The organism is Chitinophaga rhizophila (genome assembly GCF_019492185.1).
In the GTDB taxonomy this organism is placed as follows: domain Bacteria; phylum Bacteroidota; class Bacteroidia; order Chitinophagales; family Chitinophagaceae; genus Chitinophaga; species Chitinophaga rhizophila.
This window is the reverse complement of record NZ_JAICCF010000002.1, coordinates 403,701-461,371: the sequence shown is the minus strand read 5'-3', so window position 1 is coordinate 461,371 and position 57,671 is coordinate 403,701. Positions and strand designations below refer to the sequence as shown.

Below are 57,671 nucleotides of genomic sequence, written 5' to 3'. Positions count from 1 at the left end.
GCTGGTAAAGGAAGGTGTACCGGTTGGTAACGTGTACACGGATTTTATTTCATCTTTCTTGCAGGATGCAAAAAGAAGAACTAGTATAATATAACTGAAGATTCTTTTCATACGATCATTTTACAGTGGATGTATTAATAGCCATCATTCTGAATCAGGTTTGGATTGGCGATCCTGTCTGTGGTAGGAATAGGGAAAACGTTGTACTTCTCCTGTACTCCTGTGCCTGCGGGTACGCCTCCCTTAAAAGGCCATACATAACTGCCGCTGGTCAGTCTGCCGAAACGTACCAGGTCCGTCCTTCGCTTTGCTTCCCAATACAGTTCCCTGCCTCTTTCTGCCAGTAGAAAATCCAGGGTCAGCTGACTCGCACTGATGTCTCCGTTGTTGTTACCATATGCTCTTCTGCGCAGCAGGTTCACATAGTTTACGGCCTCGCCGACAGAGCCGCCGGTACCGCCACGCACAACTGCCTCTGCATACATCAGGTAAGCATCCCCTAAGCGGAACATGGGAAAGTCTGTATCTGTGAATCTCCTGGTAGGGTCTGATCCCGGCTGACCGGTAGAACTTACATTCCTGAACTTCGGTACGGCATAGCCATCATTGAAACTGGCAATGTCTGTAATATCCAGGTTTTGTCCGTTAGTATAGAACATCGCACGTTTATCCACGGTGCCGAATGGATCAGGAAACAGGTCTACGATTGCTCTGGTAGTACGCATACCGCCCCAGGCGCTGGACATGCCATAATCTGCTGCGTTCATCGTACCGCCGATAGCGCCTAACACTATAAAGGTGGTATTACCATAAGACTGGGAGGTTACGCCATCTGCCAGTATCGGGAAAATGATCTCGTTCGTCTGATTATTATCTGTCTTGAATAATTTGGAATAATCTGCTTCCAGTGAGTATCCGCTGTTATTCAGTAGTTTATTACAATACGTGATCGTTTCTGTATTTTTCTCTGTGCCGGTATATACACGGGCATTGAGATAAAGCTTAGCCAGTAACATCCAGGCGGCTCCTCGATCTGCTCTGCCATATTCATTACTGCGTGGTTCGGGCAGTAATGTTTCCAGGGCCTTCAGCTCTTCTTCCAGGTAGGTGAACAGGTCAGCTCTTGATATCTGCCTGGGCTGAAATGCGCCAACAGGGTCTGCCTCTGTCACAAATGGTACCTTTCCATACATGTCTATTGCTACCCAGTAATAAAATGCACGCATGAAACGCGCTTCATGGCGGTACCCCTGTATTTCTGCTGCTACATCTGCCGGAAAGCTGTTCATCTTGTCTTCCGTGGTCTGACGCAGGAACTCATTACACGCCGCTACGCCGAAGAAGATCCGGTCATACAATACCTTCACATACTTACCGTCAGGTGTGAAGTTCAGATTGTGAAATGTAAGCAGGTCACCGTCATTCCAGCCTATCACGGCCTCGTCTGTGGTCAGCTCCTGCAGCTGCCAGTAGTTACGCAGAAACACGTTGGTACCGGTATTGTCAGTAATGATGTCTGACATGGCATTGTCTTCATAGTGCTGGCCACTGAGGCTAAGACTGCCGTATAACTTGGCCAGTACACCCTTAATCTTTACAGGATCTTTATATACTGTCTCTGATGTCTCCTGTACAAAAGGCATACGGTTCAGATCTTTGGTGCAGGATGCTGTGGTAGCCATAATAGCTGCACAGGCGGTTATAATTGATAATGATTTGATAGTCATGTTCCTTTGTTTCTAGGTTAATAAGCGATGTTGATACCCAGTGAGAAGATGCGTGGTTTCGGATAAGGATTGTTATCAATACCACTGAATATCTCCGGATCCAGGCCGCTATAATTCGTGATGACAAACACGTTCTGTACAATGGCATTTACCCGCAGGGTCGCGGTGTTACGCAGTATCTTACCGAAGTTATATCCCAGCGACAGGTTGTCCATCCGGAGAAAAGAAGCATTCTCTACATAGTAATCGGAAGAGTACTGGCTGTTGCTGAAGCCTGTATTCAGAAAATCGGCATTCACATTACCCATGTACCCCATGGATGTCCTGATACTATTGTAAGCGCCGCCACCAGAGCGGATGTTGTTATACACATAGTTGCCGATATTGCTGCGCAATACAAAAGACAGGTCCCACTGGTCATAGTTAAACTGTGAGGTGAAGCCCATCGTCAGTTTAGGGTTGGCCGACTTATACCTGTAAAACATGTTGCTGCCTTCTCCTGGTTTCTCATATACTCCTTCCACGGGTCTGCCATCTGGTCCATATACCTGCTTGTATACATAGAAGGTCTGCGGTGCATATCCTACTGTATTGATCTGGATACTGTTACCGGTACCACCTGCGATCCCGCCGGTCAGGATACCTTCAGAGCTGGAATCGGATACATTAGACAACTTCAGGATCTTGTTCTGGTTGTAGCTGATGTTAAAGCCTGCTCTCCAGCCTAGTTTTTCTTTGTCTATGATGGTGGCGTTAATGGCCAGTTCCACCCCTTTGCTCTCAATATTGCCTACATTCGTCAGCACATGATTGCTCAGGTTAGCGCCTGCTGCGGTCGGAATATCTGCCAGCAGATCTTTAGTCTTTTTATAATAAAAGTCCAAAGTACCGGTGATCCTGTTGTTCAGGAAGCCATAGTCCAGACCTGCGTTCCAGGCGGCTGTCTGTTCCCATCTGATATTCGGATCATACGCTTCTGCACGATAGGTAGTGTAGCTGCCGTTGCCGAATGGATACTGCACATTATTGGCTCCCTGGGTGTAGATCGGGAGGAAAGGATAGGCCTGCCCGATGTCCTGGTTACCAGTTACACCATAACCGACGCGTACTTTCAGGTCAGAGAGGAGGTCTATATGCTGAAGGAAACTTTCCTGTTTGATCTTCCACGCAAGCGCGATAGAAGAGAAGTTACCCCAGTGATTAGCCGGACCAAAACGGGAAGAACCGTCACGGCGGAAGGAAGCCGTTAACAGGTAGCGGTCCATCAGCGTGTAGTTGGCACGGGCAAAAAATGATAACAGGGTATTCTGGCTGGAGTCTGCTATCGGTACGTTCACGATAGTGCCAAAAGCATTCCTTGCCGGATATGCCGGGCTGCCTCTGAAGAAATCCTGGTAGGAATAACCGGCAGTCACGTCAAACTTGCTGGCCAGTTGCTTCAGCTCTTTGTTGTAAGTCAGATAGAAGTCAAACAGTTTGTCTTTTCTTCTCTGGGAATATTCCGTCATGGACCCTCCTCGCTGATAAGACATTGCTGCATAAGCGGGAATAAACCCGTTTCCTGATGTTTTAGAGATATCGTAACCTGCGTTTACGGTGGCAGTCAGGGCACGCAGGAAAGGCAGTGTATAGTCAACTTTGATACTTCCGATGCTTCTGTATACGTCGCTCAGGCTGGAGTTCAGCAGCAGCTGTCCCAGCGGATTCTTGGTAGCCAGGTCTATCGGGATGCCGGTAGACGCGTTCAGCCACTCATAGAAGTTTCCGTACTTATTGCTGGCATATACCGGCTGTGTAGGGTCAAAGCCAACGGCTGCACCGATCGCTCCCTCATTCGCAAACCTGGATTTCTGGAATACCCCTTTCACATTAATGGTCACTTTCAATGTGTTATCAAAGAAAGTAGGGTTCAGGTTCAGGGATGCAGACGTTCTTTTGATATTACTTGTCTTCAGAATACCATCCTGGTAGGTGTGACCAATAGATAAGCGGTAAGGCAGTTTCCTGATACCACCTGATAATCCCAGGTTGTAATCTCCGCCAAAGGCTTTCTGGAAGATCTGGTCCTGCCAGTTGGTATTGGCGGTACCTACCAATGCCTTTTCTTCGTCATTACCCCTTGCTGCAATCAGTTGTCTGAACTGGTCCCCATCCAGCACATCTATGGCATTCCTTCTTACGGATTCTGACAATACAGTATTAAAAGTGACTTTCAGTCTGCCGGCAGATCCGCTTTTGGTGGTGATGATAATGACCCCGTTGGACGCCCTGTTACCATAAATGGCTGTTGCAGAGGCATCTTTCAGGATGTTGAAAGACTCAATATCGTTCGGGTTGATCAGGCTGAGCGGGTTGGCTACGCCGGATACGCCCTCGCTGGTCAGTGGCACCCCATCCACTACAATCAGCGGGTTGTTACTGGCATTCAGGGAAGTACCTCCTCTGATCCTGATGGTACCTCCTGCACCGGGTGCACCGCTGTTAGGGGTGATGACCACACCGGCCACCTTACCTGTTACCAGCTGGTCGGGGGTGGTGATGGCCCCCGTCTGAAAATCTTTTGAACTCACGGTCGCAATAGACCCTGTCAGGTCTTTCTGCGACCGGGTACCATATCCGATTACGACTACGTCGTTTAAGGTGGATACAGACTCCTGGAGTATAATGTTCACTGAAAGGGAGGAAGGTACCCTTACTTCCTGCCTTTTAAAACCCACAAAGCTTACGACAAGGGTATCGCCTGTCAACGCTTTAATGGAAAAGTTACCTGCAGAATCGGCAATGGCTACAGTGCCCGCCTTTTTTACTGCAATCGTTGCTCCCGGGATGGCTTCGCCGGCAGCTGTCCGTAATGTCCCTCTAACGGATTGCTGGGCTGATGCTGACAGCCCGCATAACATGGCAACAATAAGATAGATGATACCGTGGAATCCCCTTTTTGTAATTTTCATCGTGGCATATTTTATTTTGGCCGTATTTTAGTTTCGCAAAGTAAAATAGCCGGCCTCAGGAAGGTTATTCTATCAGACATTTTTTTGGTTCTTTTGATCTAATTTTGACATTGTGTGTATGTTCCACGCTGTCTATCAGCTGTTTATCCGATTTTACGTTCAAAGCCTTGTCTTGTCAGGAACTTGGCTGCGCTATACCTTTATTACATTTTTCATACTGACCGGTCTCCCCGTTTTTTCCCAGCCGCCAGTATTACACTTCCGTCACCTGACCAAAGAACAAGGATTATCCAACAGTACTGTCGAAACAATTTTCCAGGATAGCAAGGGCTTCATGTGGTTCGGTACCCGCGACGGATTGAACAAATACGACGGGTATCAGATCATCACCTACCGTTATAACCCGCAGGATACCAACAGCATCAGCGACAACTACATTAAATATATATATGAAGACCGCCAGCAGGTGCTGTGGATAGCTACACAGAATGGCCTTAACCGGTTTAACGCTGCGAGAAACAGCTTCTCTCGCATCATGCGCCGGAGCGCTGATCGTAAAACGCTGACTAACAACCAGATCACCTGTGTTTATGAAGACGCCCAACAGAATTTCTGGGTAGGCATCTATGGTGGGGGCCTAAGCCTGTATAACCGCGCTACCGGCGTTTTCACCGATTTCCGGCACTCCGCCGCTACCTCCCAGGACTTGTCCAATGACCGGATCAATGACATCTATGAGGATAACAATGGACGTTTGTGGCTGGCTACCAGCGCCGGACTTGTTCAATTCGACCGGGTGAAGCAAAAACTGGTGGCCCCTGCACCGTATCAGGGTAAGCCGATGTCCATCCGGACCATTGCCGGTGACCAGCAGGGATTACTTTGGCTGGGCACAGAAGATGCCGGGTTGCTCCGGTTTGATCCTCAAACAGGTGTCTATACCGCCTACACTCACCAGAACCAGCAGCCTGCCAGCCTGTCCACCAACCAGATCCGCACTATTCTTTTTGACCGGAAAGGGAATCTGTGGGCGGGAGGGGTGAACGGCGGACTTAACCTCTTTAACCCTGCTAGTCAATCATTTTACCATTATCAGAAAGATCCTGAGGTACCCCGAAGTTTGTCGCAACGGACCGTGTCGGCTTTATTTGAAGATAAACAAGGCATCCTCTGGATAGGTACACACAGGGGTGGGGTAAATATATATGTACCGGGAGCCGAAAAATTCCCCTTATACCAGCAGCAGATTAAACAGAACAGCCTGAGCTACAATGACGTAAAAGCTTTCTGTGAAGACAACCAGGGCCGCATCTGGATAGGCACTGACGGGGGAGGACTCAACCTGTTTGATCGTCAAACCGGAACTTTCCGGCATTTTCAGAACAATGCGTTCAATAAAAATACCATTGGTTCCAATGAAGTGCTAAGTATCACGCAGGATAAATCCGGCCGGTTATGGGTCGGTACCTGGGGCGGCGGACTCAATCTTTTCCAGCCCGGCAGCGAAAGTTTTACCCGTTTCCTCAATGATCCTTCCGATTCTAATAGCATCAGTTCTAATTATGTACAGCAAGTACTGGAAGATAGCAAAGGCAGGTTATGGGTAGCCACCTACTATGGCGGTGTCAATATCTATGACCGGGAGAAAAATCAGTTCATACGTTTTACCGGTAGTAACGGCACAAAGCTGTCAGGCCGTAACGCAGTGTCTATGATCGAAGATACCCGGGGCCGCATCTGGATAGGGACAGACGACGGCGGACTGAATTGCTATGACCCTGCTACCGGCAACATCTCCGGCTATTTTACTGCAGGCGAGAAAAAGCCGGACCTCCGCGTACTCTTCACCGATAATAAAGGCCGTTTATGGGCAGGGCAATATGGTCTGTACCTGTACAATGCCGCTGCCGATAGCTTCGCGCTTTATACCCATGACGCCGGACTGAGTACTGCCTTTATCAAAGGTATTGCGGAAGACAAAAACGGGCAATTCTGGATTTCTACTTCGGATGGTATCATCTGTTACCATCCCGATCAACATACCTTCAAAACCTACAATACCGGTGACGGGTTACAAGGACTGGAATTTGAAGCTAATGCCTATCTGAAGACGCGCGACGGATTGATGCTGTTTGGTGGCATCAACGGGTTTAATGCCTTTTATCCTGAAGAAATCCGTACGAATACTTTCACGCCGCCTGTCTATATCACCGATCTACAGGTAGATAACCAGCGTATGCTGCCCGGGCGGAAAGGATCTCCGTTGTGGCAGGATATCAGTATGACAGACACAATCAGCTTCAATCATAAACAGTCTTCTTTCGCTTTCAGCTTTGCCGCCCTGGATTACACCGCCCCGGATAATAATCAGTATGCCTACAAACTGGATGGCTGGGATAAAGACTGGAACTATGTCGGCAACGAAAGAAAGGCCGTTTATACCAACCTGAATCCGGGTACGTACATTTTTCATGTCAAAGCCTCTAATAGTGATGGCGTATGGAATGAACAAGGTGCCGCTATCAGGGTAGTGATACATCCGCCGTTCTGGAGAACCTGGTGGTTTCTGCTGCTGCTCTCTGCCGCTATCATTTACATTGTTTACCGTATACTGGCTTTCAGGCGTGCCTCAGAGCTGAAGAAGATCAGTGAGAAGAAGAAAGAAGAAGTACATCAGCTGAAGCTGCAGTTCTTTACTAATATCTCGCATGAGTTCCGTACACCGCTGACACTGATACTAGGCCCGCTGGAGAAAATGATCCGGGATGCCAAAGACAACGGGCAGTTACACTATTTTAAACTGATGCAGAAAAACGCCTACCGCTTACTGGATCTTGTAAATGAAGTGATGGATTTCCGTAAAGTAGAATCGGGCGTACTACAGCTGAAAGTTATGCCTGCAAATCCGGCGTTATTCCTGGAAGAGATAGCAGAGGAGTTCAGGGAATGGGCGACAGAAAAACAAATCAACTTTACCATTCATACGGTACATCCTCCTGAAGAAGCCTGGTTTGACAATCAGGTATTGGAAAAGATCATCTACAACCTGCTGAGTAATGCTTTCAAATATACCCCGTCAGGCGGTACTATCAGTCTGGAAATGCTTGGGTCGCTGGATCAAGTACGGCCATCGTATCCGCACGAGCTGGTGATTCAGAATGATTACAAGGCAGACAGCTACCTGCACATACGGGTGGTAGACAATGGCATTGGCATCTCCAGAGAATCTATCGCACATCTGTTTGAACGATACTTCCGGGTGAATGAGAATCACCTGGGCTCAGGCATTGGGTTGGCATTTGTGAAGAGCCTTACCTTCCTGCACAAAGGAAGTATCCGGGTATATAGTGAGCGTAAGCAGGGCACCGAGTTTATTATATCCGTGCCATATCATAAAGAAGATTATTCAGAGACGGAGCGATGGATGGGCGATCCGGCAAAAACTGCCAGGCAGCTGGAAAGCCTGATCTCTAATCAGCGGTATACCATTGCAGCACCCACTACGCCGGCAGTCAGTCCTGACGGCAATGGGCAGTCGCTGGCTACTATCCTGATTGTAGATGACAACAGCGAATTACGGGAGTTCCTGAAAGGCGCATTGTTGCCGATGTACCGGATTATTGAAGCGTCAGACGGACAAATAGGTTTTGAAAAAGCGAAAGCCGAGATGCCGGATATTATCATCAGTGATGTAATGATGCCGGTAATGGATGGTATAGCGTTCTGTAAGCTGGCAAAAGAGAACCTGGAAACGAGTCATATACCTTTCATTATGCTGACGGCAAAGACTGCCTTGTCCTCCAATATTGAAGGCGCAGCTTCCGGAGCAGATTTCTATTTCGGTAAGCCACTCAGCCTGGAATTACTGCTGATTACTATCAAAAATACCCTGGAACAGCGTAGAAAAGCGCGGGAGCGGTTCCTGAAAGATTATTACTACGAGGCGAAAGAGCTGGTCACTTCCGCCAAGGATAAAGATTTTATGGAAACGCTGCTGGAAAAGATAGAAGAACATCTGATGGATCCGGACTTCGACATCAGTATGTTGTGTAGTAGCATGGGAATGAGTAAAACGAACCTCTACCAGAAAATAAAACAACTCACCGGACAATCAACCGGCGATTTCGTTCGCACCATCCGGTTGAAAAAGGCAGCCCATATTATGTCTCACGAAGACGTGCCTTTATCAGAAGTTATATTGCGGATAGGTATACAAACACAATCGTATTTCACGAAGGCGTTTAAGAAGGAATTTGGTAAGACGCCGACCCAGTTTTTGCAGGAACTAAAGCAGTAGGGGAGATGTTAAAAAAGTATCATTCCTAAGTAGGGGTAATCTATCTAACTTACTGATAGTGAGCTCGTAACGGCCACTTGTATACTTCGCCCCCTATCCCGGACGAACAAGCGGCGAAGAAGCGACGAACAAGCGACGAACAAGCAACTTTGCCAATACGGTCAAACCTGATAGTATTTTGTCTTAATTCTGCTTATCTGCTCAACACCTGTTGGCAATAAATTTGATGCCTCAACAGCATCAAAACTATAGGTATGCAAGCTATTCTTACACCTTTCCTCGACATCCTGCGGGAAGTCTATATTGGTACCCAGGGAGAACATTCCTGGGTAATAGACCCCAAACCCGGGCAGGGGTTTACCGCTGCTACTGCTGCAATTGATGCACGTCAGGCCTCCACACCGATCATAGAAGGGGGTAGTACGATTGCTGCACACACAGAGCATTTACGCTGGAGTATCTATTTTGCACTGGAGTTCTTTGCAGGTAGAAAACCGACCGGTAATTGGGAGGAAAGCTGGCGTATACGCCAAGTAGATGATCAGCAGTGGCAGCAATTACAGCAGGACCTGCGAGCGGCGTATGACAAGCTAAGGACCACCATTGAAGGTGTGAATGACTGGTCTGAGCCAATGCTGGTGCAGGGTACCCTGGCTTTGTTACCACATGCTGCTTATCACCTGGGTGCAGTGAAGCAATTACTCACTTATGTGCAGCGATAATTGAGTAGAAGACCGGGTACATATTCAGCACTGTTTACTTGAAATATCGGAAAAAACAGTTAAGTTTGGTAGCATACCCTGTAGCTATGCCCAAACCCTGCATTCTCATTCTTTTACTGATCTGCTTATACCCGGCACTATCATATGGCAATACTGATTCCTTGCCTGCCAAATACCTGAGCCTCGGAAGTAGAAAGGCCGGTATCTGTTTTGGCAACTCACCGGAGTATACAGGTTTCAGATTTAATGCAGTGAATAAACACGTGCGCCGTGTTAACATCTTTGACTTCACATTGTGGAATGCCGGAGATGACACCGTACAGACCAGCAATGGTATTGCCATATCGGCTACTATCATCTCGCAATATAAAAGTAACGGTATCACGATTGCCCCGTTGGTGAATGCCGCAGCAAGAGTGAACGGACTTACATTATCCGGCATAGCCAGTGCTTCTGGTAGAATGAACGGCGTAGCACTCGGTGGTATGATCAATTACATCGATACTATTAATGGCGTTCTTGTAGGCGTAGGTGCTATCTCTTTCACCAATAACACGCGGCCAACTTCCGTTGCTAACGGACTGGTAGTAGGTCCGAGCTTCATTCGCATGGGCCGGGTCAACGGTATAACGCTTGCCGCTATCAATGAAAGCGATGCACATACAGGCCTTGCGCTTGGCGTATATAACAAGTCCCGGAAGCTGCGCGGTGTGCAGATCGGGTTGTTCAACATTGTTGAGAATAACCCCAGAGGGCTGCAGCGACTGCCATTTATCAACATGCATTTAGGCAAATAATCTACTTTACGCCATACAGAGAGCGCGTGTCTGACTGTTCAGGCAGGCGCTCTCACTATTTCCCATTGTATAGTTTATAATGTAATGATGCAACGCCTTGCGAATGTATGCAGTCTGGTGATGCAGCAGCTGCATCATATAGGTGGTTAGTTATCCAGTATACACACGATACTTCATATTATATATAGAAAGATTAAAATCAACCGGGCATGATTACCTGGCTATCAGTTTCACGTTATGAAGATCATGTCTGTGTGTACCGGATGACATGACCTGAAACGCAATATAGTACTGTGTGATAGATTAAAGTCTTAATTGAATGTTAATGGTGGAGGAGAAAATGTTTAATCTGGAAGATTAGTTTGAAAATATGCGTCGGTATTGATCAGTTTTACCTTTTTGTAAGGTCATATATATATTATCAGTATAAAAAGAAGACTGCTTATTTTGTGTGTTGAATGAGGCATTAAACTAAGAGAGAGTGGCTTTGGTTTTTTGTACAATTGCCTGCAGCCAGGAATAATTATCCAGTAACTGTAACTTTACGAAAAGCGCTTGCGGAATGCCTTGTAAGCCCAATAGGGTACCCGCAATTTGTCCGGCAATAGAAGCATTTGTATCAGTATCTCCGGCGGCTTGTATTATTTCTTCAAACATGCGCTCTAAGCCTAGATCCATAACGCGGGATGCTGCGAATATGGCGAATGGTACACTATTTACCACATATCCATTGTTGCCGAGTTTGGCGACTGCTTGTATCTCTGTTGCCTGGCTATATTCGTTGATCTGCACTAACCTGTCTCTGACGTTTGTATCTGGGAGTTGTGGAATAATAAGATCCAGCAGATTATTACTTCCGTTCCATTTGTTTTCCAATACTGATCTGATAGCCAATACGACCGCCAATGCGCCGGTATAGGCTTCATCATTTTTATGTGTGATTCTGCATATATTTCTGATATCTTCTCTTGATATATTTTTCCAAAAAGCGAACGGTGCAATTCGCATTGCGGCTCCATTGCCCGCAGCATAATCGCCTGTTCTTCCTGTCTGACTCCAATGTCCGCCAATAGCCAACTCCTGTATAGCCTTTAGTGTACTTGCTCCAATGCCCGTAATGCGCCTGTTATGATAATATTGAACGAAGTAATTGGATAGTATCTCAGGACTGAAACCCTGACTGTCCGCCAATGCTTCGCATGATGCGAGTGTTAGTTGTGTGTCATCAGTAAGCATCCAGGTATGTACAGTCTTTGGTACTGGATGCAAGTAATAGGTGTTAGGTTTGATGGGAGACGTGTAATTCTCATAACTACTTCCCCAGGCATCGCCAATAGCTCCGGCTATTATAGCAGCTTCAAATCGTTCACCAGCAGATAGGTTGACTTGCTCATTTTTGTCAGGCACGAAATATATTTAAAGCTTTCAAGTTAGGTCAAAATGTAAGATTTCATTATTAAATCTCCGAAAGTTCTATTATTTTCATACAGCATCGCCCCTGATGCAATCACACAATTCCACGTACGCTACATTGAAAGACCGTTTCAATTATCATAAACCCTCAAACTAACAAAGATGAAAACACTTCACTTGTTACTCCTTTCCACGTTATCGGTATTATTCTTTTGTCAGAGTTGCAGGAAACCGCAACAGGACCAGGTCGCTTTAGACGGTTCTTCTGTACGAAAAGGAAGTGCAGCGCTGGCTGCTTCTCCGATCTTTACAAATGCCCTGCCTTCCATAGACAACGGCAGCTATTACGATCCATGGGTGATCCGGGTTGGTAGTAATTATTATTACTGCGGTTCAGACGGTGGACGGTTGTACATTACCCGATCATCGACGTTGCATACTTTATTGCAGCAGCCGAAAACCTACATCTTTACTCCACCGGGTGGTACGATGTATTCTTCTAATTTATGGGCACCGGAATTACATTATCGCAGTGGCAGATGGTATGTGTATTTCGCTGCTGATAATGGTGATAATGCCAATCACCGCATGTACGTGCTCGAAGGCGGCAGCGATGGCAACGATCCGCTGAATGGCAGTTATGCGTTTAAGGCGAAGCTGACACCTACAACAGACCGTTGGGCGATTGACGGTTCCCCGTTTGATTACAACGGGCAGCAATACTTTGTATGGTCAGGATGGGAAGGAACTTCCAATGTATCGCAGTACATCTACATCGCCAGGATGAGCAACCCTTATACTATTTCAGGCGAAAGAGTAGAAATTTCAAGACCTGATTTTGGATGGGAACAGGTAGGTAATCCTACTGTAAATGAAGGTCCGACACCGCTGATCAGTGGAAACACGGTCAATATCATCTACTCTGCAAGTGGCAGCTGGACGAATGACTATTGCCTTGGCCGGCTGACCTGCACAAACGGTAACCTGATGTCCAAAGCTTCCTGGACTAAGCCGAATGGAGCTGTTTTCTCCAGATTTGGAAATGTCTTTGGCCCGGGTCATGCATCTTTTGTGAAGTCTCCGGATGGTATTCAATGGTGGATTGTATATCACGCTGCGAACTATGACGGTGCTGGTTGGGATAGAAGGGTCATGGCGCAGCAGTTCACCTGGGACGGCGATATTCCGTTTTTTGGTCACCCTGTCGAAAAGGGCATCCCGATTACAGCTCCTTCTACGGGTCCGGAGTATGCAATGCCGCTGGCTAATGGCGTGTACAAAATCAAGTCAAAAGTCACTTCTCAATGCGTAGACGTACCGAGTGGCAGTAATACTGTTCGTTTGCAGATACAGCAATGGACAGATAATAATAACAATGCGCAGAAGTGGACGTTCACCAGCCTGGGAAATGGTTATTATAAGATCACCAATATTGCTTCAGGTCTGTGCCTGGATAATGCAGATGCCTCCACCAGTGCAGGGAATATTATGATACAGTATACAGATAATGGCACGCTGGCGCAGCAATGGCGGGTACAGGATATGGGCAATGGTTATTTTAAACTGATCAACCGTAAGAGTTTACTGGCGCTTGATGTACCTAATAGTAATCAGACCCCGGGTACCAAGTTACAGCAATGGTATGAGAACCCGTGGGACGCTGAACTGTGGCAGATCATTCCGCAATAGTAAAGGAACCGGGAATTAATACCGTAGCGCTGCCGGCAGCTGAAAGCAGTACGCATCTGCTTACGCAGCATTGGCTACAACTCGTTACTGGTTATTAATTCCCGGTTTTTTATACTTAGTTTTTTTGTGCAGGATCATAGATAGCCACCGCTACTCTGGAGTCGGCGCAACCATAATAAAGCAGGTATCTGTTCTTAAAGTATACCAGCCCTTCTATGAATACAGTACCGGCAGGGTATTGTCCGCTTTTCTCAAATGCTTCCGTAGGTACCATAAATGGACGATCCAACCTGCTCAGCAGTCTGGCAGGATCTGTTGCGCTGAATAGCATTTGTCCGGCGCAATACGAGTTAGCCGTATAATTAGTATCTCTGTCAGCTCCTGCGCCGTTTTTACCGTTGTATAGCAGGAGTATCCCTTTATCTGTAAGTAGCGCCGGCGGCCCGCATTCGGTCAGGTTGCTGTCGAAGTAGCCTTTGCGTGGAGATGCCAGCTTCTTCAATGCACCTTTCTCATCTACAACCGGTGTCCAGTCAACAAGATTATCAGAGGTAGCAGCATACACATGATATTCTCCCCAGTATAACCAGTATTTCCCTTCATGTTTAACGATTTGCAGTTGCCCGTTCTTAAGGGTGGTGAGTATAGATGCTGATTTGGATGCGATGTCATGGAATTTGCCATTATAGGCATCCTGGAATATCGGCCCGTGCTTTTTCCAGTGTACCAGGTCAGTGGAAGTAGCTGCACCCAGCCGGGGCGTTTTTTTGTTCCATTGTGTATACAGCATCAGGTATACGCCGTCTTCAGTTCTGGCTACTCTTGGGTCTTCACAGCCGCCGGTCCATTCAAATTCCTGCTGGTCGTCGTTGGCGGGAAACAGTACCGGTTTGCCGGAGCGTCCCATCTTCAGGCCGTTGCTGCTCTCGGCCAGTCCGATACGGGAAGTGCGGTGCCCGATCCCGATGCCTGATTTATCTTCCGCCCGGTACAGCACATAGACCTTGTTGTCCTTTACGGCAGCAGCAGGGTTGAAGGTATCATTGCTTTCCCAATCGACCATTGTTTTCCTAAGAGGATCATAGAAGCGGGTGGTTTCGTCCGGCGATATCACCGGGTTAGCACCGGCAGGCCGTATAAAGGGGCCTAATGCCCATCCTGGTAATGAACCCGCAGGTTCGTTTGCGGCCCTGTCTGTGGATGTATTAGTGTTGGTATGGATGGGTTTTTGTCCCATACCGGCAAAGGTTGCGAGTAAAAGCAAAGAAAGAAAAGCGCCTGATTTTTTCATATAACGTGAATTTTATAAAGGATAGCAATGAAAAATAGCAAATAAATACCAGGAATTATTCCTAATTCTTTTTCTACTTTTACTCCGTCATGGCTGCTCCTATAGATAATGAAATATTATTATTCAGGCAGATTGGGGAAGGAAATGAGATTGCATTCCGTAAAGTATACGACCACTATTACCGGCAATTGCATGGTTTCGTGCTCAAAGCCGTAAAGTCTGATCCCGTCGCAGAAGAAATTGTGCAGGAGACGTTTGCCCGTTTGTGGGAAAACCGGAAAGCCCTTGGTGACAAAGGATATTCGGGGCCATGGTTGTTTCGGGTGGCTGCCAACCTCTCTTACGATTATATCAGGAAAGCCGCTAATGAAGCAAAATATTTTAATCTGTTAGCCACTACGCCGGGAGAGCCTTCCAATAACAATGTAACAGAATACATAGAGAGCGTACAGAGTAATAATCTGTTATATGAGGCGATTGAGCAGTTACCGCCGCAACGTCGTACCATTTTCCAGTTATCCAGGCTTAAAGGGTTGAGTCATCAGGAGATTTCCCAATATCTTAATATCTCTGAAAATACGGTCAAGAACCAGCTGGTGACGGCTTTGAAGGCAGTCAGGCAGTTCATGAATGACGCCACCCGCATCTTTTTTTAAAAATTTCTTTCACCCGGATAGTCCCTTCGTTTTCTTCAAACGTTATTACTTTAAAGAGGGGCAGGTACATACCGCCAACCACAACCAAAATATGAAAGCAGCTACACGCGAAGAGCGGATCAGATACCTTATTAATCAATACTATACCGGAACGGCTAGTCCTGCAGAAGCGGACGAGCTCAGGTCAATCCTGCAGGAGGGAGCTGATAAGGACGTGATTGTAGCAGAACTGGAGGCATTGGCAATGACAGCGCCGGAAGCAGTGCATATTACTGAGGAGCGGCTGGATACTGTCTTTCAATCAATCGTGTCATCCCGTACCAGGCAATTGCCGGTACGCAGGTATTGGTATGGTGCAGCCGCCGCAGCTGTGCTGGCATGCATCGTTGCCGGCAGCCTATACTTTTTTACGACAAAAGAGCCGGCTGCTCCAGCACAGGTAGCGGCAGTTACCGAAATTGCACCCGGCCATGAAGGGGCGGTGCTGACACTTGCCAACGGACAGCAGGTAGTGCTGGACAATCAGGCCGACGGCGCAATAGCGGCGGGCACTGAGCAGGGCATCAGCAAAAGGGGAGGAGAACTGATCGTAGATGGTCAGCATACCGTGAATACCGCATTAAATACACTTAGCACACCCCGGGGCAGGCAGTTTACGTTGAACCTGCCGGATGGTAGTAAGGTATGGCTTAATGCAGCTTCCGCGATAAAATTTCCGGCAGCTTTTACAGGTGAAGAAAGGGTAGTATACCTGTCAGGTGAAGGCTACTTTGAAGTAGCAGCCAAGAAAGACGCCGCCGGCGAGAAGATTCCGTTTAAGGTAGTGGTCAACCAGAAAAGCACAATCGAAGTGCTAGGTACACATTTTAATATAAATGCTTATGAAGATGAAGAAAGTATCCGCACAACTTTACTGGAGGGAGCTGTAAAGGTCAGCACATCCGCCAGCACCGTAGTACTGCAACCTGGCCAGCAGGCAACTATTAATACAGATCATATCGCGGTAGAGCAGCACGCAGATACCGAACAGGCAGTGTCATGGAAGAATGGGTTGTTTATATTCAATGGCAGGTCTGATCTGCCGGAGGTCATGCGTCAGCTGTCAAGATGGTATGATGTGGAAGTGGTGTTTGCCGGTAAAGTGCCTGAAATCGCATTTACTGGCGAGATGCAAAGAAATTTAAGTCTGCAGCAGGTAACGAAAGGCCTGGCTGCAATGGGGGTCAATTTTAAAATAGAAGGACGCAAGTTTATTATCTATCCTTAAAACATGAAGACCCGGCAAAAGTACCGGAAGTGTTCCAGCACTTCCGGTCAAAGCCTCCGGTCTTTATAATTTAAAACAAGTAGGTCCGATACCGCTTATTTGTCATTATCAACCAGAAACCGTTACAAAAGTATGTTTTTTTATGCTTTATGTAACCGGAAAGGGCATGCCATGCCTGCCGCTGAACGGCGCTATTTCCGGTTATCACCACAAACAGTGAAGACAGTGAAACTGAATGTTCTATTCATGTTTGCATTTCTGATGCAAGTAAGTGCCAGCAGCTGGTCACAAGTCATCAACTACTCCGGGAATAATGTTCCGCTGGCCACCATTTTTGGGGTGGTTAAACAGCAAACCGGATATGTTGTGCTCTACAATCCTGACATGGTTAAAAAGGCCGCGCCGGTAAGTATCAACGTGCGGAATATGCCGTTGAGCCAGTTCCTGGATAAGGTGCTCACCCAACGAGCATTGGGCTACTCCCTGGAAGATAAGACCATCTTTATTACAAAACGTGCCATACCGGCCCCTCCTGAAAAGGAAGTTGCTGCCGCAGAAGCGCCGGAAGTAATATTGCCTACTATAAGCGGCTTTGTGAGAGATGATAAAGGAGAACTATTGCCAGGCATATCAGTGAAGGTAAAAGGGGCCGTTTTTGGTACCACAACCAATGGTTCGGGCTACTTTAAACTGAATAGTGTACACAGCGATGCTATCCTCTTGTTCTCATCTGTAGGATACGAAACAGTCAACGTGCCCATTGAAATGTGTTGTAACAAAGTGGCCGTTAAGAATACCGCTGTTACCATCGCTGCTGACGGTAGCCTGATACTGAATGTGTCCATGAAACTGGCCGTGAAGTCACTTGAAGAAATTGCCATTACCAACACCGGTTACCAGGAGATATCAAAAGAGCGTTCGACGGCCGCTGTGTCTACCATATCTTCCAAGGATATACAGGCACAGATCAACCCGGACCTCATTGCGGCACTGGAAGGTAAAGCGCCCGGCCTGAGCCTTTACAGGAACGAGCCTACTGTGCGTGGTATCAGTACCTTCTCAGGTAATGTGGGTACCTACCCACTGGTAGTACTGGACGGCCTTCTGACTGAAAATACACTCGACATGATCAACCCCTATGATGTAGAATCTGTAACAGTACTGAAAGATGCTGCTGCTGCTTCCATCTACGGTGCGCGCGCTGCCAACGGGGTGATCGTTATCAATACTAAAAAGGCTAAGAGAGGCCAGTTCAATGTATCTGTGAATGCAGACTACTTTATCACTGAACGTCCTGATCTCAGCAAAATGCATTACGCTACCACTGCGCAGATGGTAGACTACGAAAAAGACATCTATGCGGCTGAATTACGCCGTTTCGCCAATGCGGAAGAGCTGTTCAACTCATATGGCAGCATCGGCGGAAACAGTATCAAATACTTCACGCCGCTCTATAACCTGTACAGAAGGGAAAGCCTCGGCGAAATCAGTATGCATGAAAGAGACGCCTCCATCGAGCAACTAAAGAACTATGATTACTTCCAGCAGTTCCATGACAACGTATGGCGTAATGAAGCACGTAAGCGTTTTAACATAGCAGTAAGCTCCGGCTCAGAAAAGAGTAACACTTATCTGTCCATCAACTACGATGGGAATAACCAGCTGGTACGTAGCAATACCAGCGAAAACCTGAATATCTACCTGAAGTCTACCTTCACACCACGTACCTGGCTCTCTGCCACCTTCGGTGCTAATGGCGCTTATTCAAAAGCAGTAGAAGCAGAGAATACATATACTGATTACACTTCCCAACCCCGTTATTCCCGTATAGTTGATGAAAACGGGAATAAGGTGTATTCAGACTACGTATATTTCAGAGATGGCTTCAGTACCTCTGACTACGTAAATGGTACCGTTATTGACCAGATCAAAGGAAACACGCAGTTCAAATCACTGAGCTTTAACCTCCTTGATGAGCTGGATAACAGCCGGGCTAAATTACAGGCTTTGCGCATACGTACCTTTGCAGATGTCAATGCTACATTGCTGGCTGGCCTGAAGTACAGCATCAAGTTTCAGTACGAGACTTCCAGAACGGAAGAAGAGAATCTGACGAATAAGGATGATTACAGGATGAGATATCTCTATAATGCGATGACTACCTATAATCCTACCAGTAACTTATACACCCATGAGATGCCTTACAATGGACGTCTCTACCAGATGAACAGGCAGTCAAACAACTTTACCTTCCGTCAGCAGCTGGATTTTGACAGATCCTTTGAGATTGATGGCAGAACACATGACCTCATCGCCCTCGGCGGTTTTGAGATGAGACAATCGCTGCAGCCCGTTAATGTAAGCGATCTGCGTTATGGCTATGACCCAGTAACACTGACTTCTCAACCGGTAGACTGGAATCGTCTGGGTCAGGTAGGTGTCAACAGCTATATGTTTGGTAATACCACTATCGGTTATCAGCCAGGCAACCGTAAAGAAGAGGTCCGACACCGTTTTGCATCTTATTATGGTAATATTGGTTATACCTTTGATCGCCGCTATAACCTGACAGCCAGTGCCAGACTTGATCAGACAGACCTTTTCGGTACTGATCCGAAATACAGGAACCGTCCTTTATGGTCAGTCGGTGCCGGCTGGAACGCTACCAACGAAGCATTCCTGAATGATGTAAAATGGCTGGACTATCTGAAAGTGCGCGCTACCTATGGTATTAATGGTAACATAGATCAGAACTCATCACCATACATTACCGCCAGACTGAGAAGCGACAACCTGTTTACCGAACTGCAATACACCGATATCCTGGCAATGCCTAACCCGAAGCTGCGTTGGGAAAAGACAGCAACTGTCAACTTTGGAACAGACTTTACCTTGTTCAATAGCCTTCTCAGAGGTAGCATTGATTACTACAGAAAGTATAGCTCTGACCTGATCGTAGCAACAGATCTGGATCCTACAGTAGGTACCAATACGCTGACCATCAACAATGGCGCTATGTCAAACAGGGGTGTTGAACTGAGCCTGTCTTCCGAATGGCTGCGAAAAGGAGACTTCGGTGTGTTGTCTAACATAGTCCTGGCATTTAACAGGAACCGTATTGAGAAAGTGACCAGTGCTGCCACCTCGGCGTATTCTTACATCGGCTCACCTACTAATTACTATTATGCGAATACACCATTCAACTCTATCTATGCTTATAGATATGGAGGCATGATTAATGGTTATCCTTTTATCCTGAATGAAAACGGGGAGCCGAATTTGACCTTCGATGCGAACGGTAATCCAACTGACTTCAGACAGGTTAATAGCCCGTCAGCGATCGTGCGTGTAGGTACTATGATACCCAAGTTCAACGGTTCTTTCCGTCAGAGCTTCCGCTATAAAACAGTAGAACTGGGCGCTATGTTTGCCTTCTATGGCGGTCACCAGATGAGAAGAGACCGTATGGATTTTTCAGGTACCGACCAGCTGAATGCAGCATTGGGTAACCGTTATACTGATGCTAATCCTAATGGTAATCCAAGAATGGAGATTGACTACCCGGATCTTTTACGTAACCAGGCCGCAAACCTGTCATCCGGATGGCGTTATGCAGACATCCAGGTAGTAAGCGCTACGTCTGTTAAACTACGTAACCTCTACCTTTCTTACACCTTGCCACAACATCTGTGCAAAAGCATTGCCGCTAAAAATGTGAAGTTCACCGCTCAGGCTAACAACCTTTGGATGTGGAGTGCAGCGGGGGATGATATGGATCCGGAGACAATGAGCCTGAACAGTGGTACCAGGAATCTGCCTACACAACGTTCCTTCCTTTTCGGAGCAGCCGTTAGTTTCTAATTATTAAAAACATCAGTGCATGAAATCAGGATTTCACTTTATATACATATTCGTTATTGCAGCACTTACATCGTGCAATAAATACCTTGACATAGTTCCGAAAGGACAGCTGGTAATTGAATCAACAGAAGACTTCTATAAAATGGTCAGTCTGCCAAACAGAGGTTATCCTGTCGGAAACTTCCAGTACCTGGTGGATGATCAGTGGATGAAAGAGTCGAATGTAATTGGCGCATTGAAGAACATTGATATTATCAACTTCACCGCTGATACGACAGAAAACCGCGTCAACAGGATGACAGCATCCTCCCTGTATAATCAGGCTTATAAATACATCAACAGGTGGAATATGGTGATCACGCTGGTAGATGATAGCAAGGGAGATGAGGATATGAAGAAGCTGGCGAAGGCAGAAGCAAGAGTACTGCGTGCGTTTGACCACTTTGTGATTCTGAATACGTTTGGTCGTCCTTATGTGCCCGAAACAGCAGCAACTGACGGCGGTATCTGTATCATGGATAAATATGACCTGGAAGCCGTTCCCGTAAAGTCCACAGTAGCTGAGACATATGCCTTTATAGAAAAAGATCTGGATGAATCTATTCCTTTTCTGCAGGCAACACCGGTAGATGTATATCACCCGTCGCTGGCATTCGCCTGGGCGCTGAAAGCAAAGGTACACCTGTTCAAACGCGAGTGGGACAAATGTGTGGCTGCTGCACAGCAATCTATGTCCTACAACAATAAGGTGTTTGACCTGGTAGCTTACAAGGCCGTTGGTGGGTTTGCATCCGGCGCTATCACTGCCGGTAAGAATCCGGAGGTGCTCAGTTATATGTATATGAATGGCCGTAATGAACTGAACTTCGGATATAGCTATATCATCAGCCCTGAGCTGAAAGAACTGTTCGGCCCTACCGATGCCCGTTTTACCATGTTCTTTAATACTACCAACAGGTCGTTTCTTGATATTGGCTCCAATACAGCATACTGGAACGTGAAATTTACCGACTTCTTTAACATCACAGTTGGTATGAAGACGACCGAGGTACTGTTAATGATGGCCGAATGTTATGCACGTCAGAACAACCTGGCTGCCGCTATGGACCTGATCAATGACCTGCGGGCGAAGCGTATCGTTGATCCTTTGGAGGCACACCTGGAAACACCAGCTACCATCAAGGAAACCGTTGATATCGTTATCAAGGAAAGAAGGAAAGAGTTGTTGTTCGGTTTCCACCGTTTCTGGGACCTTCGCAGGCTGAACACAGAGCCCGACTATGCTAAAACAGTTGTACATAAGTTCCCATTGGTAAATACTTCTGTGCCGCAGGTAGAATATAAACTGCCGCCTAACTCTTATATGTACATCATTCCATTTGCACAGGATGTACTGAAGAAAAACCCGTCACTTACACTTAATACTAATGAAGTCATTCCCTGGTAAGGAGAAAGACATCTAACATACAAGTTTCAACATGAAGAGAATTATGATGGGGCTGTCATTACTCACCATGGTAATGGCGGCTCATGCCCAGGACAAAGTTAAACCAGCCGCCGACTCTGCTAAACCCAGCAAAGTCATGGCTTATGAGAAAGTTATTACAAAGGATGCTGTTACCCGTCAGGGGATGTTCACTGTTCATCTGGTTGACAACAAGTATTTCTTTGAGATACCGGACTCCCTGTTGAAAAGGGATATATTGGTAGTAAGCCGCTTTATCAGTACACCAGAGATGTCTGGTGTATATGGTGGCGAGAAAGCCAGCGAGCGTACCATCTATTTTGAGAGAGGCCAGGGTAACAAACTCCTGATGCGTGTAGACATTTTCTCTGCGCGTGTAAAGGACAGTACCCAGGCTATTGCGAAAGCCGTACAGTCATCTTCTGTGAAGCCAATTGCTGCCGCTTTTGACATTAAAACCTATGGTCCGGGTGGTAATATGGTAATTGATGTCACTGACTTTTTCAGAAAAGATAACGGTGCACTCTCGTTGGATAGTGACGTGAAAAGTGATCTGAAACTGGGCAGCCCTGCTGATGATCGTTCTTTCATCAATAGCATCAAGCCTTACCCGATCAATGTGGAAGTACGTACAACACGTACTTATTCTACTACCGGCGTAGCTATCCCTGCAGCTGCGCTGTCAGGCTTCATCACCCTGGAGATGAACGTGTCCATGGTATTGCTGCCGAAAGAGCCTATGAGGAAGCGTCTTTTTGACGAAAGGGTGGGTTATATGGCCAGCAAGTACTTCCTGTTTGACGAAGATGCGCAGGCATCACAGGAGAAGTATCTGATTCAGCGCTACCGTCTGGAGCCTAAACCGGAAGATATGGAGAAATATAAGCGGGGAGAGCTGGTGGAGCCCGCCAGACAGATCGTCTATTATATTGATCCTGCTACGCCTAAGAAATGGCGTCCTTACCTGATTGCAGGGGTAAATGACTGGCAGCAGGCTTTTGAGCAGGCCGGCTTTAAGAATGCGATTACTGCAAAGGAATGGCCGGAAGAGGATACCACAATGAGCCTGGAAGATGCCCGTTTCTCAGTGATCCGTTATCTGGCGTCGCCTATCCCGAATGCTTATGGTCCACGCATCAGTGATCCGCGCAGCGGCGAGATTATAGAAAGTCATGTAGGCTGGTACCATAATGTGATGAAGCTTATACACGACTGGTACATGATCCAGGTAGGGCCAAATGATCCCCGCGCCAGGAAGATGGAGTTTGACGATGAGCTGATGGGAGACCTGATCCGCTTTGTCTCTTCCCATGAAGTAGGACATACCATCGGACTACGTCATAACATGGGTGCCAGTAGCCAGACGCCGGTAGAAAAACTAAGGGATAAGACCTGGGTAGAGGCCAACGGACATACCGTATCTATCATGGACTATGCCCGGTTCAACTATGTGGCACAACCGGAAGATAAGATAGGTAAGGCAGGATTATACCCACGTATCGGCGCTTATGATAAATGGGCTGTTCAATGGGGGTATAAACTGATCTTCAATACCAAAGATGAATTTGAAGACAGCAAGGTTCTCAATAAATGGATCGTGGATAGTCTGGCTGCAAACCCACGCCTCTGGTTTGGAGGGGAAGGCAAGGGCGAAGACCCCAGAAGTCAGTCAGAAGATCTCAGCGATAACGTGATGGTGGCCAACGAGTATGGTATTAAAAACCTGAAAAGGGTAGTACCTGAACTCATCAAATGGACCGCAGAAGATGGCGACATGGATGGTAACCTGGACCGTATGTACAAGGGTGTTGTAAAGCAGTACAGCCGTTACCTGTATCATGTGATGAAGTACATCGGCGGACAGTACATCACTAATAAGAGTGCGGATCAGCCGGGTAATGTAGTAGAACGCATCCCTAAGGCGAAAGTGAAGGAAGCGCTGAACTTCATCGGTCGCAACCTGATGGAGCCGCCTTTATGGCTGTATAACAGGGAAATCGCCGCCAGACTGAAGATGAATGAAATGGACGAAATAGCGACAGCGCAGAATAACATGCTGGTCACTATTCTGAATGCTGGTATGATGTACAACCTCATACAGAAGTATTCAGACGGTAAAGAGATATACACTGTTACCGAGTACCTGGCGGATGTGAAGAAAGCTATCTGGAAACCTCTCACCGGTGATGCGCTGAAAGATACCTATTACAGGAACCTCCAGCGTATGTACGTGGAGAAACTGATAATTGCAGTGAATACTGCTAAGCCAAAAGAAGGCAGGATGCTTAACAATGTAGAGCGTAGCGATGCACACCTGTATGCACGTGCACACCTGCAGCAGTTAAAGAATGAAATGATGATCAGCAATGTGCCGGGAGCACTGAATCAAACGCACAAAGCGATGTTGATGAAAACAATAGATAAAGCGCTGAAAGGCGACGATAAGTAAGTATTAGAGTGATGAATGTAATGCCGGCGCTGGTTCCCCAGCCCGGCTTTTTTATATCCTCTATTCAAAGTACCGCCATTGAAGATATGCGCACAATCCCTCCAGTTCGGGGAAAATTGTAAATGCATTGACCCCGAGGGTGTTTAGCTCGTTTCTGATGTCTGCCAGGTTGCCCGTAGGAATACGTACTTTGATCAGCTTCTGATCATAAGAGTCGCTCTCGTTCATATACTTGGTCTCCAGTATCTCTGCAGTAGAGGGTAGGGTAAATACTCCTGACTGGCTATTGATCCGTTGCTTGATCAGACGGGGCTTGAATATCTTGGTAGCAGGAAGATCAAAGGGATGTACATGCTCCTGATCGAAGTCGAAATCCTCGTCACCAGGCATTAGTATCCACACTACAGCATAAGCGCCTGCCGGTAACCATTCCGTACTGTGTCCTGACACAGCAAACCAAAGGGCAGTCAGGGCATTGGTAGACCAGTCCAGTAGGCGTGTAGGAAGTCCGAAATGCTGCCCCAGGGTGAGGTAGTCCCAGTCAGTCAGCGATCCCTGTTGTTCTACCAGTAGCGGATTGCTGCGCTTAAATTCGTTCAGCATGGCCCTTTCTGTGGCTATCAGGTCGCCTTTTGCCCTCAACCGGCCTATTTTGGGAAATAGGGGGTAGTCGGCAATTTGTCCACGGAAAACGAACTCATTAAGATTATTCTCCTGTACTTTCAATCTTTTGTTCGTACTGATCAGTTCCAGATAATCCCGGATATTATCTACTTCGACTTCCTTCATACGATGCGGTTAACTTAGGTAATATGCAGAATTTGTTTAGCCAGTTCAATCATCTCGCTGTTGCCAGTATATTTTCCCTGCTCATCAGAGAGCTTTACAACAGGCGTCCATTCATCTCCCTCCGGACTCGCAGCTGTCATCTTGATAACAATATTCATAGCAGCTGGTCCGACGTCATTAGTCAGACTAGTACCTATACCGAAAGACATGCCGATTTTATTGCGGCATGCCGTTGCAATACGCGCTACCTTCTCATAGTTTAATCCGTCTGAAAAGATGATCGTTTTACCCATGGGATTAATGCCGAGCTTGTGGTAATGTGCAATGACTTTTTCGGCAAACAGTATTGGGTCGCCACTGTCGTGTCGTACACCGTCGAACAGCTTAGAGTACATTTTATCGAATTGCCGGAAGAAGACGTCAGTAGTATAGGTATCAGACAACGCAATACCCAGGTCGCCCCGGTATACGTTCGTCCAGCTTTCGAGGGCGAGTCCGTTGGCCATCTGGAAGCCATAATGAGCAGCATGGAACATAAACCACTCATGTGCATGGGTGCCTATAGGCTTGGTCTGATATTTCATAGCCATATGAACGTTACTGGTGCCTATAAAGCTGCCGTTCCCATATGTTTTCAATGCTTGCATTACCAGGTTGTGTACGTCGTAGGAGTGACGCCTCCTGGTGCCAAATTCGGCCACCGTCACCTGTAGTTTAATATAGTTTTCAATCTTCTGACGTGTCTTTTCACTCACTTCTTCATCGCTGATCCGGTCTTTGCCGGTAAGGGTATAGTATAGTTCACAGATAAGGGCCATCAGCGGTACCTCCCAAAGGATAGTCCTATACCAGGGTCCCTCTATGGTTACGGACACCTGGTCTCCCTCTTGTTCAATATTTACTTCAGATGGCATATAGCGGTATCCCTCCAGAAAGTCGAGGTATACCGGCGACAGATATGGACATGTCACAGCCAGAAAGCGTTTTTCTTCTCTTGTTAACTGCAGCATTGCCATATCATCAACAGCCGCCTGAAGGGCCGTTGCAAAGCCTGGAGGGAAAGCATGTTTTCCACGGTTAATAAAGGCATACCTGGCCTTCGCATACGGGTACAGCATCATTGCTCCCTGTTGCATGGTAAACTTATAGAAGTCGTTGTCAAGTATTGACAGAAGTAGTGGTCTTCGCATATCGCTTTACCGCAATTCTGTTGCCAGATTCATCCTGTATGTCTCCTATGGATAGTGAATGATTAACGCCAATTTAACGGGGAAGGAAGGGGAGAATATAGCAGGTTTCCCACATATTGTACTAAATTCACTGTTGTGTGGCTGAAGTTAATATCCCCGGTATATGTCTAAATATGATTGTATAATGAACAACGTTAAGATTCTCGATACTACCATCCTTTCAGATAATTGGTATATACTCAAGAAGATCACTTATGAGCGAACGCTGCCAGGTGGCAAACAGGAGGTGCAAATCCGCGAAGCCTATGACAGGGGCAATGGGGCCACTATTTTATTATACAATAAGGAGCAGCAGACCGTTATTCTGACCCGGCAGTTCAGATTGCCTACTTACATTAATGGTAACAAAGATGGGATGATGATAGAAGCTTGTGCTGGATTACTTGATAAGGATAATGCAGAAGACTGTATCCGCAGAGAAACGGAGGAAGAAACCGGTTACAGGATCAATAACATTGAAAAAGTCTTTGAAGCGTATATGTCTCCTGGCTCGGTGACCGAAATACTGTATTTCTTTGTTGCAGAGTATACTCCTTTGATGAAAATCGGAGCGGGCGGCGGGCTTGAACACGAGCAAGAGAACATTGAGGTGCTGGAACTACCGTTTGCAACTGTATTAGAGATGGTGAAAAGTGGAGAGATCAGAGATGCCAAGACGATAATGCTGGTACAATATCTCCAGATACATCGGCTATTAGGATACCAGGACTGATAAGCACCTGCTTCCTGACCTCTTCACTTTGGTAATATCTGATATGTATAGTACATTTATAGGTCTAGGACTGCAAATTTAAAACTGTACGGTTTGTCGGGTGAACAATTATTATGGGATGCTGTCAGGAATAGTGATGTAAAAGGCCTGGAAGCATTATATAAGAAGTATAATGAGGCCTTATATAGCTATGGAAAGAAATTTACCGGGGATACCCACCTGGTAGAAGACGCCGTGCAGGAAACATTTATTTCTATCTGGAAATACCGGGAACGGTTGTCAGTCACCGCCACGATTAACCTATATCTTTTTAAGTCCTTCCGTAATCACCTGTTCCGTTTATTAAAGGAGCAGCAAAATACCACCTACCAGGAGGAGGACCATGCTTTCTCTTTTGAGCTGGGGTTTGATGCCCGGTTTATAGAAGGAGAGGATGCTGCAATTTTATCAAGGCAGATACAGCAGGCTTTATCGCAGTTAACGGCCCGTCAGCGGGAGATTATCTGGTTCCGTTTCTTTGAGGGCCGTTCCTTTGAGGAAATAGCGGAGATTATGGATATGCAGGTCAGGGCGACCTATAAATTGTCTGCCCGCGCATTAGCTTCGCTGAAGGAAATTATGGAGGGCCCTGCTATAGTGCTTTTATTCTCATTTTTAAATACCTGATAATTAAATATCTAGCAAGACCATTGTCCTACATTAACCCTTCTCTCCCCTTATTGTTTTTACAATTTTTCATGTACTTCAGAAAAAAATAAAAAATAATTAAAAAACGTGGGGCACTTTTAGAGCAATATCTTCTTTTATATACAAACGCTTACCAAAATCGAATTTCATTAGATGAAACGCTCTGTTCATTACTATGCCAGCTTTACTGCCATTCAATTGGCCGCGGATCCTTACTTCCTGGAATGGGTAAGGTTCCCGGAGGGGAGTGGTCATCAGTTTTGGGAGCAGTTTCTGAAAGCATATCCGGAGAAGGCCGCAGATATAGATCGCGCAACCGCTATTGCCAGGAGTATGTATGTAATTGCAGATATGCCATCTGCACAACAGCAGGAAGATAGCTGGAAACGGATTCTACAGGCGTTGCCGCAAGCCAGGCCGGGTAAAGCACAACCCACTGTCATACGGTCCAATGCGCGGGTCTGGATGGCCGCCGCCGCTGTAGTTGCGCTGGCAGTTGCAGTATGGGTGATATTCCGTCCTATTAATAAAGAAGTCAACATTGTCTCCGGTTATGGAGAGGTGAAAGATCTTTTATTGCCTGACGGTACCAAGGTAAAGCTGAATGGTAATTCGGGGATTCGTTATAGCGAGCATTGGGCTGCTGATATGCCCAGAGAAGTATGGTTAGACGGTGAAGCGTTTTTTGACGTAAAGCCTGTTACAGGCAACGATGCCTCCCAGCCATTTGCAGTACATACCGGGGATATTAACGTGCAGGTATTAGGCACTTCTTTCAATGTACGTAACCGCCGTGGCACCAGTGATGTGATGCTGACTACCGGAAAAGTAATTGTAGCTGCTGCTGGAGAAAAGCAACTATTGTCCAGGCCAGGAGAATTGGCTGTATATAATAGTCAGAAACTGGAAAAGAAAACGGTGCAGGTCAGCAGTTATATAAGCTGGCAGGAACAGAAGCTGCAGCTGGATCAGACCCGTGTGTCTGACCTGTTTGCCAGACTGGAGGATGACTGGGGATATAAGATTCAATTGACCGACACTTCATTGCTTCATAAGAGAATCAGCGGAGAGATCGATATGAAGGAGAAACAGATTTTAATCAACGCGCTTGCTTTGATACTACGCGCAGATGTATCACAACAGGGAGACTCAACCATTATAATAACACCCAACTAAGAAGCTAACAACAAGGGGACAAGTTTTTTAATCAAAATCACAACGGGCATGATCAATCTGAAAAAGGTTGCGGCCTTCTGCTGCCTGCTCTTTTGCAGCTTGCAGATGTTTGCTGCCGTAAGCCGCCAAAATCAACCAGGAATCTCGCTGAAAGAAGCACTCAAGAATGCCTCTTCAAGGTTTCATGTATCCTTTATCTATGAAGATGAACTGGTAGCTAATAAGACTGCTGCCTTATTACCGAATGCCAGTTTCAAGAACGTAGAAGCTTATCTGGAAGTAATCCTTAAGCCATACCGCTTACAATTCAGGAAACTGGGTAACACACAGTATGCGGTTTATTCTAAAGCAGGCGAACCTGCGTCCAAAGACAAATCAAAAACCAGCCAGGTGGAACCGGGTGAAGCTGCAAAGTCACAGGCAGCTCCCGGTCAGCCGCCGGCAAGGGTAATCGAGGTACAGATCAGCCAGGGTGATGGAGAACAGACAAATGACCGTACCATCAGAGGTATTGTAACAGACGAAAATGATGCCCCCATCACTTCCGCTACTGTAAGAGTACCAGGTTCAAATCTCATGGTATTAACAAACGCACAGGGAGAGTATGCTATTACGGTTCCCCTGACTACACGTAGTCTGCAGATATCATGTATCGCTTATGAAACAAAAGATTTGCAGCTAAGCAGAACAACATGGTACGATGTGAAGCTGAAAGACAAGACGGGTTATCTCAAGCCTGTCGAAGTAGTATCCACAGGTTATGTTAATCTGCCAAAAGAGCGTGCTACCGGTTCCTTCGGTGTAGTAACTGCTAAGGAACTGGAGAAGATTCCGACAGCTAACGTTTTACAGCGTCTTGAAGGACAGGTGCCTGGTCTGCAGATGCAGATAACATCCGGTGATAATAGCTTCGTATACGACAACGTAACGCCTGCTATCGGTAGTAATACCAGGACTATTGGTCGTAATGATTATGGTGTGAACATTCGTGGTACAACCACTATCAAAAGCGAACAAATGCCGCTGATCGTTATTGATGGTTTCCCGACAGAAATGGACCTGAAAAATATGAACCCTAATGATATTGAGCAGATCACTTTCCTGCGTGATGCAGCCGCTGCTTCTATCTGGGGTTCCCGCGCTGCCAATGGCGTGATAGTTATCACTACGAAGAAAGGCAGAATGCGTATGCCGGCTGTGAACTTCTCAGTTGGTTTGTCAACACAAGCAAAACCTTCTATTAATTATCTGCCACTCATCAATTCTACTCAGGTTTTAGCGTATGAGAAGGAACTGGTGGATAAAGGCGTGATCAATGCCTCTATGTATAATCCTTATACTGCGGGTATCAAGTATTATGTAAGTGAAGGTGTAGACCTGGCTTATCAATTGCGCGCCGGAAGGATTACACAGGCACAGTATGATGCCAGAGCAGCGCAATTAGGTGCAATGAATAATTATGGCCAGGTAGAAGACTACCTGTTACAGAGCGCTACTAGTCAGAACTACAACTTATCAGTGAGTGGTGGCTCTGATGTGCATACTTACTTTGTTTCCGGGTCTTACTCTAAGGAAAATCCGAGCGCTGTGGGTAGTTCTGGTGAGAGAATTACGCTTACCGCCAACCAGGAACTGAAGGTGATCAAAAAGATTACTTTATCCTTAAGCCTGAAGGGGTCATTCTTCAATTATAAACAGAATGGAAGAGGAGCCAGTGTGCTGTTAGGTGGTATGAATACATTCATGCCGTATAATACGATTGTTGATGCTAATGGCAATCCTTCCAGGTATTACCACAACATAGGTCAGCATTATGCCGATTCATTGACCAATCTGGGGTATAAAGACTGGTCGTACAACTTCTTTGATGAACTGACACAGCAAAATAATACCTCTACCGATAATAACTACTCAGGTAATCTGAGCCTGAATATTCCAATCTATAAAGGCCTGACATTTATAGGATCCTATGCAATTGAGCGTGTAAACTTCAAGAACGAGTTTCTCTATGGCGTAAACTCGTTCTATACACGCAATCTGTATAACCTGGGTACTGTTGTGGAAAATGGACGGCTGGTCAAGAATGTACCTGATGGTGCCATCTTCAATAACAATTACTCCATGCAGAATAACCATAGTATCAGAGCACAGCTTGCTTTCAACAGAGGTTTCGGCGGGATTCATGAGTTGAATGCACTGGCAGGTACCGAAACACGCGAAACGAATGCGAGTGTTTCAGCCTTCAGATTGTATGGCTATAATCCGGAGACAGGAGTTGCGCAGGATGTTAATTATGCCGGTTTCTATAATACTATTAACGGTGGTGGTGGTTTCGGCCAGGGGCCGTCACAGACAGATCGCAGGAATCGCTTCTTATCTTACTTCGCAAATGCAGCATATACGCTGATGGGCAGATATACGCTTTCTGGTAGCGTGCGTTACGACGACTATAACAACTTTGGACTTGACCGCAAATACAGAGCACGCCCGTTCTGGTCAGCAGGTGCAAGCTGGAACATTACCCGTGAGGAGTTTATGAAAAGCCAGCCATGGATCACTAACCTAACTTTACGTGCAACATATGGTGTGAATGGTAATATTAATCGTGAGCTACGTCCGTTTACCAACATTTCACTGGGCGCATCTGACTGGCAGACTACCTTACCTTATGCAAGCATTACAGCCTTCGCAAACCCCGCCTTACGTTGGGAAAGTACCTATGTGACCAATATCGGTATTGACTACTCACTGTTTAACGGCAGACTAAGTGGTATGTTTGAGGTCTATGACAAGCAGGGTAGAGACATTATCTATGAACTGGAAGTAAACCCTACTTACCTGGGTAATTCCAATACGCAGCAACGTAATGGTGTGTCAATGTCCAATCGTGGTATCGACATGGCGATAAACGGTGCGATCATAGATAGCAAAAACTTTGGCTGGAATATGGGCGTGAATTTCTCTTACAATACAAGTAAAGTTACTGACAACCGTTTTCTGCCTACTTCATCCCTATTCTCCAGTTTGTCTAACACCGTGTTGAATGGTTATCCTGCCGATGGCGTATGGGTATTCAGGAATGCTGGTCTGAGCAACACCGGTCTGACACAGATTTATGATGAGAAAGGTCAGAAACTCCTGCCTTATCAGAACTTATCAAATGTAGATGCATTAAAATTTGCAGGTCGCCGTGGTGCTCCATACTATGGTTCATTTAACAATACTGTTCGCTATAAAAGCTGGTCTTTATTTGCACTGATCACTTACAATTTTGGTAGCATATTCCTGAAACCGGCCGTAAGCGACTATCCAAGTACCAGAAGGTTCTACTATAATTTGAGCAAAGACATCGCTGATCGCTGGCAGCAACCAGGTGATGAAGAAAAGACAATTGTACCTGCTGTAGGTAGTCCTTACTCTGGTTTATCAGCTTTCCGCTATGCATTCTCCGATGCGAACCTGGAATCAGGCGATTACATCCGTTTCCGTGAAGTGTCAGTTGCCTACCAGCTGCCGGAAGCGATTGTGGGGAAAGTATTCGCTAAAAGCATCCGTGTAAGTGGTATAGTACGTAACCTGGGTCTACTCTGGACGAAAAATAAGCTGGGAATTGATCCGGATTTTGTGCCGACCATGAATAGCAATATTATGCGTCTGCCGCCCACCAGAAACTATAGTCTGATGATCAATATTGGTTTATAATAACTGAAAAAGCCTGATGATGAAAAAGCTCAATATAGCAACAGTGGTACTGGGTACGATGTTCCTGGCTACCGGTTGTTCAAAATATACAGATATTAAAACCCAGGGAACGCTGATCCCTGGTCAGGTAATCAATTACCGTTACCTGCTGAATAATACCGGTTCTTTCGAATCTGGCGGTTACCTGCCGGATATAGCCGCTGCTGACGTTGAAATAGTGGACAGTTTGCAACAGCAAGGAATCAACAATTCCGTCAACAGTCTTTACTTCCGGAACTGTTACACCTGGCAGTCACCTATATATGAAAATACACTCGACAGGGACAGAGACTGGGATACTTATTATGGCACCATTTACAACTGCAATGTGATCATCGAGGAAGTCCCAGGTGCAGCCGGTGGTACCCCAGAAGATAAAGCAGAGCTGATTGCCGAAGCACTGACACATCGTTCAGATGCTTATCTGAACCTTGTGAATGAGTACGCTAAGCCATACAATGCAGCAACTGCAGGTACTGACCTTGGAGTGCCATTACTGATAAGACCAACGCTAGAGCAGCCGCTTATCAGGGCATCAGTGTCGGAGATATATGCGCGTATTGAGGCCGATCTGAAGACAGCTGTAATATCCCTGCCACGTAATACTCAATACAATACCTTGCCAGGTAAAGCAGCCGCATGGTCCGTACTGGCAAGAATGTACCTTCTGATGGGTAATTATGCGTCAGCTGCTTTATATGCTGATAGTGCATTGTCTTTGAAATCTACTATACTTGATCTAACCGCAGGAAACATACCTTTCCGCAGAGATAATCCGGAAACAATCTTCGGTAAGATCTCAGCTAGTTCATTTTCGTGGTCACCAACCACCTTACGCCTGAGCCAGGAGCTGCTGGATCTGCTGGGTACAGCGGACCTACGGTACCAGCTATTTACTGCCGATGCAGAGCAAACCTCAGGGGCTGGATATACAGGTAGGATTTATTCTTACGAAAGAATCAACTTCGAGAATCGTAGTATCGGTACTTCTGTACCTGAGATGATGTTGATTAAAGCAGAAGGTCTGGCTCGAGCAGGTAGCCCGGGCCCAGCGATGGACTTGGTTAATACTTTGAGACAGAAACGTTTCCAGCCAGCAGACTATACGCCGTTGACCGCTACAGATGCGAACGATGCTATCATAAAGGTAGTACAGGAGCGCCGTCGTGAGTTTTTTTGCCGGATGCTACCTTGGTTTGATCAGCGCCGTCTTAAAGATGACCCGCTATTCAGAAGAACTTATACACGTACCTGGCTGGGTACTACCTATACCTTGGAGCCATCCAGTAACAGGTACGTATTCCCGATAGGACAGTACTATCTAAGACTAAATCCTGAATTACAACAGAATCCATGATTGAAGTTAATGAATCATAAAAAAGGAAATCAATGAAATTATCCGGGAACATTTTTGTGCTGCTGACGTTGACGACTGCATTGAATGCGACTGCACAAACACACAAGGAAAGGCTGGCATATTCACCTGAACGGCCGCTTGTGGGTGACAAAGTGCATCTGACATATCGTCCGGACAGTGTTATGCTAAGTACAGGTCAGCCGATAAAGGCTGTAGCGTATTATTTTGATACTACTTACCAATGGTCTGTTAAAGATCTGCCACTTGTAAAAACAGCCAAAGGTACTTATGATGCCGATGTAGAAATGGCACCGACCCTAGGTATGGTGGCTTTCAAGTTCAGATCAGGAGAAGTAACTGATAACTATAAGGACACCGGTTATGTGATCATGAATGCCGAACCTGGCAAAATGCATAAAGGCGCTTATGCTGGATGGGGCATGTTGCGCGCTGCTCGTTATGAAATGGGAATACCCGGTTACTATGAAAATTTTCAGATCGGAGATACGGCGTTTTATTACTGGCTGAATCAGGAGATTGGATATCATCAGGGAGCTTCCCGTAAGTTGGCGTTTGCCTTCATCAAAGCCTACGCCAACATGGAAATGCCAGAAGGTGGACCAACAGAAACACTGCCTCGTGTGCAGCGTGCCGCTGACTATCTGTTACATGTGCCTAACCACACCGAGAAGGAGCTCTTTCAATTGTCGATCATTGCAGATCAATACCTGAAAAACAAAGAGCGCGCGGATTCATTACGAAATGTAATGCGTGAACGCTACCCGAAAGGCATAGCTAACAAATTGAATGCATATAAGGAAATCTTCCGCCAGACTGATCATAAGAAGACATTGGCGTTGAGCGAGCAATTTGTGAAGGACTATCCGGCAAATTATGAAATGGATAAATTGGCAGATGTAGATTATAACCGCATCTACAAAATGATCTTTGCTAACTACATCGCTGTTAATGACTCTACTTTACTTTCACGTTACGGAGCTACCGCGCCGCTTAGTGCATTAGCATTAGCATACTACAAGCTGGTGGATATTCCATATGAAGATTGGAAGAGTAAGACAGCCAAGGAGGTATATCCGACTGCATCTGCAATCATGGAACGCGTAAATCATTTTAAGAAAAATCGTCCGGAGGAGTTCTGGTATCTTTCTCCTGAACAATGGGTAGAAGAATGTGATAGAATGTTTGCGAGAGATTATATTGGTTACGCTCAAATACTCAAGGAAGTAGGACAGGAACCTGCAGCGTTGGAACTGGCCAATAAGTCTCAGGAGCGTTTTCAATATAGCGTCGCTAAGCTGAATGAACTGCAGGCAGATCTCTTATTAAAGGCTGGCAGAAATAAGGAAATGTCAGAGGTGCTGCATAACAGTGTGCGTTTGAATCAGGCTTCAGGTAGAATATTCGAACTGCTGAAGAAAGAATACCTCGCTACGCATAAAAATACCAACGGCTTTGATGCATGGATTGCATCTATGAAAGATGCAAAGACTATGGAGTTAATGAAAGAGCATATTAAAGAGGGTATGATCAATCAGCCGGGTATACCTTTTAAACTTCAGCAGATGGATGGTAAGGAAGTGTCGCTTGAGTCGCTTAAAGGGAAAGTAGTTATACTAGACTTCTGGGCGACGTGGTGCGGTCCTTGTAAAGCAGCAATGCCGGGAATGCAGATGGCCCAGGAGCGCTTTAAGAACGATCCTTCTGTTGTATTCTATTTTGTTGATACACAGGAGAGGGATCCGAAATACAAGGATAAAGTGAAAGCTTTCATCAAAGAGAAGAAATATCCATTTAAGGTGTTGTTTGATAACGGAGAAGAGGCTTATGCAGGTTATGCAAAAGCGATCCAGACATCTGGTATACCTTTCAAAGTGGTGATTGATGCAAATGGTAACATCCGTTTTGCTCAGGTAGGATATTATGGTAGTCCAAGTGAACTTGCTGATGAAATCAGTACCATGGTATCACTTGCTCGCGAAATAAAATAAATGGTTGATAAAACAGAGTAACGAGAAATAATGGAGGGCAGTTTACTGCCTTCCTGTAATTTTAGCCCTTATGAGTTTCATATATAGTTTACTGATCGCAATCCCAGCATATTTTCAGTCGGTATCTAAACATCCAGTTGTGGCCGACACACCATACCAGTCCGTCAATGTACAATATTATAATGCCGATAGCACTATTCGTTTTGGTGGTACGTTAACTTTGCCGCAGAACAAAAAGAATAGCCCCGCTGTTGTGTTATTATCAGGTACAGGTATGCAGGATAGGGATGGCACTATGGCGGGACATAAGACATTCCTGGTAATCGCAGATTATCTTACCAGGAATGGGATAGCAGTTCTCAGAGTGGATGACAGAGGGGTGGGAGAGACAACTGGGAAATATCAGGAAGCTACTACCGCCGATTTTGCAAAAGATGCACTTACTAGCCTACGCTGGCTGAGTAAATATAAAGGTATTGACAGCCGCAATGTAGGTTTGATTGGTCATAGTGAAGGTGGCGCCGCCGCCTATATGGCAGCCGCCGAAAGTAAAGATGTAGCGTTTATTATTACGCTTGCTGGTTTGGCTACACCTGGACTGCAGGCTTTGAAGCTCCAGAATGAGACAATTGTAAATACTGCTCCTATTTCTGATCAAAAGAAATACAGATTTAACAGCATTAACAAGTTTATGTTCGATACAGTGTATGCCCATGCAGATTCACCAGATCTGGAAGTACATATGCGTGCTGCTTACAGGGAATGGCAGATTAAGGACAGTCTTTATATGGTAGCTAATCCGCAGGATTCTGCAGACAAAGGTCGCTTCTTCTTTCCGATGGAGTCTTACGTAATGAATGCCACAGGTCCTTGGTACCGATATCACATCCGTTTTGATCCGGCACCCTTCCTCAAAAAGGTAGACGTTCCATTTCTGGCAATCAATGGTGATAAAGATATAATGGTCAATGCTGATGCCAATCTGAATTACATAAAGCAACATACTACTGCCAATAAGAATGTCACGACAATCAAAGCGCCGGGATTAAACCATCTCTTCCAGCATTGTAAAGAATGTACGAACAGTGAACCCTTTCAGTTAAAGGAGGACTTTGCTCCAGAGATATTGAAAATGATGACTACTTGGATTAAGGAAAACACCGGTATGCGATAAGCATATCGGTGTTTACTATTATTAGTAGTATAGACTTTCGCTTTTTAGCTTTTAATGATAGCGTTGACTCCTGTATCCCCAATCATATCAAATCGGTCTCCCCAGACCGAGGAATTATTATAGCCGAGTATGCTTTCACTTGCATATAAATAATCAATATCTAAGGCTGATATACCCTGAAAAGTCGCAGTTCACTAAGCGTCTGGCTCTAAAGCTTATAAAATGATATAATGTCTGGATATAAGCTGCCAAGTGATCGGTATGCTATTTGAGCATCTTCTCTAGCAACCATGTCTTTTTGTGCCTTATACGGTACTTGTGCCCCTGAAATCTGTGTCCACCATAGTTGTGTAATGGCCTATTTACCAATTTAGCGATTTAAGTACCCCCTCAAACATATACGATGGAAGATCAACCTAAGTTTCCGGATCTAACGGATGCTGAGAGACGAGCCCTTGAAGAGCTGATGCCTGATGAAATGAGTGAGATCATTACTTCTGGCATGAAGCGACGTCATTTTCTTAAATTGCTAACGTATACCGGATCCAGTTTACTGGCAACGCATCTTCTCGGTATCGAACAATTAATGGCCAGGAGCGCAGCCAGCGCCTCACTGCCTCCGACGGGCATCGAAAACGGTGTCAATGTATCATTTAAAGTCAATGGTAACGCGCAGCAGCTGCTCGTAGACTCGCGTATGACCCTTCTTGACACACTACGTGAGCGCCTCGAACTGACCGGTTCCAAAAAAGGGTGTGATCATGGTCAATGTGGCGCATGTACGGTGATTATAGACGATAGGAGGGTCCTTTCTTGCCTGACGCTTACGGCAACGTGTGAAGACAAAGAAGTTACCACAATTGAAGGTTTGGCCAAGGGCAACGATCTTCATCCTATGCAGGCTGCATTCATTAAACATGATGGATTCCAATGCGGGTACTGTACTCCGGGACAAATTTGCTCTGCAGTTGCACTCGTAAATGAAGCAAAGAATGGAGAGGCCAGTTACGTTACCAGCGACGTGCGCAAAATGGGTAAGTCTTTGAAACTTTCTGACGAAGAGATACGAGAGCGGATGTCAGGAAACATTTGCCGTTGCGGAGCCTATCCTAATATAGTCGATGCCATTCGCGAGGTACACGGTGATAAGGCAGTTGCCCAGGTTTGGCAATTCGCTGACGGCACTATTTGATCAAATCAAGCAATCGTCATCATGAGATCATTCAAATTTTCAACTGCAAACGATACCGGCTCTGCCATCACGACCGTATCCGCTAATCCTACTGCGAGATTTTTAGGAGGAGGAACTAATCTTTTGGACCTGATGAAGGAAGATGTGATGCACCCTTCAGAACTAGTCAATGTTACCCGTTTAAAGTACACAGATATTGATAAATCTTCTAATGGTATATCAATTGGCGCTATGGCTACGAATGCTTTTACCGCCAACCATGAAAGGGTCCGTAAGGGATACCCATTGTTGAGCATGGCCATTCTGGCAGGAGCCAGCGCCCAGATCCGGAATATGGCCACGAATGGGGGTAACCTTATTCAGCGTACACGTTGTCCTTACTTCTACGATGTGAATATGCCCTGCAATAAGCGGGAAAAAGGATCGGGTTGTGGCGCTTTGAAAGGTATAAATCGAAATCATGCAATTTTAGGTTGGTCAGAAAAATGCGTAGCAGTATACCCTTCCGATATGGCGGTAGCATTAGCGGCGCTTGATGCTGTGGTACATGTAGAGACGCCAGGAAAAGAACAGCGTACAATTCCCTTTGTTGATTTTCACCGTCTGCCAGAAAATAATCCCGAAGTTGATAACAACCTCAAACATGGTGAACTGATTACTACTATAGAGCTACCTGAAAATAATTTCGCGGAACATTCATATTATCTCAAAATCAGGGAAAGATCATCTTATGCTTTTGCATTGGTATCGGTTGCTGCGGCCCTCTCCCTGGATGGGAATAAAATTAAGGATGTGCGGATTGCCCTTGGAGGAGTTGCTCATAAACCATGGCGAGCTAACGTGGCTGAAAAATGGCTGAGCGGTAAGGAAGCAACAGAAGCAAACTTCAAAGCCGCCGCAGACGCAGAACTTAAATCTGCCAAACCATTGGAACATAATAAGTACAAGGTGAAGATGGCGGTGGAGGCAATCGTGCGAGCACTCTCAAATGCGACGAGCGGAGCAGGATATGGTATAAACGCCGGCCTCGAAGACAATGTTTAAGTTATTTTCCTGACGCCAGGCATAGATAGATGGCTTAACATGACTTGCAGAAAGTTGTATATGTAGCCTGTAGTGGAGGGTAGATATAAACTTGACGCCAGGATGGCAAAACAAGATTCTCAACAGACTAATCGTTTAGATTATGAGCGAAATTGGCAAACCTATTAGCCGTATAGACGGTCGCCTGAAGGTGACTGGTAAGGCAACATATGCTGCTGAATTTAACCAGCAAGGTATGGCCTACGCATTTCCTGTGCGTGCTACTATTGCAAAAGGACAAATTGCATCCATCGATGATGCGGCTGCTAAAAAGGAACCAGGCGTATTAGCCGTGATCAGTCATAAGAATGCCCTGAAGCTTAAACCCCTTGATCAGGAGGCCCAGATGAAAGCAGGAGCTGCATTCCTGGGTGAAACATTGCCTCCATTGCAGGATAATAAGGTGCATTATCTGGGGCAATTTATTGCTGTAGTAGTAGCTGAAAGTTACGAACAGGCGCGTAATGCTGCTTATAGGCTAAAGGTCCGCTACAATGCAGAAAAGGGAGCTAATGATCTTAAGTCAGAGCTTCCAAAGGCCAAGAAGCCTAAAATGTTTATGGGTGAAGAGGCACAGGTAAATGAAGGAAAGGCGGCGGGTCCACTTGCGGCTTCCGCACACCGTGTTAATCAAACCTACACTACGCCTGTGGAACATCATCATCCTATGGAGCCTCATGCAACTGTCGCCGTATGGGATGGAACCGAGAAGTTAACTTTGTATGATGCTACGCAGGGTGTAGGTATGACTAGTGCAATTGCAGCATATTTCCTGGGATTGCAACCTGGGAATGTTCAGGTCATTGCGCCATATGTAGGTGGGGGCTTTGGCAGTAAAGGCCTTTGGCTACATACACTGCTTGTCGCGATGGCTGCAAAGGTAGTTAAGCGTCCGGTAAAACTCGCATTAACCCGGCAGATGATGCAAACAAATGTAGGACATCGCGCAGCTACCATTCAGAAGGTGGCACTGGGTACTGATGCTGCAGGAAAATTAAGTGCACTTAGGCATCATACCGATTCATATACTAACCTCACCGAGTTTTTTGAACCGAGTGGCAAACAATCTCTTGTGCTGTATAAAGCACCACTGAGAGAGGTGACCTACAACGTAGCTAAACTTAACAGAGGTACGCCGACCTTTATGCGTGCTCCTGGAGAGGCACCGGGAACCTTCGCGTTGGAATCTGCGCTCGATGAAATTGCGTACGAGCTGAAGATGGATCCGATAGCTTTTAGAATTGCGAATCATACTACCAATGATCCGATGAAGGGGCATGAGTTCTCGAGTGAATACCTGGTTGACTGTTATAAAATTGGTGCGGAGAACTTTGGCTGGTCTGCGCGAAGTATGGAACCGAGACAGAAACGGGTTGGTAAATACCTGGTTGGGTATGGAATGGCAACCGCAACCTATCCGGGTGGGCGTAGTGCAGCGTCTGTCAAAGTTACAATGACGGCGAATGGAGAAGTAACAGTTGGAACGGCGTCTATTGACATTGGTACGGGAACTTATACCGTTCTGGCGCAAACAGTCGCTGATGCACTTGGTATACCCGTAGACCGCATCGAAGTGAAAATTGGTGACTCCAGCCTACCCGCTGCGCCATTAGCCGGAGGGTCACAAACCACGGCCAGCATCCACCCTGCAGCAATGGAATCTTGTGTAATGCTAAGGAAAGAATTGACGACATTAGCAATAGCCGATTCCTCGTCCAAGCTTCATGGCCGTAAGCCGGAGGAAATTGGCTTTGCTAATGGTAAACTCTTCATTACCGGCGATGAGAAAAAGGCCGATGCTTATGTTGATATCTTGCGTCGTGCTAAACGTACAGAATTAGAAGCTTGTGCAACAACTCAGCCTGTTTCCGGGGCCGGTATGACTGTTCCTAGTGCACTGTGTACTCCAAGAGAAACACCTGCTGAGCAGAATAGTGATATTAAACAACATTCATTTCACTCTTTTGGGGCTCAGTTTGCCGAAGTGTGGGTAGACGAGGATTTCGGAACTGTTCGTGTGAAACGTTTCACCAGCGTACACGACGTAGGGCGAATCATGAATGAGAAGACCGCACGTTCTCAGATTATTGGCGGTGTTATTTTTGGTATTGGTGCGGCCCTCATGGAGGCAACAGAATACGATCAACGTTGGGGGAATCCTGTGACGCGCACATTGGCTGACTATCACGTCCCTGTCAACCTCGATGTACCACCGATTGATGTTCACTTCATAGGGAAGCCTGATCCACATATATCACCAATTGGAGCAAGAGGCATTGGAGAGATAGGTATCACAGGTGTGTCTGCGGCCATCGCTAATGCTGTATTTAATGCAACAGGTAAAAGATTACGTGATCTGCCACTGACTCCAGATAAACTAATCTAAGTACAGGCAAGTAATTCTTGCTAATCTCCTTGTAAGTAAATCGCTTGATACGCGGTTTCCCTATAAGGAGATTAGTAAGAATAAGCCGTATAAACAGGACACTATGCTTACCTTTTAAAGGTTTTATAAGATGAATTATTGCATCTGTTACAGATGATCGGCAGTTATGATTACCGATTTACCGACAATCCCGCCTTTGCTCGTTTCTTCGTAAGCTTTTCTAACCTGATCAAGACCATACGTCTTATTCACTACTATCGACATGCCATTCTTCGCGAGTTCAGATACTCTTTCAAGCTTTTCAATACCAGGCTTCAATATCAGTACTTTCAATTTTTTTCCTGAGAGGAGATTATTGAATATAGATTTAAGGAGTATGAGAGGAGATGCAAGAGTTGTAACAAAAGTAGCTTGCTTCTTCATCAGTTTTTTTGCGTCTTTGAAGGAGAGCTTTGTTGAAAGGTCAATCACTGTATCAAACAGCATAGCTATTTGAGCTATATCGTCTTTGGTATAGTCTATCACATGGTCGGCCCCTAACTCGGCGGCTAGTTTATTTCCCTTACTACTTACTACCGCCGTCACGCTCGCACCACGTTGTTTAGCTATCTGTACTGCGAATACACCAATTCCCCCGCTGGCCCCATTAATAAGTACATGCTGGCCTGCATGTATTTTAGCCAGGCTGTCAATTATCTGAAGTGCTGAAAGTCCTGCTACGGGTAGTGTTGCAGCTTCCTCAAAAGATATATTAGCCGGTTTTACAGCAAGATCTGTATCTTTCACAATAACATAGTCTGCCAGTGCACCACCTTTAAATACGTCCACCAGTCCTAATACTTCATCACCTATTTTAAAACGCTTTACGTCACTACCTGTATTTTCTATCACTCCTGAAAAATCTATACCGACAGCTTTCGGAAATTTCGATCCGGACATTAGCTTCATCTCTCCCCGATAAAGTTTCCAGTCCAACGGATTAATAGATACTGCTTTCACCCGAACTAATAATTGATTCTTTCCTAATGCAGGTGTCACTTTTGTTGTTATCTCAAGAACGTTTTCGTTACCAAACTGTTTATAAATTACTTGTTTCATTTTGTTTACTTTGTTGGTATTAAAGGAAGGTTTTCTACTGTACGTAGTAACATTAGTGTAATATCTGGCAAGAGAATTAAGGCAGTATAGCATAATTAGTATAGCCTTGTTCTCCGGGAGTATATAGACTCATGTAGTCTACGTCATTGAAAGGAGCGTTTTTTTCTATTCTTTTGACAAAGTCCGGATTTGCCAGAAAACTTCTTCCGAAGGCTACGAGATCTGCAGATCCATCACTTATTTTGGCAGCAGCTGTTTCAGGTGTAAGTCCATTACAGTAGATCAGGGTGTTAGTAAAATTGCTCCGGATTTGCTGGTGCGTTTTTTCCGGAATCGCTGGACTATCAGAAATATGTATATATGCTATTCCGAGATGGTTTAATTCGCTAGCTAAATAAGCGTAGGTTTGATCAGTCTCTTCTGCATTGTAAGCTGGTATATCGCCCAGAGTTGAGTATGGCGAAACACGAACGCCTACTTTTTCAGCTCCAATTACTTTGGAAATCTCTCTGATGATATCCAGGAGTAACCTGCAACGGTTTTCAATGTTTCCTCCATAAATGTCTGTGCGGTTATTAATGTGAGGATTCAACGATTGTTCAAGAATGTAACCATTGGCCCCATGCAACTCCACCCCGTCAAAGCCGGCTCTGATAGCATTTGCTGCTGCCGTCACAAAACTGCTTATCAAATGCTTGATTCCGTCAGTATCCAGACTTTAGGTACAGCGTGTTCTTGCATTCCTTCTTTATCAGTAAAGATCTCACCTGCTGCTTTAATGTCAGAGATGCCAACTGGATGATATCCTTCAGGCAGATTTGCTATGTGCGCGATACGACCTGTATGCATAAGTTGCAGGAAGATCTTAGCCCCACCTTCATGTACAGCTTTTGTTACCATTTTCCAGCCGTCCACCTGCGCGTCAGAGTAAATTCCCGGAATACGTGGGTAACCTAGTCCCTCAGGGCTTGGAGATGTCCCCTCTGTAATAATAAGCCCTGCGCCGGAACGCTGCTTATAATAGGTCGCCATCAGTTCATTGGGAAGATTGTTTAACGCCCTGCTTCTGGTCATAGGGGCCATAACAACACGGTTTTTTAACTGGAGAACTCCTTTTGTATAAGATGAGAATAACTGTTTCATTTTGTGATGTTTTATTTACATCACAAAGTTGCGCTTAGTTATAAGGGTTAAATAGCCCTAAAAGTCGAAAAAATAGTCCAAAAAGACAGAAGTAACCAGTATGTATGTTTTTCTTGGTGAACTTAGGAATAAGAATATTTTTTAGGATTTAGCCCATAATGTCTTTCAAATAGCCGGCTAAAGTGACTGAGATTTGAAAATCCCAATTCATAACCCACCTCTGCGACGGAGCGATTGCCTTGTTTCAATAGGAAGGCTGCTTCTTCCATTCTTGCCTGTTGATAATAGTTATATATTGTAGTCCCGAAAGTCTGTTTAAAGAGTTGTTTAAGCTTCGTTTCGCTCATTGCACCCAACTGTGCCAACTCACTCAGTACGGGCGGAACACTAAGGTCGCTAACAATTTCGTTGCGGATATGTAATAGTCTGGCTGCGTCCGCGTTGTTAATATGCTGATGAGTGGTACTTTCGCGTAATGATAATTTCTGGAATATAAGGTATAGCAGCTCCTGCACCTTGATATGCATATAGAAATGACTCAGGCTTTCCTGTAAATCGATGGTGCTGAGATGCTTAAGTAATACTCCTGTTTCGGTAGTCATTCGTTCAAAGTAAAGGAAAGAATTTCCACTTCCTGTAATGGTTTGAAGTGTTGAATTTAGCCGATCAAAGGCTAATAGCTGTTTCAAGTACGAAGGTGTGATTGCAACTACCATGTAATGAATGGAATAACGCGCAGGAAATCTTATGGTCGAGTTGATGTCATTTGAGGTTACCTGTACAGCAGAATCGTCCCGTTGGGAAAAACTAATATCGGGAGCATCGTTATAGGTAATACCTAGCGGCTGCTCATTGCTATAGAAAAATGCTGTGATCAGATCATTCTTCTGGCCAGACGTATTGCGCTTGATTACCAGATCCTCTTTCAGGATGTAACGATGAATGGTTATCTTAAACTCGGCACTCAAATCTATTTTACGAATGTGACCTTCTCCCAAATATTCCGGTATGACCAGCATATTGTTACTTACCGTTGCACCAATGTGGCGCGCAAAGTATGTCATGAAGTCGAAATCGGCTGTTGCCGAAAAGCTGAATATCATCAGATGCTGGCATTAATGGATTAGCAAATTAGAACTTTAACCGGAAATGTGAAATGCGATGTGCAAGAAGCAACTTAATCCCAATTAGCCTTCTGATTCTTTTCAAGGTTTTCTATGCAACGGCGTTGCAATACTATATCGGATTCCTATATTTGCAAAAAATGACGGATGAACATCTTGAATCAAACCTGCTTAAGGGTAATCATAGTAATGATGGTAGCTATCAGTCTATGCAGTTGCCAATCCCAATCTGTAAATGAAGGCAAAGAAAAGCCAAGGGCGGAATATTTTCTTTTACGCCCGGAACTTGAAAAAACGTATGGTTATACCCAGGCAGTCAAAGTAGGAAATATCCTGAAAATAGGAGGTGTAATAAGTATCGATGATAAAGGAATGTTGGTGGGAAAGAGTGACTACGCTCAACAAATGAGCAATTGTTATGCTAGTCTGGAAAGAGTGCTTAAACATTACGGCTGCACCTTTGATGATGTGGTGCTTGAAAACATCTATACTACAAGTATACAGGAACTACAGCAACATGCTGCTTACAGAACTAAGATATATACTAAACACTTCCCGACAGGTAGCTGGATAGGAGTAAAAGAATTAGGTTTGCCCGACGCGATGATTGAAATTGAAATGGAAGTCCTGGTACCCTAATCCAACAATCCACATATCACTGGGTGTAAATTGCGATGAAAGCTCCACAACCTGGAAATGAACCTTTAACGGCAGATTTATCTCTCAAAAAAGGGGAAAATCAAATAACTTGATCCTAAGCTTATTGGTCTGGACGCAGCTGATTATTCCGGGTAGCAGCAATAATCATTATATGTTAATGCCGGACATATTTCCAACTTTATTACCTAATTGGAAGTATGTCCGGCACTTTTTGTTGAAGGACTAGTTTTTCGTATTCTCGATATACCTCACTCATCTTCCTGTGATGCTCCTCTGCCTGTTCGTTCCTGCAATTCCTCAATTTTTTTTGAGGCCTCTGCCTTCGTCATATTTTCATCAATCTCTTCTTTTGCCTCTCCTGCCAAAGTATGAAGATAAGAGCGTTGAGCGCCAGTCATTGGCTCATCGCCTGTTGTCCATTGATCCGGGTCTTTAATCGTGTTGCCCTGGTTATTGTTCTGTACGTCATCTTTGTTTGCCATATACTAATATTTTTAGTAAACTTGAATCCAATATTATGCCAGGCCTAGTAGGGCCATGTTTGGGAAAGGAGTAAACGTCATATCTTGACGGTTTTATTGGTATTCACTGAAACCTGCTTAACTTGGTAAATATTTAGTCTGATATTAGCCTAAAGCCTATAAATCAGACGGTGAACATATTAACGATTTATAGGTGATATGCGGCAATTGTATATCACTTCAACGTAATCAGAACGGCTTATGCCAAATTCCTTGACCTTCAGCAGTAATAACGACGCTGCCTTTCCGAATATTTATGAAATATACGAGAACGTTCCTTTCTCAGTAGCCGTATTGCGGGGACCGGACTTGATAATTGAATATATCAACCGGCTGAATCTCTCTATCTGGCGTTGTACACGCGAAAGCGTCATGGGTAAACCTCTTTATGAGGCTAAACCTGAACTCCGAAATGATGTAGAAGCGCTTCACCGGGAGGTGCAGGAAACCGGTAACCGCTTTCAGGCAAATGAAGTACCCATTGAAATTATTGACGAGGACGGAACGCGCCTACATTATTTTCAGGTAAGTATCGACCCAATCCGGGATGCTGACGGGAACATAATAGGGCAAATAGCAACCTCAATTGATGTCACAGAGCAAGTGATGTACCGGCAGCAATTGGAGAAAAGTGAACATCAATACCGACTTGCAAAGAGCGAAGGCGAGAAACTGAAACGGCTTTATGAAGCTGTTACCGGAAATACACCCGATCTGGTATATGTCTTCGACCTGAATCATAAATTCACTTATGCTAATCCCACTTTATTGGCCATGTGGGGAAGAGACTTGCAGGAAGCCATTGGCCGGGGAGTTAGGGAAGTTGGTTACGAAGGATGGCAGGCTAACATATATGAGCAAGAGATAAATCGGGTTATTATAACAAAGCAATCTGCAAATGGAACCTATTCTTTTGTGCATAAAGATTTAGGGGAACGTACTTATGATTACCTGCTTGCTCCCGTATTAAATGAAATAGGAGAGGTGGAAGCCATTGCCGGCATCACCCGGGATGTTTCTGAACAGAAAGTAGCTGAAGAGGCACTTAAAAAGAGTGAACAGCACCTGGAGACACTAAGGAACGCTGTACCTGCTATGATCTTTTATCTTGATAAGGAAGAGCGTTATCAAACATACAATGACACGTTTTGTAAGTGGTTCAATGTTAATAAAACAGAAGCCATTGGAAAAACAGTACGTGAATTTATCGGGGAAGCCGCCTACCGCGTTGTATCTCCACATCTAAGGAAATCTTATAACGGCGAGGTAGAACAATACGAAATAGAAGCACCTAGCAGAGCAGGTGATGGTAGATGGTTTAATATTGTGTACACGCCAGATAAAAATGATGACGGAGACGTGCAGGGTGTCATTGTTCTGGCAACGGATGTTACCGCATCCAAGTTGACAGAAATAGCTATCAGAGAAAGTGAGCATCGCTTTCAGAACCTCATCCGTGATGCCAATCTTGGGATTATAGTTTTGTCTGGTAAAGACATGGTTGTTTCAGTAGCAAATGACGCTTATGGAAAAGTTATTGGATACAATGTTGATCAATTACTTGGAAAGCCACTTTTTGACGTTGTACCTGAGACAAACCTTCAGGATCGCCAGCTGTTAGAAAAGGTCCGCGAAACAGGTCAGTCTGTTTATTTATATGATACGCCTTATTCTATCTCGTCAGAAGGCGTGAATGTGCAAAGATACCTGAACGTTATCTACCAGGCATACCGGGAAACGGACGGGCAGATAACTGGCGTAGTAGCGTTAGCTCAGGATGTTACCGAACAGGTAATAGCGCGTCAGCATCTACAGGAAGCTAATGAAAGAGCATCACTAGCCATCGAATCAGGTGGATTAGGAACAGTCGAAGTAAACCTTCAGACTGAAGAGGTAGCGCTTTCTCCCCGTGCGAAAGAGATATTTGAACTACATGCGGCCCCGCAACGAACTGATTACCTCAACAGCCTGCATCCAGACGACCAGATACTATGTAAAAAGGTCTATGAACTTGCTTTGCTGGATGGAAACCTCGAATATGAAGCAAGAATCATCCGCAATGATAACTCCATACGGTGGATTAAAACAAGAGGTCGTATTCACTTTGATGATGCCAATAAGCCTTTAAAGGTGGTATCTGTCGTGCAGGATATTACTGACCAGAAAATTTTCTCCGAAGAGCTGGAAAGACAAGTAAAACAACGAACAGAAGATCTTCGGCAGGCCCATCAGCTTTTGCTCGCTTCCAATGATTATCTCCAACAAATTATCAATATATTCAGCGCCCCTATGCAGGTGCTGCGACCAATTCTACAAAACGGGAATGTCGTTGATTTTACCTATAAACTCACAAACACCGCCTACGCTGCTTACACAACATACTCACCAGAAGAACTGATCAATAAAAGGGTAAGCGAGGTATTTCCAGGTTACTTTGAAACAGACAGCTTCAGAAATATCCGCGAGGTGGCCATGACGGGCCTGAATAACACCTGGGAGAACCACTATGCTGCCGACGGATTAGATATCTTCAACCTGATGAGTGCAGCCCTAATGAATGAAGATGTAGTGGTCCACATGACGGACTTTACCAACATGAAAAGCCTCCAGCTGGAACTGCAACGCAAGCTTATAGAGCTCGAACGTTCCAATGTGAGTCTGGAGGAGTTTGCACATGCCTCTTCCCACGACCTAAAGGAACCCATCCGGAAGATTCATTTCTTCACAGATCAGTTAAAGACGGATCTGCAAAAACAACTTAGCGAAAAGCAGGTTAGGTTATTTCAGAGAATTGAGAATGCCACCAGACGCATGGCAAGTTTAATAGATGATTTGCTGGTTTATTCTCAGGTTAGTGAACGTCCGCTGGAAAAAGAACCTGTCAATTTAAACGAAACCATTAACCTGGTACAGGAAGATCTTGAGTTAATTATTGCTCAAAAAGGAGCACAGATCTACGTAGGCGATCTGCCGGTAATCAATGGCTATAAAAGACAACTACAGCAGCTCTTCCAGAATCTGGTTAGCAACGCAATTAAATACAGTAAAGAGGACCGATACCCTGTCATAAGGATTTCCTCAGCTCAGGTAGATGGCAAGAGCATTCATCTGGAAGAGGATATGATGTACTACTGTATCAAAGTTGAGGATAATGGCATCGGTTTTCAGGAGAAGTATGCTGATCAGATCTTCAAGATGTTCCAGCGGCTCCATGCTAAAGGAGAATATGCCGGTACCGGCATAGGACTATCCATAGCCAGAAGAATTGTAGATAACCACAGGGGTAAAATAGTAGCATCCGGCGTTCCGGATGTTGGGGCAACTTTTAATGTTTATCTGCCCTACCTTTAAGTTAGATAATAATCTCATCTATATACAGAAGGGCATATTGTAGTGCCAGACTTATAGTGCTATTAAAATAGGGGCTTTGTCCACCTTTTACTATCTTTTGTCGGACAAAAGATAGTTGTGCATTCCTACCTTTGAAGTACTTATCAAATGATAGTATGAATGATGCAAAAGAGCACATACAGTTACTCGAGCTAAATTCCAGTGCCTACGGCCTGGTTATTTCTCCAATGCTGCGATCATACTCGCTGCTGAGAGAGGTCGAAGTAGCATTTGACCCACACCGGCACGATTTCTATTCTTTATTTTTACTGGAGTCTGGTTCAGTTGTATTCAATATTGATGCTCAACAGGTTACTATGACGCCAGGATCTATGTTGCTGATCTGTCCCGGGCAGGTGCATCAATGCCTGGAAGCCAGTGATATTGCCGGATGGGTTGTATCATTCGACGCCAAATTACTGGATCTTAAGGCACGCTCCTGGATAGAACAACTGATGCCTGGAATGGCCTTTTTTAGTCTCAGTTCAGGAGAACTATCCTTCTTCAAAAGCCTCCTTTCGTTGATATATGAGGCTTTCCAGGAAGCGCATCCCGGAAAGTTCCATCAGCAACTACTGCATTCACTCGTCAACAGCATCTTCTATAAAGCAGCCAACCTTCACATATCGCAACAGGCAGATACTAAGGTAACTGGATTCCCAAGGCCCGTTCAGATTGTTCAGCAGTTCAAGCAGTTGGTTAAAACTCATTTCCGGTCACTTAAACGCCCCGCTGATTATGCCGGTTTGATGCACCTGTCTGTCAACTATCTCAATAACACTGTTAAAGCAATTACCGGCTTTCCTGCTACTTACTTTGTCCAGGAGGAAACCATAGGAGAAGCCCAGCGGCTGATATTATACACATCAAAGACAGTAAAAGAAATATCGTCTGATTTGGGTTTCACAGATCACAAGTATTTTATCCGCCTGTTTGGGAAGGTAGCAGGTATATCCCCGACTGTGTTCCGGAAAGCTAATCATAACAAACCTGCATACTTCAGCAATGTGTTGATGATATTTAAGACAGATATCCCAACGCAACATGCAGCTACTACCGTCATCGAGGACTTGCTCAAGCTACTTCCCTCTCATCATATTGATTTTCGCCTGAATGATGATACTTGCCTGATCCAACTTGAAGGCAGGCCTGTACATACAGACATAGTTCTGAAAGCATTGCAGGTAAGGAATTATACAGGTAAAGAGATCAGCAGTGCTGCTTTATCCGACAAAATATAGATCTTCTATGACTAACAAGAAAATATTGATTACAGGGGCAAGCATAGCTGGTCCGACGATTGCATACTGGCTGCATAAATATGGATTTGATGTAACCGTATTGGAACGTTCTCCTGCTATACGACTGGGTGGACAAAACATTGATGTAAAAGGACCCGCAAAGGAAATAGTATGTAAAATGGGACTTGAAGACAATGTCCGGGCAGCTAATACAACAGAAATTGGTATGCGCTTCGTAAGTCCGGAGAACCATATACTAGCAGAATTTCCCAAAGAAAGCTCTCTGAGTATGACACAAGAGCTTGAAATACTGCGCGGTGACCTGGTAAAGATCCTGTATGAGCATACTAAAGATAAAGTAACTTACCGGTTTGGCGACTATATTACCTCGCTTGACCAACAAGCCGATCATATATCCGTAACGCTGGCAAGTGGACTTAATGAAAAGTATGATCTTATTATAGCTGCTGAGGGTATCGGATCCAGTACCCGCAAACTGGCATTTGGGAGCGATCCCCGGTTTAAGTTTTTAAAGCTATATACCGCCTATCTGACCATACCAAAGACAACAAGTGATAGCCGTTGGGCGCGCTGGTGTAATGTGAAGAAAGGAGTTGTATTTATGCTGCGACCAGATAATTATGGCGAAACAAGAGCATCCATCACTTTCCTCTCAGAAGAGCAAAAATATAGAGAGCTGCCATTAGCGCAACAAAAGGAAATTCTGATCAACCGCATAAAAGATACAGGTTGGGAGTCTGATAGATTAATTGCAGCAATAGCCCGTACACAGGACCTCTATTTCGATAAGGTTAGCCAGGTCAAAGCAGACAAATGGAGTACCGGCAGATTTGCCCTTGTAGGCGACGCTGCCTATTGTGCTACGCCAATTGCTGGTAAAGGAACCGATCTGTCTATGGCGGGCGCTTACATCCTGGCAGGTGAGTTATTCCGGGCAGATAACCATCAGGATGCTTTTGCTGCCTACGAACAAAGAATGCGTCCTTATGTAGATAAGTGTCAGCGTCTTCCTCCAGGAGTACCCGGACTTGTCTATCCAACTACGTCATTTGGTGTCAGGTTGCTGAATAGTGCCGTCTACCTGGTAGGTAGCAGGCCTGTCAAATGGCTGGCCAGTCTTTTTAGTAGTAAGAAGAAAGATGTACAGCCAGAAATCGAATTGCCCGATTATGAGCGCCAATAGTCATACCTGACGCAAGCCACTGATGACTGCATGATTGATCAGCTGAAAAGCTAACATGCCCATTAGTAGTGATTAAAGAATAACCGGAATTTTCCCCCGCCTGCTTTCTCGCTGGTTTATAACTGAATGCTTACTTTTGTCGTAGCAGTATTGACATACTACATCAACGCACGGACAAAAAACTAAGCATCAGAAGCATCATATAGTAGTTGTTAAAGCGCTATGCATTTCCCCATACATCATCATCATTAACAGAGTGGGTTATTTAAGATAAGTATATGATAGCAAGATTGTTATAATGATAAAAATACACTCCTTAACATCGAGTTAACCTCAGCCAGGAAAAGTTTGTATTTACTTCGTAACACAAATAATAACCACATCAACCTTGAACAGACAGATGGACAGAACGTCCTCTCCGATTTATAGAATGTAACTAATATACAGAAAGCTGAAAGGTACAACGTCAGCTGATAACAGACGCTGATCACCATCGGCCCTGATCACTGTACACCCCCAGATATAGTAGCTGTTGTGGTATTTAGGCACTAGTTACCAGATCAAAACACATGCTGTCCGATTAACACTTGCCCATGAAGAAATTATACATTCTTCTGGTAGGGACCCTTATCTCCCTCCAGCCTCCCCTGCATGCGCAGGACTCTTTAAACATACCTGCGAAAGAACGATACCTACGTGTGGTCTCAAAGAAGAACAGGCAGGTAACACATAAGCTCCATCATGCAAACGTCGAAAAACTTAATCGCTATATTGACAGACTGGAGAAAATGGAAAAGACTGTCGCATTGCTACATCCGCAGACTGCCGTACATGTCTTTCCGCCTTTGATCAATCATGCAAAGACTTTCCGCGACCAGTTAAGCACTGCCACGCAACTACCTGCCCGGTATTTTGGCTATCTGGATACGCTACAGGGGACTATAAAATACATTGTACAACAGACTAATTCCACCTCTCAATCATATACGCAGGCGAAAGCTGCTATCACTTCTATGCAGCGTGAAGTATCAGTTACTGAGCAAACTACCGCTATAATAGAAGCAGGTAACCGTGAACTTGCAGCTGTGCTGCAACCACTCGGTAGTTTTGCGAAAGAATTATCTCTGCTACAGATCGATTTGGGCAACTACCTGAGACAAATAGAAACATACAAAACGCTGCTTGCTGATCCTAAAAAGATAGAGCAAAAGGTAATCACCTTACTTCAGCATAATAAGCTGTTTCAATCTTTTATGTCCCATAATAGCCTATACGCCGGTCTATTAGGCCTTCCCCAGAATTATAATGTTACAAGAACGCTTGAAGATCTGCAGACACGTACAATAGTCGATCCTTTATTACAGACAAGGATAGGTACTGATCCATCGCTAGCTGGTAGCCGTATGGACATGGCCCGCTCTCAGTTTGAAGATTACAAATCCCGTTATGCAGAGCGGCAACATGCAGATAAAGCAGCGTCAGATAACGATCATCAGATGAAGCAAATGAATAGGCATAACAGACTACAGACCGGCGCTAATATCAGCTTCCAGAAGGCTAATATGTACTTTCCGGCGACAGCAGAGATCACTGCGCAACTGGGATATCGTTTCCATAAAAAAGGTGTTACTGGTATCGCCATCAATTACCTGCTGGGTATGGGCAACGGATGGGAGTATATCACTATCAGCCATCAGGGTATAGGAATACGCAGCTTTCTCGACTGGCAGATAAAAGGAAATATCTACGTGACCGGCGGAGCAGGTATCAACAGGCTTTCACCATTTCACAGACTCAGAGAATTATATGACTGGAAGGGCAATCAGCTATCAGCTTTAGCTGGTGTGAAAAAGAAGGTGCAACTAAAAGGTAATAAAAGCGCGGTTACTTCCATTGAATACGACTTCCTGGCTGCACGTACATTGTCCCGTCCTCTCAGGATCTGCTTCGGATACAACTTCAGATAACTAAACACAAGTCAATTATAATTTATGCAGCTATTTATCCGATGGCGCTGGGGCATCGCTATGTTCCTGGTGGTCATGTTCTATGATGTACTTTCTGCGCAAACTTCTACTGTCTTCGATATGACCACTCCCGCTGAGATGTACGAGGGTAGTAAGAACGCAGCAGGCATGGTGCGTGTTGTAGATGTTCCTGTATCTTATTACAATGGTAAGGCGCAGCTGAACTTTCCCCTATATCAGATTAAATCCGGTAGTCTTGAATTTCCTCTTTCACTAGACTATACTGCCGGCGGGGGGATACCGGTTCAAAGTCAGGGTAGCTGGGTAGGTACCGGATGGGAATGTAACGGTAGCGGCGCAATTGTACGCACTGTTGTGGGTAGACCTGATGAACTGACTACTATGGGCTATACTGCCGCCGCGGGTACTTTGTCCATGCCGTTATGGTCTACGCTCAATCCATACAGCTGGCTTAGTTCATTGACTACCTGCAACAAGAAAGATATCGGTGAAAGCAGGTTAGATCTGCTGCCCGATATTTACTTCGTTCAGTTTGGCAGGCATAGTGCCCGGATGTTCTTTGACAGGACAGGCGCTGCTTATTTTTCTCCTTACAAGCCATGGAAGCTGTCAGGAAGTATAACTACCGGCTTCGTTATTACCACTGAAGATGGTATCCGGTATGAGTTCAATGATGCGGAAACATCCACTTATGACGTAGAAACGCTTCCTGGTGATGGTGGCAGCAACTTCACCTGTAAAAGTGCCTGGTTCCTGAGCCGTATCGTTTCTCCTAACAGGATTGATACTATCCGTTTTGCCTACGCTGCTGCATCATTTGATAACGAAGATGATATACCCTCTGAAACACGCTATACTTCCGTTGCCGGACAGCCTACAGGATGTAATAATCAACGGCCGCCCAGTGAGAGTACTACCAGGACTTACAGCCATCAGACAAGCCATTCCTTCCGGCTTAGTCATATTACTTTCAAGAGCGGAAGAGTAGAATATGTCAGTGCAATGGATCGTTCAGACGTTAATACCGGTAACAAGTCCCGGCTCCGGGAGATCAATATATTCAGTACCCGTGGTACAATCAATTCTCCTGTCAAGAAGGTCAGATTTAACCAGTTCTATGCCAGTAGCGCTGCCAGTGATGTACTAAAGCGGCGGTTGTTCCTCCAGAGCTTCGTGGAAGTTGGTGGAACTGATTCTATGACAACCGGCTTTACTTATATTAACCCGGATGCCATGCCTTCCAGAAGAAGTTATGCACTGGATCACTGGGGGCTGTATAACGGTAAGAATGGCAATACTACACTTATCCCGGCAATGACTGAGGGCGGTGTATCCTATTCAGGCGCTGACAGAGAGCCCGACTCAATAGCTATGCAATATGGGCTACTATCCACTATTACTTATCCTACCGGAGGCGTAAGAACTTTTACCTACGAGCCTCACAGGTATTCCTTCTTCAGGAACGCGGCTTTATACAAGCCGGTACGTCCTGACTCTGTTGCCGTTCCTGCACTTGTACAGGCAAAAGCTAATGATGGTTCACTACCTGCTGTATACAGCGATACTACCCGTTTCTTCCTGCCGGATATTCCCGGATATGCACAGACTATCACCTACTTCCTCACGGGCCTGATTCCTGCTGATCCCAACGCAACAGTCTTTGTGACGGATGACAATTTCAATGTGCTATGGGCTTCAGGAACCTCTAACGGCGTAACGCGAACGGCGGATATCTATCTACAGAGAGGAAGATATTACAGGTTAATAGCTGAAAGGGTAGGCTTAAATGAAAAGGCTATTATTTCGCTAAACTATTATAAGTGGAATTACATCACATCGCCTGCTATTTATAGCAAAATAGCAGGTGGCACACGCCTGAAAAGTATCACAACCTATGATGGTATCAACCATGCCGCTGACCAGGTGGTGAGCTTCCATTACCAGTTAAATGACTCCACCTCCTCCGGTGTGCTATTGGATGAGGCAAAGTATGCCGGTATGACGTATTCAGCTTTCTACTGTGATGGTATTCCCCAGGCTAAAGGTGGCGACTGGCAGGTATTTGCACGCTATGGCAATAGCCTTGTAGCACTGGGCCGTACTCAGGGAAGTCCTATCGGCTATTCCAGGGTAGTAGCTGAATACGGTCCTAATGCCGAGAACGGGAGCGAAGTGTACAACTATACCCTGCGGGGATTGATGGATGGAGGTGGTGTAGGATACCCTTACATCCCAAGGACCTCTTATGATGAACTTCGGGGCCTGTTGCTTTCCAAACGCATATATGACAGTGCCGGAAACCTGCTCAGAAGTACAACAAATGAATGGGATCTGAATAACACTGCCGGATCGCCTAACCTCCGGTGGGTATGGGGTGCAAAGTGCGGTATACAGCGTTCCTCCAACAGCTTCTTCAACGGCTGTCCCACTGGTGCAGACTGGTCATTCAGCATCGGTATGTTTCAGACATTGCAGTATTGGCCTACGCTCAATGCCAGTACCGATAGTACTTATGATGTACTGACAGGTGCCGGTATCGGTATGCGGACGGTCTATACCTATGACTCAGTATCCGCCCAGGTTACCAGTAAAGAGGTAGCTGGCAGCGACAATGTAGTGCTTAGAACAACATATACCTATCCACGGGATTATGCAGGCACCACCGTCTACGATTCAATGATCGCGCGTAACATTATATCAGAGGTAATTGGAGCTGTCACTACCCGGGGCAATATAAAAACTTATGAAGAACGTAATGACTTTGGCTTTTATAATGGAATGATTGCTCCGCTAGGCAAGCGGATGATCAGGTCCAATCAGGCCCTGGAACAAAGACTCACCTTCGATGCTTTTGACGCCCGAGGCAACCTTCTCCAGCAGGGCAGAACCACTGATGTGAAAGAAGTGTACCTCTGGGGCTACAACGGAGAATATCCGGTAGCTACTATCACCGGGGCCACATATAACGAAGTCGCCGCACTGGTAAACCAATCCGTACTTGATGCGCCTGCCGATGATGCTGCTTTACGTGCAGAACTCAATAAGATCCGCACGGCAATGGCCGGCAAATCTGTGCAGGTGATCACAAAAACATTTTCTCCCTATGGAAAGGTTACCAGTGAGACCGATCCTGCAGGAATGACTACGCTGTACTCTTTTAA

At 45.4% G+C, this 57,671-nt stretch carries 37 protein-coding genes (2 of these 37 cut by a window edge); 25 read left to right on the top strand and 12 right to left on the bottom strand.

Going from position 1 to position 57,671, the window contains the following annotated elements:
- The 3 genes in view from K1Y79_RS10745 to K1Y79_RS10735 are tightly spaced (at most 23 nt apart) and all read right to left on the bottom strand, a layout consistent with a single transcriptional unit that may run on beyond the window.
- Nucleotides 1-111 carry the 5' end (the start) of a SusE domain-containing protein gene (locus K1Y79_RS10745; RefSeq protein WP_220250018.1) on the bottom strand. 948 nt of this gene lie to the left of the window's left edge, so the window shows 111 of its 1,059 coding nt (coding positions 1-111); it begins with the start codon at nucleotides 109-111; its stop codon lies off the left edge, out of view.
- 23 nt (nucleotides 112-134) lie between these two features.
- Nucleotides 135-1,727 (bottom strand): RagB/SusD family nutrient uptake outer membrane protein, encoded by a 1,593-nt coding sequence (locus tag K1Y79_RS10740; RefSeq protein ID WP_220250017.1) that lies wholly within the window; start codon nucleotides 1,725-1,727, stop codon nucleotides 135-137.
- Nucleotides 1,728-1,744: 17 nt separating this feature from the next.
- A complete protein-coding gene (locus K1Y79_RS10735; RefSeq protein ID WP_220250016.1) occupies nucleotides 1,745-4,678 on the bottom strand; it encodes a SusC/RagA family TonB-linked outer membrane protein in 2,934 nt (977 codons plus the stop codon).
- A gap of 172 nt (nucleotides 4,679-4,850) precedes the next feature.
- On the opposite strand from K1Y79_RS10735, the gene K1Y79_RS10730 reads away from it, so the two are divergent.
- From K1Y79_RS10730 to K1Y79_RS10720, 3 genes are all read left to right on the top strand, one after another.
- Nucleotides 4,851-8,975, top strand: coding sequence for a two-component regulator propeller domain-containing protein (locus K1Y79_RS10730; RefSeq protein ID WP_236059568.1), 4,125 nt, complete (start codon nucleotides 4,851-4,853; stop codon nucleotides 8,973-8,975).
- Between the two features lie 254 nt (nucleotides 8,976-9,229).
- Complete coding sequence (locus K1Y79_RS10725) at nucleotides 9,230-9,697, top strand: DinB family protein (RefSeq protein WP_220250014.1); 468 nt, start codon at nucleotides 9,230-9,232, stop codon at nucleotides 9,695-9,697.
- Nucleotides 9,698-9,783: 86 nt separating this feature from the next.
- The gene (locus K1Y79_RS10720; RefSeq protein ID WP_220250013.1) at nucleotides 9,784-10,494 is read left to right on the top strand and encodes an LA_2272 family surface repeat-containing protein; all 711 of its coding nucleotides are present in this window, start codon (nucleotides 9,784-9,786) and stop codon (nucleotides 10,492-10,494) included.
- A gap of 471 nt (nucleotides 10,495-10,965) precedes the next feature.
- Here K1Y79_RS10720 and K1Y79_RS10715 read toward each other — a convergent pair whose 3' ends face one another.
- Nucleotides 10,966-11,901 carry an ADP-ribosylglycohydrolase family protein gene (locus tag K1Y79_RS10715; RefSeq protein ID WP_220250012.1) on the bottom strand — a complete coding sequence of 312 codons (936 nt, stop codon included), beginning with the start codon at nucleotides 11,899-11,901 and terminating at the stop codon, nucleotides 10,966-10,968.
- Nucleotides 11,902-12,069: 168 nt separating this feature from the next.
- Between K1Y79_RS10715 and K1Y79_RS10710 the strand changes: the two genes are divergently transcribed.
- Entirely contained in the window at nucleotides 12,070-13,596 is a 1,527-nt protein-coding gene (locus K1Y79_RS10710) for a family 43 glycosylhydrolase (RefSeq protein WP_220250011.1), read from the top strand.
- A gap of 115 nt (nucleotides 13,597-13,711) precedes the next feature.
- On the opposite strand, the gene K1Y79_RS10705 is transcribed toward K1Y79_RS10710, so the two are convergent.
- On the bottom strand, nucleotides 13,712-14,887 hold the full coding sequence (locus K1Y79_RS10705; protein ID WP_236059567.1) for a glycoside hydrolase family 130 protein: 1,176 nt from the start codon (nucleotides 14,885-14,887) through the stop codon (nucleotides 13,712-13,714).
- A gap of 89 nt (nucleotides 14,888-14,976) precedes the next feature.
- Here K1Y79_RS10705 and K1Y79_RS10700 point away from each other — a divergent pair, with 89 nt between their 5' ends.
- The 5 genes from K1Y79_RS10700 (at nucleotide 14,977) to K1Y79_RS10680 (ending at nucleotide 24,585) form a co-directional block, all read left to right on the top strand.
- The gene (locus K1Y79_RS10700; protein ID WP_220250010.1) at nucleotides 14,977-15,543 is read left to right on the top strand and encodes an RNA polymerase sigma factor; all 567 of its coding nucleotides are present in this window, start codon (nucleotides 14,977-14,979) and stop codon (nucleotides 15,541-15,543) included.
- 91 nt (nucleotides 15,544-15,634) lie between these two features.
- Nucleotides 15,635-16,810 carry a FecR family protein gene (locus K1Y79_RS10695; RefSeq protein ID WP_220250009.1) on the top strand — a complete coding sequence of 392 codons (1,176 nt, stop codon included), beginning with the start codon at nucleotides 15,635-15,637 and terminating at the stop codon, nucleotides 16,808-16,810.
- A gap of 132 nt (nucleotides 16,811-16,942) precedes the next feature.
- Nucleotides 16,943-20,671 carry a SusC/RagA family TonB-linked outer membrane protein gene (locus tag K1Y79_RS10690; protein WP_220250008.1) on the top strand — a complete coding sequence of 1,243 codons (3,729 nt, stop codon included), beginning with the start codon at nucleotides 16,943-16,945 and terminating at the stop codon, nucleotides 20,669-20,671.
- A 19-nt stretch (nucleotides 20,672-20,690) separates the two neighbouring features.
- Nucleotides 20,691-22,118, top strand: coding sequence for a RagB/SusD family nutrient uptake outer membrane protein (locus K1Y79_RS10685; protein WP_220250007.1), 1,428 nt, complete (start codon nucleotides 20,691-20,693; stop codon nucleotides 22,116-22,118).
- Between the two features lie 31 nt (nucleotides 22,119-22,149).
- Nucleotides 22,150-24,585 carry a zinc-dependent metalloprotease gene (locus K1Y79_RS10680; protein ID WP_220250006.1) on the top strand — a complete coding sequence of 812 codons (2,436 nt, stop codon included), beginning with the start codon at nucleotides 22,150-22,152 and terminating at the stop codon, nucleotides 24,583-24,585.
- A gap of 60 nt (nucleotides 24,586-24,645) precedes the next feature.
- Here K1Y79_RS10680 and K1Y79_RS10675 read toward each other — a convergent pair whose 3' ends face one another.
- Both K1Y79_RS10675 and pncB read right to left on the bottom strand, forming a co-directional pair.
- On the bottom strand, nucleotides 24,646-25,374 hold the full coding sequence (locus K1Y79_RS10675; RefSeq protein WP_220250005.1) for an FRG domain-containing protein: 729 nt from the start codon (nucleotides 25,372-25,374) through the stop codon (nucleotides 24,646-24,648).
- 14 nt (nucleotides 25,375-25,388) lie between these two features.
- Nucleotides 25,389-26,564: a nicotinate phosphoribosyltransferase gene (pncB, locus tag K1Y79_RS10670; RefSeq protein ID WP_220250004.1), complete on the bottom strand. Its 1,176-nt coding sequence runs from the start codon at nucleotides 26,562-26,564 to the stop codon at nucleotides 25,389-25,391.
- Between the two features lie 184 nt (nucleotides 26,565-26,748).
- Between pncB and nudK the strand changes: the two genes are divergently transcribed.
- The 10 genes from nudK (at nucleotide 26,749) to K1Y79_RS10620 (ending at nucleotide 42,141) form a co-directional block, all read left to right on the top strand.
- A complete protein-coding gene (gene nudK, locus K1Y79_RS10665) occupies nucleotides 26,749-27,336 on the top strand; it encodes a GDP-mannose pyrophosphatase NudK (protein WP_236059566.1) in 588 nt (195 codons plus the stop codon).
- 93 nt (nucleotides 27,337-27,429) lie between these two features.
- The gene (locus K1Y79_RS10660; protein WP_220250003.1) at nucleotides 27,430-28,002 is read left to right on the top strand and encodes an RNA polymerase sigma factor; all 573 of its coding nucleotides are present in this window, start codon (nucleotides 27,430-27,432) and stop codon (nucleotides 28,000-28,002) included.
- 174 nt (nucleotides 28,003-28,176) lie between these two features.
- Nucleotides 28,177-29,199 (top strand): FecR family protein, encoded by a 1,023-nt coding sequence (locus K1Y79_RS10655; RefSeq protein ID WP_220250002.1) that lies wholly within the window; start codon nucleotides 28,177-28,179, stop codon nucleotides 29,197-29,199.
- A gap of 48 nt (nucleotides 29,200-29,247) precedes the next feature.
- Nucleotides 29,248-32,901: a SusC/RagA family TonB-linked outer membrane protein gene (locus K1Y79_RS10650; protein WP_220250001.1), complete on the top strand. Its 3,654-nt coding sequence runs from the start codon at nucleotides 29,248-29,250 to the stop codon at nucleotides 32,899-32,901.
- Nucleotides 32,902-32,920: 19 nt separating this feature from the next.
- Nucleotides 32,921-34,297 carry a RagB/SusD family nutrient uptake outer membrane protein gene (locus K1Y79_RS10645; protein ID WP_236059565.1) on the top strand — a complete coding sequence of 459 codons (1,377 nt, stop codon included), beginning with the start codon at nucleotides 32,921-32,923 and terminating at the stop codon, nucleotides 34,295-34,297.
- A 32-nt stretch (nucleotides 34,298-34,329) separates the two neighbouring features.
- Entirely contained in the window at nucleotides 34,330-36,306 is a 1,977-nt protein-coding gene (locus K1Y79_RS10640) for a TlpA family protein disulfide reductase (protein ID WP_220249999.1), read from the top strand.
- Between the two features lie 139 nt (nucleotides 36,307-36,445).
- Nucleotides 36,446-37,480, top strand: coding sequence for an alpha/beta hydrolase family protein (locus K1Y79_RS10635; RefSeq protein ID WP_220249998.1), 1,035 nt, complete (start codon nucleotides 36,446-36,448; stop codon nucleotides 37,478-37,480).
- Nucleotides 37,481-37,883: 403 nt separating this feature from the next.
- The gene (locus tag K1Y79_RS10630; RefSeq protein WP_220249997.1) at nucleotides 37,884-38,672 is read left to right on the top strand and encodes a 2Fe-2S iron-sulfur cluster-binding protein; all 789 of its coding nucleotides are present in this window, start codon (nucleotides 37,884-37,886) and stop codon (nucleotides 38,670-38,672) included.
- A 21-nt stretch (nucleotides 38,673-38,693) separates the two neighbouring features.
- A complete protein-coding gene (locus K1Y79_RS10625; RefSeq protein WP_220249996.1) occupies nucleotides 38,694-39,716 on the top strand; it encodes an FAD binding domain-containing protein in 1,023 nt (340 codons plus the stop codon).
- Between the two features lie 142 nt (nucleotides 39,717-39,858).
- Nucleotides 39,859-42,141: a xanthine dehydrogenase family protein molybdopterin-binding subunit gene (locus tag K1Y79_RS10620; protein ID WP_220249995.1), complete on the top strand. Its 2,283-nt coding sequence runs from the start codon at nucleotides 39,859-39,861 to the stop codon at nucleotides 42,139-42,141.
- Between the two features lie 147 nt (nucleotides 42,142-42,288).
- Here the strand turns inward: K1Y79_RS10620 and K1Y79_RS10615 are convergent, their stop codons facing one another.
- From K1Y79_RS10615 to K1Y79_RS10605, 4 genes are all read right to left on the bottom strand, one after another.
- Nucleotides 42,289-43,239 (bottom strand): NAD(P)-dependent alcohol dehydrogenase, encoded by a 951-nt coding sequence (locus tag K1Y79_RS10615; protein ID WP_220249994.1) that lies wholly within the window; start codon nucleotides 43,237-43,239, stop codon nucleotides 42,289-42,291.
- A 76-nt stretch (nucleotides 43,240-43,315) separates the two neighbouring features.
- A complete protein-coding gene (locus K1Y79_RS29275; protein WP_317197480.1) occupies nucleotides 43,316-43,915 on the bottom strand; it encodes an oxidoreductase in 600 nt (199 codons plus the stop codon).
- Between the two features lie 11 nt (nucleotides 43,916-43,926).
- Nucleotides 43,927-44,382, bottom strand: a complete 456-nt coding sequence (locus K1Y79_RS29270) for an oxidoreductase (RefSeq protein WP_262903166.1) — start codon at nucleotides 44,380-44,382, stop codon at nucleotides 43,927-43,929.
- A gap of 122 nt (nucleotides 44,383-44,504) precedes the next feature.
- Nucleotides 44,505-45,485, bottom strand: coding sequence for a helix-turn-helix transcriptional regulator (locus tag K1Y79_RS10605; RefSeq protein WP_220249993.1), 981 nt, complete (start codon nucleotides 45,483-45,485; stop codon nucleotides 44,505-44,507).
- A 168-nt stretch (nucleotides 45,486-45,653) separates the two neighbouring features.
- On the opposite strand from K1Y79_RS10605, the gene K1Y79_RS10600 reads away from it, so the two are divergent.
- Entirely contained in the window at nucleotides 45,654-46,145 is a 492-nt protein-coding gene (locus K1Y79_RS10600; RefSeq protein ID WP_220249992.1) for a RidA family protein, read from the top strand.
- Nucleotides 46,146-46,414: 269 nt separating this feature from the next.
- Here the strand turns inward: K1Y79_RS10600 and K1Y79_RS10595 are convergent, their stop codons facing one another.
- Nucleotides 46,415-46,648, bottom strand: a complete 234-nt coding sequence (locus tag K1Y79_RS10595) for a DUF3072 domain-containing protein (RefSeq protein WP_220249991.1) — start codon at nucleotides 46,646-46,648, stop codon at nucleotides 46,415-46,417.
- 240 nt (nucleotides 46,649-46,888) lie between these two features.
- Here K1Y79_RS10595 and K1Y79_RS10590 point away from each other — a divergent pair, with 240 nt between their 5' ends.
- The 5 genes from K1Y79_RS10590 to K1Y79_RS10570 all read left to right on the top strand — a co-directional run.
- Nucleotides 46,889-50,038 carry a PAS domain-containing protein gene (locus K1Y79_RS10590; RefSeq protein ID WP_220249990.1) on the top strand — a complete coding sequence of 1,050 codons (3,150 nt, stop codon included), beginning with the start codon at nucleotides 46,889-46,891 and terminating at the stop codon, nucleotides 50,036-50,038.
- A gap of 155 nt (nucleotides 50,039-50,193) precedes the next feature.
- Nucleotides 50,194-51,318: a helix-turn-helix domain-containing protein gene (locus K1Y79_RS10585; protein ID WP_220249989.1), complete on the top strand. Its 1,125-nt coding sequence runs from the start codon at nucleotides 50,194-50,196 to the stop codon at nucleotides 51,316-51,318.
- 7 nt (nucleotides 51,319-51,325) lie between these two features.
- Entirely contained in the window at nucleotides 51,326-52,522 is a 1,197-nt protein-coding gene (locus K1Y79_RS10580) for an FAD-dependent monooxygenase (protein ID WP_220249988.1), read from the top strand.
- A gap of 593 nt (nucleotides 52,523-53,115) precedes the next feature.
- The gene (locus tag K1Y79_RS10575) at nucleotides 53,116-54,489 is read left to right on the top strand and encodes a hypothetical protein (RefSeq protein ID WP_220249987.1); all 1,374 of its coding nucleotides are present in this window, start codon (nucleotides 53,116-53,118) and stop codon (nucleotides 54,487-54,489) included.
- A gap of 24 nt (nucleotides 54,490-54,513) precedes the next feature.
- Nucleotides 54,514-57,671, top strand: partial view of an RHS repeat domain-containing protein gene (locus tag K1Y79_RS10570; protein ID WP_220249986.1) — the 5' portion only. It continues 91 nt past the right edge of the window; 3,158 of the gene's 3,249 nt are visible here — the first part of the coding sequence; it begins with the start codon at nucleotides 54,514-54,516; its stop codon lies beyond the right edge, outside the window.

Excerpts from the sequence above, each read along its gene's own strand:
- K1Y79_RS10620 (WP_220249995.1), top strand. The coding sequence starts at position 39,859 with ATGAGCGAAATTGGCAAACCTATTAGCCGTATAGACGGTCGCCTGAAG.
- K1Y79_RS10640 (WP_220249999.1), top strand. The coding sequence starts at position 34,330 with ATGAAATTATCCGGGAACATTTTTGTGCTGCTGACGTTGACGACTGCA.
- pncB (WP_220250004.1), bottom strand. The coding sequence starts at position 26,564 with ATGCGAAGACCACTACTTCTGTCAATACTTGACAACGACTTCTATAAG.
- K1Y79_RS10585 (WP_220249989.1), top strand. The coding sequence starts at position 50,194 with ATGAATGATGCAAAAGAGCACATACAGTTACTCGAGCTAAATTCCAGT.
- K1Y79_RS10700 (WP_220250010.1), top strand. The coding sequence starts at position 14,977 with ATGGCTGCTCCTATAGATAATGAAATATTATTATTCAGGCAGATTGGG.
- nudK (WP_236059566.1), top strand. The coding sequence starts at position 26,749 with ATGAACAACGTTAAGATTCTCGATACTACCATCCTTTCAGATAATTGG.
- K1Y79_RS10580 (WP_220249988.1), top strand. The coding sequence starts at position 51,326 with ATGACTAACAAGAAAATATTGATTACAGGGGCAAGCATAGCTGGTCCG.
- K1Y79_RS10680 (WP_220250006.1), top strand. The coding sequence starts at position 22,150 with ATGAAGAGAATTATGATGGGGCTGTCATTACTCACCATGGTAATGGCG.
- K1Y79_RS10720 (WP_220250013.1), top strand. The coding sequence starts at position 9,784 with ATGCCCAAACCCTGCATTCTCATTCTTTTACTGATCTGCTTATACCCG.
- K1Y79_RS10595 (WP_220249991.1), bottom strand. The coding sequence starts at position 46,648 with ATGGCAAACAAAGATGACGTACAGAACAATAACCAGGGCAACACGATT.
- K1Y79_RS10645 (WP_236059565.1), top strand. The coding sequence starts at position 32,921 with ATGAAAAAGCTCAATATAGCAACAGTGGTACTGGGTACGATGTTCCTG.
- K1Y79_RS10650 (WP_220250001.1), top strand. The coding sequence starts at position 29,248 with ATGATCAATCTGAAAAAGGTTGCGGCCTTCTGCTGCCTGCTCTTTTGC.
- K1Y79_RS10725 (WP_220250014.1), top strand. The coding sequence starts at position 9,230 with ATGCAAGCTATTCTTACACCTTTCCTCGACATCCTGCGGGAAGTCTAT.
- K1Y79_RS10655 (WP_220250002.1), top strand. The coding sequence starts at position 28,177 with ATGAAACGCTCTGTTCATTACTATGCCAGCTTTACTGCCATTCAATTG.
- K1Y79_RS10710 (WP_220250011.1), top strand. The coding sequence starts at position 12,070 with ATGAAAACACTTCACTTGTTACTCCTTTCCACGTTATCGGTATTATTC.
- K1Y79_RS10690 (WP_220250008.1), top strand. The coding sequence starts at position 16,943 with ATGTTTTTTTATGCTTTATGTAACCGGAAAGGGCATGCCATGCCTGCC.
- K1Y79_RS29270 (WP_262903166.1), bottom strand. The coding sequence starts at position 44,382 with ATGAAACAGTTATTCTCATCTTATACAAAAGGAGTTCTCCAGTTAAAA.
- K1Y79_RS10615 (WP_220249994.1), bottom strand. The coding sequence starts at position 43,239 with ATGAAACAAGTAATTTATAAACAGTTTGGTAACGAAAACGTTCTTGAG.
- K1Y79_RS10735 (WP_220250016.1), bottom strand. The coding sequence starts at position 4,678 with ATGAAAATTACAAAAAGGGGATTCCACGGTATCATCTATCTTATTGTT.
- K1Y79_RS10675 (WP_220250005.1), bottom strand. The coding sequence starts at position 25,374 with ATGAAGGAAGTCGAAGTAGATAATATCCGGGATTATCTGGAACTGATC.
- K1Y79_RS10600 (WP_220249992.1), top strand. The coding sequence starts at position 45,654 with ATGAACATCTTGAATCAAACCTGCTTAAGGGTAATCATAGTAATGATG.
- K1Y79_RS10695 (WP_220250009.1), top strand. The coding sequence starts at position 15,635 with ATGAAAGCAGCTACACGCGAAGAGCGGATCAGATACCTTATTAATCAA.
- K1Y79_RS10630 (WP_220249997.1), top strand. The coding sequence starts at position 37,884 with ATGGAAGATCAACCTAAGTTTCCGGATCTAACGGATGCTGAGAGACGA.
- K1Y79_RS10590 (WP_220249990.1), top strand. The coding sequence starts at position 46,889 with ATGCCAAATTCCTTGACCTTCAGCAGTAATAACGACGCTGCCTTTCCG.
- K1Y79_RS10575 (WP_220249987.1), top strand. The coding sequence starts at position 53,116 with ATGAAGAAATTATACATTCTTCTGGTAGGGACCCTTATCTCCCTCCAG.
- K1Y79_RS10705 (WP_236059567.1), bottom strand. The coding sequence starts at position 14,887 with ATGAAAAAATCAGGCGCTTTTCTTTCTTTGCTTTTACTCGCAACCTTT.
- K1Y79_RS10605 (WP_220249993.1), bottom strand. The coding sequence starts at position 45,485 with ATGATATTCAGCTTTTCGGCAACAGCCGATTTCGACTTCATGACATAC.
- K1Y79_RS10685 (WP_220250007.1), top strand. The coding sequence starts at position 20,691 with ATGAAATCAGGATTTCACTTTATATACATATTCGTTATTGCAGCACTT.
- K1Y79_RS10625 (WP_220249996.1), top strand. The coding sequence starts at position 38,694 with ATGAGATCATTCAAATTTTCAACTGCAAACGATACCGGCTCTGCCATC.
- K1Y79_RS10740 (WP_220250017.1), bottom strand. The coding sequence starts at position 1,727 with ATGACTATCAAATCATTATCAATTATAACCGCCTGTGCAGCTATTATG.